Annotated in this window: 63 protein-coding genes and 1 tRNA gene (1 of these 64 running past the window's edge); 22 read left to right on the top strand and 42 right to left on the bottom strand. The window is 70.7% G+C overall.

The genetic code is table 11. The features are described 5' to 3' along the window. The 4 genes from RS82_RS02905 to RS82_RS02895 form a co-directional block, all read right to left on the bottom strand. On the bottom strand, positions 1-341 hold the 5' portion of the coding sequence (locus tag RS82_RS02905) for a hypothetical protein (RefSeq protein WP_045296782.1). The gene continues 163 nt to the left of window position 1, outside the view; 341 of the gene's 504 nt are visible here — the first part of the coding sequence; its start codon is at positions 339-341; its stop codon lies beyond the left edge, outside the window. 32 nt (positions 342-373) lie between these two features. Continuing rightward, on the bottom strand, positions 374-496 hold the full coding sequence (locus RS82_RS21925; protein WP_275426024.1) for a hypothetical protein: 123 nt from the start codon (positions 494-496) through the stop codon (positions 374-376). Between the two features lie 61 nt (positions 497-557). Beyond that, a complete protein-coding gene (locus RS82_RS02900) occupies positions 558-1,394 on the bottom strand; it encodes a DNA-formamidopyrimidine glycosylase family protein (RefSeq protein ID WP_045296781.1) in 837 nt (278 codons plus the stop codon). Positions 1,395-1,451: 57 nt separating this feature from the next. Next, positions 1,452-1,799 (bottom strand): DUF7882 family protein, encoded by a 348-nt coding sequence (locus tag RS82_RS02895; RefSeq protein WP_045296780.1) that lies wholly within the window; start codon positions 1,797-1,799, stop codon positions 1,452-1,454. Positions 1,800-1,994: 195 nt separating this feature from the next. Between RS82_RS02895 and RS82_RS02890 the strand changes: the two genes are divergently transcribed. Next, positions 1,995-2,474, top strand: a complete 480-nt coding sequence (locus RS82_RS02890) for a MarR family winged helix-turn-helix transcriptional regulator (RefSeq protein ID WP_052676669.1) — start codon at positions 1,995-1,997, stop codon at positions 2,472-2,474. A gap of 140 nt (positions 2,475-2,614) precedes the next feature. Continuing rightward, positions 2,615-3,367, top strand: a complete 753-nt coding sequence (locus tag RS82_RS02885; RefSeq protein WP_045296778.1) for an EI24 domain-containing protein — start codon at positions 2,615-2,617, stop codon at positions 3,365-3,367. A 33-nt stretch (positions 3,368-3,400) separates the two neighbouring features. On the opposite strand, the gene RS82_RS02880 is transcribed toward RS82_RS02885, so the two are convergent. Next, the gene (locus tag RS82_RS02880) at positions 3,401-4,585 is read right to left on the bottom strand and encodes an aminotransferase class I/II-fold pyridoxal phosphate-dependent enzyme (protein WP_045296776.1); all 1,185 of its coding nucleotides are present in this window, start codon (positions 4,583-4,585) and stop codon (positions 3,401-3,403) included. Between the two features lie 153 nt (positions 4,586-4,738). Between RS82_RS02880 and RS82_RS02875 the strand changes: the two genes are divergently transcribed. Continuing rightward, positions 4,739-5,515 carry a patatin-like phospholipase family protein gene (locus tag RS82_RS02875; RefSeq protein WP_052676668.1) on the top strand — a complete coding sequence of 259 codons (777 nt, stop codon included), beginning with the start codon at positions 4,739-4,741 and terminating at the stop codon, positions 5,513-5,515. A 14-nt stretch (positions 5,516-5,529) separates the two neighbouring features. Here RS82_RS02875 and RS82_RS02870 read toward each other — a convergent pair whose 3' ends face one another. Both RS82_RS02870 and RS82_RS02865 read right to left on the bottom strand, forming a co-directional pair. After that, entirely contained in the window at positions 5,530-6,330 is an 801-nt protein-coding gene (locus tag RS82_RS02870; RefSeq protein WP_045296775.1) for a DUF1206 domain-containing protein, read from the bottom strand. A 64-nt stretch (positions 6,331-6,394) separates the two neighbouring features. After that, complete coding sequence (locus RS82_RS02865) at positions 6,395-7,099, bottom strand: phosphatase PAP2 family protein (RefSeq protein WP_045296774.1); 705 nt, start codon at positions 7,097-7,099, stop codon at positions 6,395-6,397. A gap of 110 nt (positions 7,100-7,209) precedes the next feature. On the opposite strand from RS82_RS02865, the gene RS82_RS02860 reads away from it, so the two are divergent. Continuing rightward, the gene (locus RS82_RS02860; protein WP_045296772.1) at positions 7,210-8,586 is read left to right on the top strand and encodes a pyridine nucleotide-disulfide oxidoreductase; all 1,377 of its coding nucleotides are present in this window, start codon (positions 7,210-7,212) and stop codon (positions 8,584-8,586) included. A 21-nt stretch (positions 8,587-8,607) separates the two neighbouring features. Then, positions 8,608-8,997: a hypothetical protein gene (locus RS82_RS02855; RefSeq protein ID WP_045296771.1), complete on the top strand. Its 390-nt coding sequence runs from the start codon at positions 8,608-8,610 to the stop codon at positions 8,995-8,997. A gap of 12 nt (positions 8,998-9,009) precedes the next feature. Here RS82_RS02855 and RS82_RS02850 read toward each other — a convergent pair whose 3' ends face one another. The 3 genes from RS82_RS02850 to RS82_RS02840 all read right to left on the bottom strand — a co-directional run bounded on the left by RS82_RS02850 (position 9,010) and on the right by RS82_RS02840 (position 11,366). Then, positions 9,010-9,576: an alpha/beta fold hydrolase gene (locus RS82_RS02850; protein WP_045296770.1), complete on the bottom strand. Its 567-nt coding sequence runs from the start codon at positions 9,574-9,576 to the stop codon at positions 9,010-9,012. Positions 9,577-9,601: 25 nt separating this feature from the next. Then, entirely contained in the window at positions 9,602-10,675 is a 1,074-nt protein-coding gene (ychF, locus tag RS82_RS02845; protein WP_045296769.1) for a redox-regulated ATPase YchF, read from the bottom strand. Positions 10,676-10,754: 79 nt separating this feature from the next. After that, entirely contained in the window at positions 10,755-11,366 is a 612-nt protein-coding gene (locus RS82_RS02840; RefSeq protein ID WP_045296813.1) for a dihydrofolate reductase family protein, read from the bottom strand. An 88-nt stretch (positions 11,367-11,454) separates the two neighbouring features. On the opposite strand from RS82_RS02840, the gene RS82_RS02835 reads away from it, so the two are divergent. Next, the gene (locus RS82_RS02835) at positions 11,455-12,111 is read left to right on the top strand and encodes a methyltransferase domain-containing protein (protein ID WP_045296812.1); all 657 of its coding nucleotides are present in this window, start codon (positions 11,455-11,457) and stop codon (positions 12,109-12,111) included. A 12-nt stretch (positions 12,112-12,123) separates the two neighbouring features. Here RS82_RS02835 and RS82_RS02830 read toward each other — a convergent pair whose 3' ends face one another. After that, the gene (locus RS82_RS02830; RefSeq protein WP_084695428.1) at positions 12,124-12,942 is read right to left on the bottom strand and encodes a class I SAM-dependent methyltransferase; all 819 of its coding nucleotides are present in this window, start codon (positions 12,940-12,942) and stop codon (positions 12,124-12,126) included. Between the two features lie 77 nt (positions 12,943-13,019). Here RS82_RS02830 and RS82_RS02825 point away from each other — a divergent pair, with 77 nt between their 5' ends. Beyond that, positions 13,020-13,622: a 3'-5' exonuclease gene (locus tag RS82_RS02825; RefSeq protein WP_045296768.1), complete on the top strand. Its 603-nt coding sequence runs from the start codon at positions 13,020-13,022 to the stop codon at positions 13,620-13,622. Between the two features lie 64 nt (positions 13,623-13,686). Continuing rightward, complete coding sequence (locus RS82_RS02820; RefSeq protein ID WP_045296767.1) at positions 13,687-15,030, top strand: DNA recombination protein RmuC; 1,344 nt, start codon at positions 13,687-13,689, stop codon at positions 15,028-15,030. A gap of 3 nt (positions 15,031-15,033) precedes the next feature. Here the strand turns inward: RS82_RS02820 and RS82_RS02815 are convergent, their stop codons facing one another. Both RS82_RS02815 and glpX read right to left on the bottom strand, forming a co-directional pair. Further along, positions 15,034-15,246: a hypothetical protein gene (locus RS82_RS02815; protein ID WP_045296766.1), complete on the bottom strand. Its 213-nt coding sequence runs from the start codon at positions 15,244-15,246 to the stop codon at positions 15,034-15,036. 142 nt (positions 15,247-15,388) lie between these two features. Then, the gene (gene glpX / locus RS82_RS02810; RefSeq protein ID WP_045296764.1) at positions 15,389-16,378 is read right to left on the bottom strand and encodes a class II fructose-bisphosphatase; all 990 of its coding nucleotides are present in this window, start codon (positions 16,376-16,378) and stop codon (positions 15,389-15,391) included. A 190-nt stretch (positions 16,379-16,568) separates the two neighbouring features. Between glpX and fbaA the strand changes: the two genes are divergently transcribed. Next, the gene (gene fbaA, locus RS82_RS02805) at positions 16,569-17,600 is read left to right on the top strand and encodes a class II fructose-bisphosphate aldolase (protein WP_045296761.1); all 1,032 of its coding nucleotides are present in this window, start codon (positions 16,569-16,571) and stop codon (positions 17,598-17,600) included. Positions 17,601-17,741: 141 nt separating this feature from the next. Here the strand turns inward: fbaA and RS82_RS02800 are convergent, their stop codons facing one another. The 5 genes from RS82_RS02800 to RS82_RS02780 all read right to left on the bottom strand — a co-directional run bounded on the left by RS82_RS02800 (position 17,742) and on the right by RS82_RS02780 (position 21,322). Beyond that, on the bottom strand, positions 17,742-18,293 hold the full coding sequence (locus tag RS82_RS02800; RefSeq protein WP_045296760.1) for an MOSC domain-containing protein: 552 nt from the start codon (positions 18,291-18,293) through the stop codon (positions 17,742-17,744). A gap of 35 nt (positions 18,294-18,328) precedes the next feature. Continuing rightward, a complete protein-coding gene (locus tag RS82_RS02795) occupies positions 18,329-19,042 on the bottom strand; it encodes a zf-HC2 domain-containing protein (RefSeq protein WP_045296758.1) in 714 nt (237 codons plus the stop codon). After that, the gene (locus RS82_RS02790) at positions 19,039-19,578 is read right to left on the bottom strand and encodes a sigma-70 family RNA polymerase sigma factor (protein ID WP_045296756.1); all 540 of its coding nucleotides are present in this window, start codon (positions 19,576-19,578) and stop codon (positions 19,039-19,041) included. The genes RS82_RS02795 and RS82_RS02790 overlap by 4 nt, the downstream gene beginning before the upstream one ends. 137 nt (positions 19,579-19,715) lie before the next feature. Beyond that, positions 19,716-20,285 carry a DUF6264 family protein gene (locus RS82_RS02785; RefSeq protein WP_045296755.1) on the bottom strand — a complete coding sequence of 190 codons (570 nt, stop codon included), beginning with the start codon at positions 20,283-20,285 and terminating at the stop codon, positions 19,716-19,718. Beyond that, a complete protein-coding gene (locus RS82_RS02780) occupies positions 20,282-21,322 on the bottom strand; it encodes a 4-hydroxy-3-methylbut-2-enyl diphosphate reductase (RefSeq protein ID WP_045296810.1) in 1,041 nt (346 codons plus the stop codon). Before RS82_RS02780 ends, RS82_RS02785 begins: the two co-directional genes overlap by 4 nt. Positions 21,323-21,480: 158 nt before the next feature. Here RS82_RS02780 and xseA point away from each other — a divergent pair, with 158 nt between their 5' ends. From xseA to RS82_RS02745, 7 genes are all read left to right on the top strand, one after another. Beyond that, positions 21,481-22,779, top strand: a complete 1,299-nt coding sequence (gene xseA, locus RS82_RS02775; RefSeq protein ID WP_045296753.1) for an exodeoxyribonuclease VII large subunit — start codon at positions 21,481-21,483, stop codon at positions 22,777-22,779. An 83-nt stretch (positions 22,780-22,862) separates the two neighbouring features. Next, positions 22,863-23,105 carry an exodeoxyribonuclease VII small subunit gene (locus tag RS82_RS02770; RefSeq protein ID WP_045296751.1) on the top strand — a complete coding sequence of 81 codons (243 nt, stop codon included), beginning with the start codon at positions 22,863-22,865 and terminating at the stop codon, positions 23,103-23,105. Then, entirely contained in the window at positions 23,105-23,752 is a 648-nt protein-coding gene (locus RS82_RS02765) for a DUF4245 family protein (protein ID WP_045296749.1), read from the top strand. Before RS82_RS02770 ends, RS82_RS02765 begins: the two co-directional genes overlap by 1 nt. 35 nt (positions 23,753-23,787) lie before the next feature. After that, on the top strand, positions 23,788-24,399 hold the full coding sequence (locus RS82_RS02760) for a carbonic anhydrase (RefSeq protein ID WP_084695430.1): 612 nt from the start codon (positions 23,788-23,790) through the stop codon (positions 24,397-24,399). 54 nt (positions 24,400-24,453) lie between these two features. After that, positions 24,454-25,848: a class II fumarate hydratase gene (locus RS82_RS02755; RefSeq protein ID WP_045296747.1), complete on the top strand. Its 1,395-nt coding sequence runs from the start codon at positions 24,454-24,456 to the stop codon at positions 25,846-25,848. 48 nt (positions 25,849-25,896) lie between these two features. Continuing rightward, the gene (locus RS82_RS02750; RefSeq protein WP_045296745.1) at positions 25,897-27,399 is read left to right on the top strand and encodes a sensor histidine kinase; all 1,503 of its coding nucleotides are present in this window, start codon (positions 25,897-25,899) and stop codon (positions 27,397-27,399) included. Continuing rightward, on the top strand, positions 27,396-28,052 hold the full coding sequence (locus tag RS82_RS02745; RefSeq protein WP_045296744.1) for a response regulator transcription factor: 657 nt from the start codon (positions 27,396-27,398) through the stop codon (positions 28,050-28,052). Before RS82_RS02750 ends, RS82_RS02745 begins: the two co-directional genes overlap by 4 nt. Before the next feature lie 116 nt (positions 28,053-28,168). Here RS82_RS02745 and RS82_RS20580 read toward each other — a convergent pair whose 3' ends face one another. The 4 genes from RS82_RS20580 to RS82_RS02720 form a co-directional block, all read right to left on the bottom strand. Further along, entirely contained in the window at positions 28,169-28,930 is a 762-nt protein-coding gene (locus RS82_RS20580; protein WP_052676667.1) for a hypothetical protein, read from the bottom strand. A gap of 167 nt (positions 28,931-29,097) precedes the next feature. Beyond that, positions 29,098-30,453, bottom strand: coding sequence for an RNA 5'-3' helicase PhoH2 (gene phoH2 / locus RS82_RS02730; protein ID WP_045296741.1), 1,356 nt, complete (start codon positions 30,451-30,453; stop codon positions 29,098-29,100). A gap of 198 nt (positions 30,454-30,651) precedes the next feature. Further along, positions 30,652-31,782: an aminotransferase class V-fold PLP-dependent enzyme gene (locus RS82_RS02725; protein ID WP_045296740.1), complete on the bottom strand. Its 1,131-nt coding sequence runs from the start codon at positions 31,780-31,782 to the stop codon at positions 30,652-30,654. A gap of 36 nt (positions 31,783-31,818) precedes the next feature. Beyond that, complete coding sequence (locus tag RS82_RS02720; RefSeq protein WP_045296739.1) at positions 31,819-32,604, bottom strand: isoprenyl transferase; 786 nt, start codon at positions 32,602-32,604, stop codon at positions 31,819-31,821. Between the two features lie 112 nt (positions 32,605-32,716). Here RS82_RS02720 and trhA point away from each other — a divergent pair, with 112 nt between their 5' ends. Continuing rightward, complete coding sequence (gene trhA / locus RS82_RS02715) at positions 32,717-33,460, top strand: PAQR family membrane homeostasis protein TrhA (protein ID WP_211255845.1); 744 nt, start codon at positions 32,717-32,719, stop codon at positions 33,458-33,460. Positions 33,461-33,542: 82 nt separating this feature from the next. On the opposite strand, the gene RS82_RS02710 is transcribed toward trhA, so the two are convergent. Further along, a complete protein-coding gene (locus tag RS82_RS02710) occupies positions 33,543-33,863 on the bottom strand; it encodes a hypothetical protein (protein WP_045296737.1) in 321 nt (106 codons plus the stop codon). Positions 33,864-33,977: 114 nt separating this feature from the next. Between RS82_RS02710 and RS82_RS02705 the strand changes: the two genes are divergently transcribed. Both RS82_RS02705 and greA read left to right on the top strand, forming a co-directional pair. Further along, on the top strand, positions 33,978-34,376 hold the full coding sequence (locus RS82_RS02705; protein ID WP_045296736.1) for a DUF4307 domain-containing protein: 399 nt from the start codon (positions 33,978-33,980) through the stop codon (positions 34,374-34,376). A gap of 131 nt (positions 34,377-34,507) precedes the next feature. Then, positions 34,508-34,999 carry a transcription elongation factor GreA gene (gene greA, locus RS82_RS02700; protein WP_045296735.1) on the top strand — a complete coding sequence of 164 codons (492 nt, stop codon included), beginning with the start codon at positions 34,508-34,510 and terminating at the stop codon, positions 34,997-34,999. Positions 35,000-35,049: 50 nt separating this feature from the next. On the opposite strand, the gene ilvA is transcribed toward greA, so the two are convergent. Both ilvA and RS82_RS02690 read right to left on the bottom strand, forming a co-directional pair. Next, positions 35,050-36,330, bottom strand: coding sequence for a threonine ammonia-lyase (ilvA, locus tag RS82_RS02695; protein ID WP_045296809.1), 1,281 nt, complete (start codon positions 36,328-36,330; stop codon positions 35,050-35,052). A gap of 8 nt (positions 36,331-36,338) precedes the next feature. Then, positions 36,339-37,529: an AI-2E family transporter gene (locus tag RS82_RS02690; protein ID WP_045296734.1), complete on the bottom strand. Its 1,191-nt coding sequence runs from the start codon at positions 37,527-37,529 to the stop codon at positions 36,339-36,341. 85 nt (positions 37,530-37,614) lie between these two features. Here RS82_RS02690 and RS82_RS02685 point away from each other — a divergent pair, with 85 nt between their 5' ends. After that, positions 37,615-38,925: a winged helix-turn-helix domain-containing protein gene (locus tag RS82_RS02685; RefSeq protein ID WP_157005334.1), complete on the top strand. Its 1,311-nt coding sequence runs from the start codon at positions 37,615-37,617 to the stop codon at positions 38,923-38,925. Between the two features lie 18 nt (positions 38,926-38,943). Here RS82_RS02685 and RS82_RS02680 read toward each other — a convergent pair whose 3' ends face one another. The 14 genes from RS82_RS02680 to RS82_RS02620 all read right to left on the bottom strand — a co-directional run bounded on the left by RS82_RS02680 (position 38,944) and on the right by RS82_RS02620 (position 51,266). Continuing rightward, on the bottom strand, positions 38,944-40,038 hold the full coding sequence (locus RS82_RS02680; protein ID WP_045296732.1) for a DNA glycosylase AlkZ-like family protein: 1,095 nt from the start codon (positions 40,036-40,038) through the stop codon (positions 38,944-38,946). Between the two features lie 123 nt (positions 40,039-40,161). Further along, a complete protein-coding gene (locus RS82_RS02675) occupies positions 40,162-40,728 on the bottom strand; it encodes a LemA family protein (protein WP_045296731.1) in 567 nt (188 codons plus the stop codon). 82 nt (positions 40,729-40,810) lie between these two features. After that, positions 40,811-42,124, bottom strand: a complete 1,314-nt coding sequence (locus tag RS82_RS02670) for a D-arabinono-1,4-lactone oxidase (RefSeq protein ID WP_045296730.1) — start codon at positions 42,122-42,124, stop codon at positions 40,811-40,813. After that, on the bottom strand, positions 42,121-43,350 hold the full coding sequence (locus tag RS82_RS02665) for an alanine racemase (protein WP_045296729.1): 1,230 nt from the start codon (positions 43,348-43,350) through the stop codon (positions 42,121-42,123). Before RS82_RS02665 ends, RS82_RS02670 begins: the two co-directional genes overlap by 4 nt. Positions 43,351-43,461: 111 nt before the next feature. Beyond that, positions 43,462-43,626 (bottom strand): hypothetical protein, encoded by a 165-nt coding sequence (locus RS82_RS21295; RefSeq protein WP_157005331.1) that lies wholly within the window; start codon positions 43,624-43,626, stop codon positions 43,462-43,464. 70 nt (positions 43,627-43,696) lie between these two features. Continuing rightward, positions 43,697-43,769, bottom strand: a tRNA-Leu gene (locus tag RS82_RS02660). A 76-nt stretch (positions 43,770-43,845) separates the two neighbouring features. Beyond that, positions 43,846-45,288 (bottom strand): NAD(P)/FAD-dependent oxidoreductase, encoded by a 1,443-nt coding sequence (locus RS82_RS02655; RefSeq protein WP_045296808.1) that lies wholly within the window; start codon positions 45,286-45,288, stop codon positions 43,846-43,848. A 34-nt stretch (positions 45,289-45,322) separates the two neighbouring features. Further along, positions 45,323-46,597: a S8 family serine peptidase gene (locus tag RS82_RS02650; RefSeq protein ID WP_045296807.1), complete on the bottom strand. Its 1,275-nt coding sequence runs from the start codon at positions 46,595-46,597 to the stop codon at positions 45,323-45,325. Beyond that, a complete protein-coding gene (locus RS82_RS02645) occupies positions 46,594-47,112 on the bottom strand; it encodes a DUF501 domain-containing protein (protein ID WP_045296728.1) in 519 nt (172 codons plus the stop codon). Before RS82_RS02645 ends, RS82_RS02650 begins: the two co-directional genes overlap by 4 nt. Before the next feature lie 103 nt (positions 47,113-47,215). Next, positions 47,216-47,785 carry an FtsB family cell division protein gene (locus RS82_RS02640; RefSeq protein WP_245619494.1) on the bottom strand — a complete coding sequence of 190 codons (570 nt, stop codon included), beginning with the start codon at positions 47,783-47,785 and terminating at the stop codon, positions 47,216-47,218. Between the two features lie 32 nt (positions 47,786-47,817). Further along, positions 47,818-49,098, bottom strand: coding sequence for a phosphopyruvate hydratase (gene eno, locus RS82_RS02635; RefSeq protein WP_045296727.1), 1,281 nt, complete (start codon positions 49,096-49,098; stop codon positions 47,818-47,820). 96 nt (positions 49,099-49,194) lie between these two features. Then, a complete protein-coding gene (locus RS82_RS02630) occupies positions 49,195-49,863 on the bottom strand; it encodes an O-methyltransferase (RefSeq protein WP_045296725.1) in 669 nt (222 codons plus the stop codon). Between the two features lie 31 nt (positions 49,864-49,894). Beyond that, positions 49,895-50,917 carry a DUF1648 domain-containing protein gene (locus RS82_RS02625; protein WP_045296723.1) on the bottom strand — a complete coding sequence of 341 codons (1,023 nt, stop codon included), beginning with the start codon at positions 50,915-50,917 and terminating at the stop codon, positions 49,895-49,897. Further along, positions 50,895-51,266 (bottom strand): GntR family transcriptional regulator, encoded by a 372-nt coding sequence (locus tag RS82_RS02620; RefSeq protein ID WP_045296721.1) that lies wholly within the window; start codon positions 51,264-51,266, stop codon positions 50,895-50,897. The genes RS82_RS02625 and RS82_RS02620 overlap by 23 nt, the downstream gene beginning before the upstream one ends. Before the next feature lie 87 nt (positions 51,267-51,353). Here RS82_RS02620 and RS82_RS02615 point away from each other — a divergent pair, with 87 nt between their 5' ends. Continuing rightward, complete coding sequence (locus RS82_RS02615) at positions 51,354-51,845, top strand: DUF4442 domain-containing protein (protein WP_245619493.1); 492 nt, start codon at positions 51,354-51,356, stop codon at positions 51,843-51,845. 3 nt (positions 51,846-51,848) lie between these two features. On the opposite strand, the gene RS82_RS02610 is transcribed toward RS82_RS02615, so the two are convergent. Next, entirely contained in the window at positions 51,849-52,610 is a 762-nt protein-coding gene (locus tag RS82_RS02610) for a helix-turn-helix domain-containing protein (protein ID WP_045296720.1), read from the bottom strand. A gap of 93 nt (positions 52,611-52,703) precedes the next feature. Between RS82_RS02610 and RS82_RS02605 the strand changes: the two genes are divergently transcribed. Continuing rightward, a complete protein-coding gene (locus RS82_RS02605) occupies positions 52,704-53,210 on the top strand; it encodes a VOC family protein (RefSeq protein WP_045296804.1) in 507 nt (168 codons plus the stop codon). Here the strand turns inward: RS82_RS02605 and RS82_RS02600 are convergent. Further along, positions 53,197-54,024, bottom strand: coding sequence for an SGNH/GDSL hydrolase family protein (locus RS82_RS02600; protein WP_045296718.1), 828 nt, complete (start codon positions 54,022-54,024; stop codon positions 53,197-53,199). The two genes, RS82_RS02605 and RS82_RS02600, sit on opposite strands and share 14 nt — an antisense overlap. Positions 54,025-54,220: 196 nt before the next feature. Further along, positions 54,221-54,461 (bottom strand): YdeI/OmpD-associated family protein (locus RS82_RS02595; protein ID WP_045296717.1); only part of this gene is annotated, 241 nt, incomplete at its 5' end.

Genomic DNA, 54,461 nt, shown 5'->3' with positions numbered 1-54,461 from the left:
GCGGCGGTGTCTTCGATGACGCGCGTCGCACCCAGCAGCAGGATGATGAGCGGCGGCACGGACGCGATGAGCATGCCGCCGGATTGACGTGCGGACGCGCGGAGACTGGCGCGGAGCCCGGCATGACCATCGGTGGCGGCCAGGCGACCGAGAGTGCCGGCGAACACGTGAGCAGCGAAGAAGACGATCACCGTGACCGTGACGGTGACGAACGCCTCCCAGGAGGTGCCCCGCGCCGAGACGACGATCATCCCCGATACGAGGATCAGGCCGTAGATCGCCTCCTCCGACATGAGGATGCGGCCGACCCGCGGGGTGATGTGAAGCTGTTCGTCGGTCATCGCCGGCGCGTCGTGGCGTGAACGGGAGGGGGTCAGTCGATGCTGCAGCTGCCGCCGCCGCAGCACGAACCGGCGGACTCGACCACCGTCAGGAGGTTCTTCTCGTCGGGGACGGGTGCGAGGGTGATCGGGGCCGGCTGCTGCGAAGTCGTCATAGCGACCATGCTACCCACGGGAACACCGACGTCGGCCGCCCGGATCGCGGATGGCTCCCACTCAGAGCGGCACTCCCCCGTTCTGGCAGGTCGGGCAGTACTGCGCCGACGTGCCCGCGAACGTCAGATCGCGAATGATGTCGCCGCACACCGGGCAGGCCTCGCCCGTGCGACCGTGCACGCGCATCGCCGCCACCTTGTGTGCCTTGAGCTGGTCGATGGGAACGCCACGGCGGGCATCGATCGCACCGCGAACGGTCGTCAGCGTCGCGTCGAACAGCCGGTCCGCCGAGCCATCGTCTAGAGCGGCCGCGTGCGTCACCGGCGAGACCTTGGCGAGGTGCAGGATCTCGTCGGAGTAGGCGTTGCCGATGCCGGCGAGCGACTCCTGCTCCTGCAGGATTGCCTTGATCTGCTTCCGGCGGCCGCCCAGCGCGCCGTCGAACTGGTCGCGCGTGAACGCGGAGTCGGCGGGATCCGGGCCGAGCTTCGCGATCGCGGGAACTTCACCGGCGTCGCCGACCACGAACAGTCCGAGCGACACCCAGCTGCCGGCGTCCGTCACCTGCAGGCTGCGGTCGCCCGACAGCTCGAAGGACGCCAGAGCCGGCGGCGCGTCAGCCGAGAGGGAGACCGCCTCGTCGGGTGCGGCATCGAGCCACCGCATCCATCCGTGGCGCCCCAGCGAGACGACCAGGCTCGCCTCGTCGAGCACGAGCTCCACATGCTTGCCGTGGCGGCGCGCACCGGTGATCGTGCGTCCGGTGATGCTCGCCGGGGGCGCGGCGCGCGTCTTGACCGTGCGGAACTCGAGCACATCGACTCCGCGGACCTCTCGCCCGGACGCCTCTTCAGCGAGGAACCGCGCGAGAGCCTCGACCTCCGGCGACTCAGGCATGGCCCCATCCTGCCATCGAGCCCCGACACGCGCGCCGTGGCGCCCACCCATCCCCTCCTACGCCACGGACTTCTCGAGGGCGGGCGAGGCGGTCGCCGGCGGACCCAGCGGGTGGATCTCGTCGAGCTCGAGGATGAGGCCGGCGTTGGAGTTGGCCCCAGCAGCGAGGCGAGACAGCAGAGCGGGGTCGATCCGAGGCTCGTCGACGCTCTCGAAGGTGAAGCGGAGCGGGATCGACTGCTCCAGCCAGACGGACGAGCGTCCTGAGCCGTCGGTGTGACGCCACGACATCATGAAGCTCTCGTGGCGGCGCAGTTTGGTCGTGACGACCACCTTGACGTGCGCGAGGAGGTGCTCCGGGATGTAGATGGGGGTGCCTTCGGCACCGTAGGCGAGTTCAGCCATGTGGACCGCTCCTCTCGGAGACGTGCTTCCAGAATAGTTCGGTATCTGACGTGTTACTAGTGAATCATTTATCATCAGACGTTGATTGCACTTACAGTTCGCTGACAGAAGGTTTCGTATGCAAGATTTCTGTGGTCGAATGAAACGCATCCTTTCGCTCTCCCGTGAGCGGGGGACGGACGAGGGAGTGCACTCGTGACGGAGATCGCGACGCCGTCGACGGCGACCGCCGATGGGCGCGGACCCGATGTGGCCGGTTTGCTCGAGCGCCTTCGGCTCGCTGAAGCGAAGCTCGCGCGTCGACGCGAGCAGCAGACCGGCATGAATGAGACGGACCGGGCAGCGATGCGCTACCTGCTCGAGCAGGTGGAAACGGCGGAGATCACGCCCTCCATGATCGTGAGGGCGCTTCACCTCTCCCCCGCTTCCGGCACCGCACTCATCGACCGTCTGGTCGGACGCGGACTCGTCGTCGTGGAAGCGCACCCGCACGACCGACGCAAGAAGATCGTCCGGCCCTTCGATCGGAACATCGACCCGGATCGCCTCGACCCGCTCACGATGCAGCTGCGCAGCCTCGCATCTGGACTGCCGGCGAGCGACGCCCGCATCGTCGCCGGCTTCCTCGAGGACGTTCTCGCGATGGTCTCGGAGACCGCCCTCCCCGCGAGCTGACGACGCGGGTCAGAACGCCACGGGGCGCGAGATCTGCTCGAGTGCGTGGTGGATCGATCCGGACTCGCACCGCCGGGGAATCCGCGACCCACACCACCTGGACACGGACGAGCCGAGGAGGGCGTCTTAGGCTGATCCAGATGCGCGAGTTCATCAGAGGGGTCGGCCTGCTGGGTCATGGCTTCGCGCAATGGCGGCGCAGGCCGGGCCTCATGGCGCTCGGTCTCGTCCCCGCCGCGATCGTCGGGGTGCTGTTCCTCGGCGGGCTCATCGCACTCAGCGCCTCGTTGCCGGCGCTGACCGAGGCGATGACGCCGTTCGCCGACGGCTGGCCGGGCGTGTGGGCAGCGGTCTTCCGCGTCGCGGTGGGCACCGCGCTGCTCGGGGCCGCGCTCGTGCTGGTGGCCGTCACGTTCACGGCGCTCACGCTGCTGGTGGGAGAGCCGTTCTACGAACGGATCTGGAGAGCGGTCGAGGAGGATGCCGGTTCCCCGCAGCTCGACGGCGACTATGGGTTCTGGCGCTCGGTCGCGGACGGGCTCTCGCTCGTCGCACGCGGCGTCGGCACGGCGCTGGTCGCCGCGCTGATCGGCCTCGTCCCCGTGGTCGGAGCGGTGGCGAGCACCCTCTTCGCGGTGCTCTTCACCGGATGGCTGATCGCCGATGAGCTGAGCTCGCGCGCGCTGACCGCCCGCGGGCTGACGAGGCGCGCCCGTAGAGAACTGCTGCACCGCAGACGCTTGCGCGTGCTGGGGTTCGGCGTCGCGACGCAGCTGTGCTTCCTGGTCCCGCTCGGCGCCGTGGCGACGATGCCGGCAGCCGTGGCGGGAGCGACGCTGCTCGCGAGGTCGCTGCAGGATCCCGTCCCTCCGCCCAGGCAGGCTCAGGCGTGACCTGAAGGCAGGCGACGCGACATCCCCTCCGCCTCATTCGGTCCGGTCGTGGTCCGCGGCCACCTCCAGGAGGTGCGGGATCGCACGGTCGATCATCGTCATGGTCGCCGTCAACGAGATCCGGAAATGATGCGGCTGCTCGAACAGGGAGCCGGGCATGACGTACACGCCCCGCTCCTCGAGGGCGTCGCAGAACGCCTGGGCGTCGCCGCCCGGCGCGCGGCCCCACAGATAGAAAGTTCCCTCCGGCCGCGTGACCTCGTAGCCGGCGCCCGCGAGTGCGCCGTACATCCGGTCGCGCTTGCGCGTCAGTTCGGCCATATCGAGCGAGAGGGTCTCCAACTCCGGTACCGAGTACTGCATGACCGCGTCGGGGAACCCCCAGCCGATGGCGAGCCCGAGGGGGAAGAGCGCGTCGCGCAGCTCCTCCCGCTCGACCGCGGGGATCAGGGGGGACAGCGCGAGGTAGCCGAGCCGCGCGCCGGGGGCGAGCAGGACCTTGCCGTAGCTGTAGTCGATCACCGTCCACGGGTAGTGCGCGGCGGGGCTCGTGAACTCGATGCCGTCGAAGCGGATGCGACGGTACGGCTCGTCCGACAGCAGCCAGATGCGGCGTCCCTGGGCATGCGACGCCTCCTCGAGGACTGCGCTGAGCGCCTCCCAGGTCGACCGCGGATAGACGCGACCGGTCGGGTTCGCCGGCGAGTTCACGACCACGATCCTCGTGCGAGCGGTGATCGCGCGCGCGATGGCATCGACGTCGAGGTCGAACGTCACGGGGGCGAGGTCCACGCCGACCGGGACGAGGTCCGCGGCGTGCAGCATCGGCGCGTAGCAGAACCAGCCGGGCACCGGGATCACGACCTCGTCTCCCGCGTCGGCCAGCAGCGCGAACGCGAGCGAGATGGCACCGAAGGCACCCTGCGTCATGGCGATGTCCTGGGGATCGAACTCCAGCCCCAGCTCTCCTGACAGCGCGGAAGCCACGACCTCCTGCGCAGACCGCTCGCTGCTCTTGTACGCGAACCAGTCGACGGTCAGCGGCTCGGCGTGCCTCTGGATCGCCGCCGGCAGACCGGGCAGAGCCATCTCATGCGGATTGCCGAACGCGAAGACCAGCGCCTCCGGGTCGGACGCGACGACCTGCATGCGGGAGAAGTAGGAGCCGACGACATCCACTGCCGCCTTCGCCGCCGTCGCCCGTGTCGACATCGCCATGGCAGTCACCTCTCGCCCCAGTGCCGATCCGTGATCCCGCCCAGGATCCCAACTGACGCGTGACGCGTCAATCTCCTCGGCGATCGGCACACGTCTCAGGCGTTCCCCAACGCGCAGTGCTACCTTCGCCCCGTCGCGACGAGTGGAGGACGGATGATCGACGACCCTGAGCTGGGGCTCGTACTCGGTGGCGGTGGCGCATTCGGCGCCGCTCACGTCGGCGTGCTGCAGGTGCTGGCCGAGCGTGGCATCCGTCCCGGCATCGCGACCGGAACGAGCTCGGGAGCCCTCGTCGCGGCCGCCTATGCCGCAGGGCTGGAACCGCATGTCATCGAGCGCGCCGCGCGCGCGTTCCGCTGGAGCACGATCGCGCGTTGGTCGATGACGCCGCGCTGGGGTCTGCTCGACACCACCGCGATCGTCGATGCCGTCCCGCGTGCCCTCGGCGAGGACCCGCACATCGAGCACCTGCCCCGCCGGTTCGCCGCGTACGCCACCGACCTGCGCACGCGCCGCGGGATCATCCTCGATGAGGGACCGCTGAGCGCCGCCCTCCGTGCGACGGTCGCCGTGCCGGGTCTGCTCCCCCCGATCCGCCGCGGCGATGCGCTGCTCGCGGACGGCGGCATGATCGACAACGTCCCTGTCGCCGCGGCGCGGGCCCTCGGCGCCACCCGTGTGATCGTGGTGCGGCTGCACGCGAGGTGGGAGAACGTGCGAATGATGCGCACCGTCACCCGCACTGCGGATCTCGTCGCCGATCCGTCGGTCGTGCTGGTCCAGCCCGAGATGGAGGGCATGGCGCAATGGCGGATGACCGACGTGCCGCGCCTGATCGCAGAAGGGCGCCGCGCGGCGGCGGCGGCGTTGGATGCTGCGGCCCTGCGCGAGACCGCCCTCCGGTCGGGTGCGGGGCTGGTGGCCGAGTAGTCGCCCCGCGGTGCTCACATCCGTGCGTAGCGTGCGCGGGCGAAGCAGAAGACGCCGTAGATGATCAGTCCCGCCGCGACCACCCACAGGATGACCGATCCGAGCGGCAGGCCCGCCAAGGTGTGCAAGGCGCCGTCCAGTCCACCCGCCGCCTCGGGATCGTGCGTGAAGGCGGCGACCACGAACAGCGCTCCCGTCACCGCCACGGCGACGCCCTTCGCGACATAGCCGACGACGCCGAACGTCACGATTCCCTTTCGCGCAGCCCCGGCGGGGAGGTCGAGGCGCTTCTCGAAGGCGCGGGTGAATCCGCGCACGATGAACGCGATGCCGATGGCGAGCACGATGAGCCCGATCAGGATGAGCACGAACAGGCCGCCCGGGCTGTCCATCAGCTGCGCGCTCAGAGACTGCGAGGACTGCGAGGAGTCCGAGCTGCCCCCGAGCGCGTACACGAGCGCGGTGAACGCGATGGCGAGATAGGCGACCGCGGTGCCGATGTACTTGACGCGGTAGCCCCACTTCTTCTTGGCGTCGGAGTTCCGCTCGAGAAACGCCTCGGCGACCTGCCAGACGGCGAGCGCCGTGAGCCCCAGCACGATCGCCCACAGCAGGAGCACTCCGGCGGGGGTGTCGCGGATCTTCTCCATGGCACCGCCCTGGTCCGCTTCACCCGCACCGCCGGTGGCGACGGATACGGCGATGGCGCCGATCACGATGTGCACGATGCCGAGCACGACGTAGCCGATGCGGGCGATCGTCCGGAAGACGGGTGAGTCGGTCGCGGCCCGCGCCGCACCTTTCGCAGTGGTCATTCGCGAAGCGTATCTCCGGCGCAGCTGCGCGGGATGGGGCTTGCACTCGGGCGGGGAACCGTGCTCACGCAGCGGGCGGCGCGGACCGCCTGGCGCGCCGGATCCGATAGGCCTGGGCTGCGCTCCACACGAGGCAGGCCACGGCGATGCCCTCCAGCAGCCCCGCAAGCACGTCGCTCGCCCAGTGGGCGTGCAGGTAGGTGCGGCTCCACATCATCCAGGCGACCCAGAGCGCTCCGAGCGTCCAGACGTACCAGCGGCGCAGCAGCAGCCCGAGCGTCACGGCGATGGTCGTCGCCACGGCGGTGTGACCGGACGGGAACGAGGTGGCCACGCTCTCGGCGAGCGAATCAGCCGGCCGCACCCGCGCGATGATCGCGGCCATCGGTGCACCGATCGCCGTCACGGTCACGATGGCCACCGCGAGGGTCGCAGCTTCCCATCGCCGCCGCCGCCAGAGGAAGATCGCGATGATCAGGATCCCGACCACAGGCGCACCCACCACGCCGCCGATGACGGAGGGCACCCAGGCGATCACCAGCCCCACGTCGGTCAAGCCCGCGAGCATGACATCGTCCCACCAGAGGTCGACAGCGAGCGGATCGTGCCCGCCCAGCGCCACCGCGAAGCGCAGCATCACGAAGAGCACCGTGGCCACCACGCCGACCACCAGGACGGTCGCGCGGTGGGGGTCGGGATGCGCAAGCGGCTCATCGGACGGCGCCGCGAGCGGCGCGGGACCGACCTGGGGTTCCTCGTTCTCGCCCACGCGACCATTGTGCGTGCGGAGCAGTCTTCGCCGCGCCCTCTTGCCGTGTACGGTCTCGGTATCGTATGGGGGCCATTGACGGGCCGCACGCGCACTGCTCTGATGAGCGCATGGAGGCGATCGTCGACGTCGACTACGTGGTCGTCGGGGCGGGGGCGATGGGGATGGCGTTCGTGGACGCCCTCACCACGGCCGCCGATGACGTGTCGGTCGCGATCGTCGACCGCCGACACGGGGCGGGCGGTCATTGGCTCGATGCGTACGGATTCGTGCGGCTGCATCAGGCGTCGGCCTTCTACGGCGTCGCCTCGACTCTGCTCGGCGGCGGGCGGCTGCAGGACGACGGTCCGGAGCGGGGACTTCACGAGCGCGCGAGCGCCGCGGAGGTGTCGGAGTACTACGCCCGCGTGCTCGCACGACTCGTCCGGTCGGGCAGGGTCGCCTTCCACGGTCGCAGCGAGTATCTGGGTGATCGCCGGTTCGTGTCGCTGCTCAGCGGCGCGCGCTTCCATGCGCCCCGAGCCCGGGTGGTGGACGCACGGTACCTGTCCCCCGACATCCCGCTGCTCACTCCCCCGCCCTTCGCGGTCGAGGACGGCGCCGACGTCGTGGCCGTCAACGACCTCGTCCGCCTCGCGGAGGCTCCCGGCCACTACGTCATCGTCGGTGCCGGCAAGACCGCGACCGACACGTGCGTGTGGCTGCTGCAGAACGGCGTCGGCGCGAACGCGATCACCTGGGTCCGTCCGCGTGACCCGTGGCTGCTCAACCGTGCCGTCGTGCAGCCCGATCCGGCGATCTTCCTCGGCATGGCGGCCGACACGATGGCCGCCGCGGCGGCGGCTTCGGATCCCGATGACGTGTTCTTGCGGATGGAGGATGCCGGGATCATGCTGCGCTTCGATCCCGCTGTGACGCCGACGATGGCGAAGACGCCGACGCTCGCCACGTGGGAGCTCGACCTCGTCCGCACGATCGACGACGTCGTCCGCCGCGGGCACGTGCAGTCGGTCGGCCGTGGACGCCTGACGTTCGCAGACGGCGACGTGCACGTGCCCGCCGATTCTCTCGTCGTGCACTGCGCAGCCGAAGGGCTGAAGTACCCGGGCCTGCGGCCCATCTGGACCCCGGAGGCCATCACCCCGCAGCCGGTGCGCGTCGGCTTCCCCTGCTACGGCGCCGCGCTCTCCGGCTACGTCGAGGCGACCCGCGGCGACGACGCCGAGAAGAACCGTGTGTGCCGCCCCTCGCCGTACTCCGACACCCCCGCCGACTGGGCCACGATGCAGACGATCGGCGGCGACGCGTCGCTCGCGATGTCGAAGGAGACGGACCTGCGCGCGTGGTCGAACACCACGTCGCTGAACCCCGCGCGGGTTGCTCCGGAGCGGGCGGATGACCCGGCCGTGCTCGCCGCCGCGGCGAGGTTCAAGGAGAACATCGGCGCGGGGCGGGCGCGTCTCGCGCGATTCGCGGGGATCGCGTAGGCGGTGCGCCAGAATGTCGCCATGAACCAGACGACCGTCTACCAGCCCGGCGTGTGCAACATCGGTCCCGCCGAGATCCGCAGGCGCCGGGCGTCGGGGTGGTGGGGGCTCGCGATCGCCGTCGTCTTCCTGGGCGTCGCGTTCGCCCTCGGGTGGGCGGCTCCGTGGCGTCTGCTGGTCGCGCTGCCGGTGTTCCTGTCGGCCCAGGGGTTCCTGCAGGCCGCGTTCCACTTCTGCGTCGGGTTCGCCAGCCGGGGTCTCTACAACTTCGGCGACCTCGGCGGAGAGGAGAGCATCCAGGATGCCGAGTTCCGGCGGAAGGATCAGCGCAAGGCGCTGTTCATCAGCCTGCTGGCGTTCGCCATCGCGGCCGTCGTGGGCGTGGTCGCGTACCTGATCCCGATCGGCTGACGCGTCCGGACCTCAGTCCCAGTCGAGGTACTCCTCGACGATGACCGCCGTTTCGACGGGGTGAGTGAGCGGGAAGAGGTGACCGGCACCGTCGAGGTTCTTGACGCTCGCGCGCTCGGGCGCCGTCGCCTGCAGGCTCTCGCCGTTCGCGCGCGGGGTCACCTCGTCGTCCGCACCCTGCACGATGAGCACGGGGATCACCGGGGCGAGCGCGATGTCTTCGTCCTCGACGCCCAGCAGCAGCAGCCCGTTGACGCGATCGGGGTGCGCAGCGACCAGCGCGCGCGCGACGGTGCCGCCGCGGCCGTGGCCGCCGACCCAGGTGCGCTCGAGTCCCAGCTCATCGATGACCGCCACGACGTCGTCGGCCTGATCGCCTGTCGACGCCGCATCGACGTTCGCGCGGTAGCCGACGCGGATGATGTGGAACCCCGCCTCTTCGGCGAGGTAGTGCCCCACCACACCCAGAGCGTCCTGCCCGGGTTCGGCGATCAGCACCAGGCCAATGGGCCCGTCGCCCTCGACGATGTACGGGATCGCGCGTCCGTCGGGCTCGAAGATCTGCGTGGTGTCGGTCATGGGAAGCCTTTCCGAGGAGCGTTCGTCAGACGTTGAAGCGGAACTCGACGACATCGCCGTCCTGCATGACGTAGTCCTTGCCCTCGAGCCGGGCCTTGCCCTTCGATCGGGCCTCGACGACCGAGCCGGTCTCGACGAGGTCGTGGAACGAGATGACCTCGGCCTTGATGAAGCCCTTCTCGAAGTCGGTGTGGATCACGCCGGCCGCCTGCGGGGCCTTCCAGCCCTTGCCGATGGTCCAGGCGCGGGCCTCCTTCGGGCCGGCTGTCAGGTAGGTCTGCAGCCCGAGCGTGTCGAAGCCGATGCGCGCCAGCTGGTCGAGACCGGACTCGTCCTGCCCGGTCGAGGCGAGCAGCTCCGCCGCGTCCTCCGGGTCGAGGTCGATGAGCTCCGACTCGATCTTCGCGTCGAGGAAGACGGCCTTGGCCGGCGCGACCAGAGCCTCGAGCGAGGCCTTCTTCGCAGTATCCGTCAGCACAGCCTCATCCACGTTGAAGACGAAGATGAACGGCTTCGCGGTCAGCAGGCCCAGCTCCTTGATCGGCGAGAGGTCGATGCCCGAGGCCGACAGCAGCACCCCGCGCTCGAGGGCGTCCTTCGCCTCGATCGCCGCGGCGAGCACCGAGGGGTCGAGCTTCCTGCCCTTGACCTCCTTCTCGTACCGTGTGATCGCCTTCTCGAGCGTCTCGAGGTCGGCGAGCTGCAGCTCGGCGTTGATGGTCTCCATGTCGCTCTGCGGGTTGACCGCGCCGTCGACGTGCACCACGTCGTCGTCGTCGAAGCCGCGCACGACCTGGGCGATGGCGTCGGCCTCGCGGATGTTCGCGAGGAACTTGTTGCCGAGGCCCTCGCCCTCGCTCGCGCCGCGGACGATGCCGGCGATGTCGACGAACGACACGGCGGCGGGCAGGATCCGCTCGGAGTGGAAGATCTCGGCCAGCTTGTCGAGCCGCGGGTCGGGCAGGTTGACCACGCCGATGTTGGGCTCGATCGTCGCGAACGGGTAGTTCGCCGCGAGCACCTGGTTCTTGGTCAGGGCGTTGAAGAGGGTCGACTTGCCGACGTTCGGGAGACCGACGATTCCGATGGTGAGAGCCACGGGCATCCAGTCTAGGCGAGGTGGCCCCGCGCCTTGGCGGGACGGATGCCGCACCCCGCGGCATCCGTCCCTCCCAGGATCAGTCCGGATCGACGCGCCATCGCATCAGCACGTTGCCCGATTCCTCCCACGACCGGGTCTCGAGCAGCTTCAGGGCCACCGCCGGCCGTTCGTCGAACAGCGGCACGCCGGACCCGGCGATCAGCGGGAACGTGACGAGGTGCAGCTCGTCCACGAGCCCGGCGCGCATGAGGTCGTTCCACAGCACCCGGCCGAGGAGCACGAGGATGCCGCGCCCCTCGCGCTGCTTGAGGGCCGCGACCTCTTCCCGTGCGTCGGCGACCCGCACGATGCGGATGTTCTCGTACGACGCGATGTCGTCCGCGGTGATCGTGTCGGACACGACGACCTTCTCGACCCCGAGGATCAGCTCGGCGAACTGGTGACGGATGTCGGTCGCATCGGGGTCCGACCGGACGCCCGTCCAGTAGCCGAGGTTGCCGAGCGTCGATCGGCGGCCCGCGAGCAGCAGGGTGTCTGACGCGCGCAGGAGCGCCGTCGTGTAGTGGTCGAAGGTGTCGGCGCCCTGGTAGTCGGGATGCCAGTGCTCGAAGAACGAGCCGATGTCGTGATCGTCGTCCTCGTAGCGGCCGTCGACGGTGACGAAGTTGCAGACGGTGAGAGTGCGCACCCGCGCCACGGTACGCCGCCCCGTCGACACCGCGGCGCCGCGACGCTCGCCCGTTGCCGGGCGTGTCGTGCGACGCGATACTGAGCGCGTGGACGAGTGCTGCGCGCCGAGAGTGCCGGAGGGCTACGACCGGGAGTTCAACGCCCGGTTCGCCCGTCGGCTCGCGCGCCAGTACCGGAACGGCGGTCTCACGCCGAGCGCGGCGCTGGTGCTCGACTTCGCGGGCTCGGTCGGGCTCGAGGGGGCGTCTCTGCTCGAGATCGGCGGGGGGATCGGCGACATCCAGCTGGAAGCGCTCAAGCGGGGCGCGTCCCACACGACCAACGTCGAGCTGTCCGCGGCCTACGAGTCCGAGGCTGCGAGGCTGCTCGACGAGGCCGGCCTGCGCGATCGCGTGACACGGATGCTGGGGGTCGATCTCGCGAGCACGCCCGAGGCGGTGGAGCGGGCCGACATCGTCGTGCTGCATCGCGTCGTCTGCTGCTACCCGGACTACGAGCGTCTGCTCGGTGCGGCCGCCGGACGGGCCGACCGCGCCGTCGTGTTCAGTCACCCGCCGCGCACAGTGCTCGCCCGGTTCTCAGCGCGCGCGATCAACACCCTCTACGCCCTGACGGGCAATCCCTACCGGGCGTACGCGCACATGCCGGACGCCATGATCGCGGTGCTGAGCGGGCGCGGGCTCGAACCGCGCTACCGCGAGGCCAGCGGGCCATGGCACGTCGTGGGCACCGTCCGCGCGTGACCCGCCGAGATCTCAGGAACGATCCTCACGCCCCCTCGACGCAGCGCTGGCGCGCTGCGCAGGCCCTCGGGGCGCGTGGGCCCGGCCCCGGAACGCGTGCGTCACGTACGGCAGGTCCACGACCTCGGCGCCGGTCGCCTCGGTGACCCGGCGTTCGTCGAACAGGTCGCTCACCGCTGCCAGGATCTCCGTCCGGTCGGCGTCCGACGCGGTGATGACGTAGCTGCGCGAGGCGACCATGTCGATGAGTGCTGCACGCGTGATGGAGCGCGTCCATCTCCACGAGCGGGGCTCGAGTCCGTCGAAGGGCTCGGCGACCCGGGGGCCGTCGCCCGCGAGCATCTCCTCTGCGTGGCTGCCGTGCATCGCGGCCGTGAGACGAGCGACCCACGGATCCGTCTCGTCGCGGATGTTCCAGACGAGCCCGAGCACACCTCCCTCGCGAAGCGCCCGCCCGACCTCGGCCGAAGCAGCGACGGGGTCGACCCAGTGCCACGCCTGGCCGAGCAGCACGGCATCGACGGAAGCGTCGGGAAGCGGCATCCGTTCCGCCGTCCCCACGAAGGTCGGCACGCCGTGGACGTGCTCGCGGAGGCTCGAGAGCATGTCGGCGTCGGGGTCGATCGCCACGACCTCGGCCCCGGCTTCGACGATCGTGCGGGTGAGCTTGCCGGTGCCCGCCCCGACGTCGGCGACGCGCACAGCGCGGCCCGGCTCGCGGACCGGAGCGAGCATCCAGTCCACGGCTTCGCGCGGATAGTCGGGCCGGCCCGACTCGTACGCGCCGGCGGCGGCCCCGAACGAGCGCGACATCTCTTCGCGACTGGCCATGTCTCCGACCCTATGACGAGAGCGCGCGCTCGGCGCGCCTTCCGTCCGCGCAGCCGGGCCGGGGTGAGTCTGGGGATGTGCCTCTGGACTTCACCGCGATCGACTTCGAGACGGCGAACTCCAGCAACGCCTCGGCCTGTGCGGTCGGACTCGTGCGGGTACGCGATGGCGAGATCGTCGACCGGACAGGCTGGCTGATCCGCCCACCGGCGGGGCACGACGTGTTCTTCGAGCTGAACGTCCGCATCCACGGCATCCGGCCGGAGGACGTCGTCGACGCGGCGCCGTGGAGCAGCCAGCTCGCCGACATCGTCGCCTTCGCCGCAGACGACATCCTCGTCGCCCACAACGCCGGCTTCGACATGGCGGTGCTCAAGCGGGCGTGCGACGCGACCGGGGACGAATGCCCGCCGTACCGTTACGCGTGCAGTCTCCAGGTGGCCCGCAGGGTCTACCGTCTCGAGTCCTACCGGCTGCCGTTCGTCGCCGCGGAGGCCGGATTCGCCGACTTCCCGCACCACAACGCCACCGCCGACGCCATGGCCTGCGCGCACGTCATGATCGACGCGGCGCGGCGCGTGGGCGCCGGCGACATCGACGCCCTCGCCGAGGCGGTCGGCGTCCGGGTGTCGCAGATCGCGGCCGCCGAGGCTCCCGCGGTCTCGTTCGCCGTCGCATGACGCGGAACCGGATGCTGCGGCCCGCCGCACGGGCGATGTCCGAGGCATCCGGCACCCTGGAGCCATGGACGCAGTCGTGATCAGTGTGGTGGCAATCGCCTGCCTCCTCGTCGGCGTGATGGCCGGCTGGGCGGCGGGTCTCGCCCGCGGCGCGGCACGGGCCGCACGCGAACAGGCCGACCTCACCGCGCGGCTCGCCGGCTCGGAGGCCGCGCGGCAGGGCGTGCAGGCCCAGCTGGAGCACCAGCAGGTGCTCTACCGCGAGCTCGCGAGCCAGGCGCGCCACGACCAGGCGGCCCGCGAGGAACGCGAGCGTCGCGAGCAGTCGGTGCTGCGGGCGCTCGCGCCCGTGCAGGAGACGCTGGCGGCCATGCACACGAAGGTCGACGATCTCGAGCGGGACCGGCACCTGCAGTTCGGCACGCTCGCCGAACAGCTGCGACGCGCACACGAGTCCGACGAGGCGCTGCGGGCGACAACCGAGTCGCTGGCCGGCGCCCTGCGTTCGGGGAGCACCCGCGGCGTATGGGGCGAGACGCAGCTGCGGCGCGTCGTCGAAGCCGCCGGGCTCACGCGCCACGTCGACTTCGACCTGCAGGCATCGATCACGTCGGATGCCGGCGCCGGCCGCCCCGACATGGTCATCCGCCTCCCCGGCGACAAGGCGATCGCCGTCGACGCCAAGGTCCCGCTCGACGCCTTCCTGGAGGCGAGCGCCATCCCGCTGACGGCGCAGGGAGCGGAGGCCGCCCGTCGGCGCAGCCTGCTCGACAAGCACGTCAAGGCGGTGCGGGCGCACGTCGACGCCCTCGCCCGCAAGACCTACTGGGCGGGGCTCTCGTCGAGCCCAGAGTTCGTCGTCTGCTTCGTGCCGAGCGAGTCGCTGCTCGCAGCCGCCCTGGAAGAAGACCCGTCGCTGCTCGACTACGCCTTCGGCAAGCGCGTCGCACTGGCATCGCCCGTCAACCTCTGGGCGGTGCTCAAGACGGTCGCGTACACCTGGACCCAGCAGGACGTCTCGCAAGAGGCCCGTGCGCTCTTCGATCTCGGCAACCAGCTCTACGAGCGGCTCGGCTCTCTCGCGTCGCACGCCGACGACCTGCGCCGAGCGATCGAGCGCACCGTCGACAGCTACAACCGGTTCGCCGGATCGCTCGAGACGCGTGTGCTGGTGAGCGCGCGCAAGTTCCCCGGCATCGACGCGACCAAGCTCGACGCCGTCAACGAGCCCGCCGCCATCGAGAAGAGCCCGCGCCGCCTCACGGCGCCGGAGATGCTCGACGAGACGCTCCCCGGGCTCGAAGAGCGGCGTGGGTCGGGCGCAGGCGACGACGTCGACCCGCCGCGTCGCTCCGCGACCGCGGAGCTCGGCGAGGTGCGCGCACGCATCGCCTCTCCGAACGAGTGAGGCTCAGGCGCCGCCGGGAACGAAGCTCAGGAGCACGATGACCGCGGCGGAGACGCCGACGAACGCGCCGATCATCCACCAGGCGCTGATCTCGTGACCCTCGTCACGACGGACCCGCAGGAGCACGTCCGGCCGGCGGGCGGGATCGATGGCGTTCGCCACCACCGCCTGCGCGCCCGTCTGGGGCGACGACGGATCGGCTGAGTACGCAGACATCGTCAACTCCTCGAGTAGGGAACACAGTCGTGTCTCCATCGACACCACTGAAGATTCTGCCAGAGTTCCCTCGGAGGCCGGTCACGAAACGGTCACGGCGGCATCACGTGTCGCACCACCGCGGCCGTTCAGCGTCAGACGGTCAGAGCCACTTCGAGACGAGGTGCTCCGACGAGATCCGGCGCAGCGTGCCCGACGCGCCGCGCAGCACGACGCTCTCGGTGTAGACGTACCCGCCCTCGCGTCGGACGCCGGCGACGAGCGCGCCGTCGGTGACGCCGGTCGCGACGAAGATCGTGTTGTTGCCCTTCACGAGGTCATCGGCCTCGTAGACGTAGCCGTCGAGTTTCAGGCCTGCGTCGATGCCGCGCTGCTTCTCGTCGTCGTCGCGGGGCCAGAGGCGGCCCTGGATGTGACCCCCGAGCGCCTTGATCGCGCACGCGGTGACGATGCCTTCGGGGCTGCCGCCCACGCCGACGCACATGTCGGTGCGGGCGTTGTGGCGCGCGGCGTTGATGCCGCCTGCGACGTCGCCGTCGCTCATCAGTCGCGTGCCCGCGCCGGCCTCGCGGATCTCTTCGATGAGGCGCTCGTGGCGGGGGCGGTGCAGCACGGAGACCACCAGCTCGTCGACGGGCTTGTCGAGGGCCTTCGCGAGCCGGCGGATGTTCTCGCCGATGGGCAGGCGGATGTCGACGACGCCCACGCCCGCGGGGCCGGTGACGAGCTTGTCCATGTAGAAGACGCTCGACGCGTCGAGCATCGTGCCGTGGTCGGAGACGGCGATCACGGAGAGAGCGTTGTTGCGCCCGGCCGCCGTGAGAGAGGTCCCGTCGATCGGATCGACCGCGACGTCGGCCTGCGGTCCACGGCCATTGCCGACACGCTCGCCGTTGTAGAGCATCGGCGCTTCGTCCTTCTCGCCCTCGCCGATGACGATCGTGCCGTCGAAGTTCACGGTGGTGAAGAAGGCGCGCATCGCGTCGACGGCCGCCCCGTCGGCCGCCTCCTTGGCGCCGCGGCCGATGAACGGCACCGCGCGGATCGCCGCCGCTTCGGTCGCTCGCACGAGCTCGAGTGCGAGGTTGCGGTCGGGGTGGAGGGGACTCATGTCCGCGGTCAGGCTCACCATGCGGTCAGCCTATGCCAGCATCCCGCCCGATTCACGGGAATTTCACGCGACGGAAAGCGAAGGAATCGCCTTTCTTTCCGCTAGTGCAGGGACGTGGTTTTCCCGCGATCGGCCGGGGGGGCGGCATCCGTTCCGACTTCCGGCCCTTGGGTAGAGTTTCCGTGAACCCCACTCGATCAAGGGAGCACTCATGCCCGTCGCCACCCCGGAGCAGTACGCCGACATGCTGGACCGCGCGAAGGCCGGTGGCTTCGCGTATCCCGCCATCAACGTCGCCAGTTCGCAGTCGATCAACGCGGTCCTCCAGGGACTGACCGAGGCCGGCTCGGACGGCATCATCCAGGTCACGACGGGCGGCGCGGACTACTTCGCCGGCCACACCGTGAAGAACCGCGCCGCCGGTGCGCTCGCGTTCGCGAAGTTCGCCACCGAGGTCGCCAAGAGCTACCCCATCACGGTCGCCCTCCACACCGACCACTGCCCGAAGCCGGCGCTCGCGGACTTCGTGCTCCCCCTCATCGAGGCGTCGGAGGAAGAGGTGAAGGCCGGCCGCAACCCGATCTTCCAGTCGCACATGTGGGACGGCTCAGCGGTCCCGCTCGACGAGAACATCGAGATCGCGAAGGACCTGCTCCCCCGCCTCAAGAACATCAACGCCATCCTCGAGGTCGAGATCGGCGTCGTGGGCGGCGAAGAGGACGGTGTCCAGCACGAGGGCTCCAACGAGGCGCTCTACACGACGGTCGCCGACGTGACGAAGGCCGTCGAGGCACTCGGCCTCGGCGAGAACGGCCGCTACATCTCAGCCCTCACCTTCGGCAACGTGCACGGCGTGTACAAGCCGGGCAACGTCAAGCTCCGTCCCGAGCTCCTCGGTGAGATCCAGGAGGGCATCGCGGCGAAGTTCGGCACCGGCCCGAAGCCCCTCGATCTCGTCTTCCACGGCGGCAGCGGCTCGACGGACGAGGAGATCGCGCTCGCGGTCGCCAACGGCGTGGTGAAGATGAACGTCGACACCGACACGCAGTACGCGTTCACGCGCTCGGTCGCCGGCTTCATGTTCTCGAACTACGACGGCGTCCTGAAGGTCGATGGCGAGGTGGGCAACAAGAAGGCCTACGACCCGCGCGCCTGGGGCAAGATCGCCGAGTCGGCGATGGCCGCCCGCGTGGTCGAGGCCACGAAGCAGCTCGGCTCGGCCGGCAAGAGCCTCGGCGCGTAGACAGCAGATTCGACGGATGCCTCGGCAGCGGCCTCGCGGGGCAGGTGCCGGGGCATTCGCGCATTCCCGGACCCCGAGGGTGGGCTCCCGCGCCCGAGGCTCCGTACGCGGCGCGAAGCGACGCGCACGGAGGCGTGAGGATTATTCGGGGTCGGCGTAGCGGTCGAGCAGCCCGGGAGCACCGTCGGGCCGGTGGACCACCACGATCTCGTCGCCCGCCTGCACGCGCCCGCCCCGGACGACGCGCAGATAGGGTCCGAGGCGGCGTTCGTTCGAGAAGCGCTTGACCCACCCGCGCGCGTCGTCGCCGCCGACCCAGCGCGCGAACGTCTGGCACGGAGTGCGGGGCATCGTGACCTCGACCTCCACGCGGTCGCCGATGCGCCACCGCTCGCCGATGAGCGCCGCGTTGACGTCGATTCCCTCGACCCGCAGGTTCTCGCCGAACCAGCCGGGCGGAAGCTCCCGGCCGAGCTCCGACTCCCAGAACGCGGCATCCTCGTCGGCGTACGCGTAGAGGGCCTTGTCGAAGCCCCCGTGGTGCTTGCGGTCGGCCTGCACGTCGGCGTACACACCGTACGGCCCGACGCGCACGGGTCCGTCCACAGGGCCTTTGTCGATCGCGGTGACGCCGACCGAGCCGGCATCGGGACGCAATCGTCGGACGGCGCAGACGGCGACCAGGCGAGGCATCCGCTCATCCTAGCGAGCGTCCATGCCCGCCACGCTCACTCCCCCGGCGGCGCGGGTTCGCCTCGCAGCAGCACACGGCCGTCCGAGACGGCCCGCACCTCGATCGACGCGATGTCGGCGCGGTCCAGCGCCGTGCCGGCGTCGAGGTGGGCCGTCGTCCCCGGCCCGGCTCGCCAGGAAGACAGCTCGCTCGTGGTGCCGTCGGTCGAGGTGACGACGAGCACGTACGGCCACTCCTGATCGGCCGTGTAGGGATCGCGACTGGGAGGGTAGTGGCACGTCATCGCGATGCGGGTACCCCATGCCACGTCGGTCAGTTCCACTTTCGCGGTCAGCGGCACGTCCGTCACGGCCTGGAGCGCGACGACCTCTTCGGGCACGCTCGCCGGAGCGACCGCCGTCGTCACCGCGAAGGCGATCACCACGGCGACGGCGGCCGCTGCCGCGAGGCCGCTGCCCCAGGCGATCATGCGGCGCCGACGGCCGTCGCGCGTGCCGCGGACGACCATGCGCTCGCGTGCAGCGGGATCAGGGCCGTCATGGTCCGACGGCTCGAGCAGCGTCTCGGCGCGTTCGGGTGCGACCCTCGCCAAGAGCCCCATCGTCGGCGCCAGGTCCGCGATCGCCTCGCGGCAGACGGGACAGCTGTCGAGGTGGGCCTCGAATCGACGGCGGTCGTCGAGGCTGAGAGCGCGCACGACGTATGCGGCGTCCCAATCGGCGAAGCGGCCGTGATCCGTGGTGGTCATCGCGTCACCCCCTTCTCCTGCAGGGTGAGCCGGAGGGCGCGCAGCCCGTAGTGGAGACGCGACTTGACGGTGCCCTCCGGGATGTCGAGTTCGTCGGCCATCTCGGCCACGGAGAGGCCGCGGTAGTAGGCGCGCACGACGACGGCGCGGTGGTCCGTCGTGAGCGTGGCCAGCGCCTCCTCCACGAGGATCGCCTCGAACAGCGCGTCGGTGGCGTCCGGCGCGGTGCGCTCGGGGACTTCGGCGACGTCGATCTCCCGCCGACGCCGCGCGCTGCGCGCCTCGTCGATCACGAGGTGGCGCGCGACGGTGAACATCCACGAGCGCGTGGTCGAAGGATCCTGCTCGAGGATCTTGGGCGTTCGCCACGCCCGCAGCAGCGTTTCCTGCACGATATCGTCGGCACCGGCGCGATCGCCGGTGAGATGCACGACATAGCGCCAGACCGGCGCCGCGTGTGCGTCGTACAGAGCGGCCAGGCGCGCGGCATCGCGTCCGGCGGCACTGTCTCGACGCTCCACGTCGTCGTGCGGCATCCATCACCTCCCGCAGGAGACACGAGACACACCACCTGCGGGTTCACGTGAATCCGCAGCACGCCCGTGTCGTCACCTGTGAGTATGGACCCGCCGTTGCGGGACATCGCGGCGCGCGATCCGCGCGCCGCGGAAGGTCAGAGCCGCGCGCTGTCGAGGAGCGCCTGCCAGACCGCGGGGTCGTTCGTCAGCGGCGCGACCATGAGCGCGCCCGCGATCAGCGAGAAGACGATGCCGCCCACCAGCGGGATCCACCATGTCAGGCGGGCGCGGCGGATGTTCCAGACCGAGAGGGCCGCCGTGACGCACCAGCCGGCCACGAGGACGAGCACTGCGGCGATCGCCCAGGGTTCTCCGGCGGCGGGATCCGAGAGCTGCACGTCGGCGCCCATCAGCCCGAGCATCGTCTCGGCGTACGAGCCGTAGTCGAGGAACGCCGGCACCGAGGTGATCACGTTGACGAGGCCGTAGGCGAGCAGCGCGAACGTCACGATGCGGTCGACGGGGTGCGGACGCTTCTCGGCGACGGCAGGAGCGGGTGGGATGCCGTCTGCCGGGGCATCCGTCATGATCGGCGCGATCGGCTCCAGCTGCCACGGAGCCGGCTCCTGGATGCGTGCCCGCTGCTCCTCCGGCGTCGCGTACTCGCCGAACTGGGGACGGGGACGCGAGCGCGGATCGGGCTGGGCGTCGACGGCGTCGCTCACGAGCGGGTCCGTCCACCCAGGGCGCGGTCGTCGCGCTTGCCGGCGGCATCCGTTCGCAGCTCCTTCGGAAGGGAGAACTGCAGATCCTCCTCGGCGGTGCGCACCTCTTCGACGTCGCGGTAGCCGGCCGCAGCGAGGTCGTCGAGCACCTGCTGCACGAGCACTTCGGGCACCGACGCGCCGCTGGTGACGCCGACGGTCTCGACCCCCTCGAGCCACGCCTGCTCGACCTCGTCGGCGTAGTCGACGCGGTAGGCGGCCTTCGCGCCGTGCTCCAGCGCGACCTCGACGAGTCGGACACTGTTCGACGAGTTGGCCGACCCGACGACGATCACGAGATCGGCATCCTTCGCGACCTTCTTAATCGCGACCTGGCGGTTCTGGGTGGCGTAGCAGATGTCGTCCGACGGCGGATCCTGCAGCTCAGGGAAGCGCACCCGCAGACGGCGCACGGTCTCCATCGTCTCGTCGACCGAGAGCGTCGTCTGCGACAGCCACACGACCTTCGAGGGATCGCGAACCTCGATGGTGTCGGCCTCCTCGGGCGAGTTCACGATGGTCACATGGTCGGGAGCCTCACCCGCGGTGCCTTCGACCTCCTCGTGGCCGACGTGGCCGATCAGGAGGATCTCGAAGTCGTCCCGCGCGAAGCGCACGGCCTCGCGATGCACCTTCGTGACGAGCGGGCACGTGGCGTCGATGGCGCGGAGACCGCGATCGGATGCCGCGTTCACGACCGCGGGCGACACCCCGTGCGCGCTGAACACGACGTGGGCGCCCGAGGGGACCTCATCCACCTCTTCGACGAAGATGGCGCCCTGTTTCTCGAGCTCGGTGACGACGTGGATGTTGTGCACGATCTGCTTGCGCACGTACACCGGTGCGCCGTAGCGCTCGAGCGCCTTCTCGACGGCGATGACGGCGCGGTCCACCCCCGCGCAGTAGCCGCGCGGGGATGCCAGGAGCACCCGCTTGTGTCCGGCCCCGGCGATATCCTTGAGCGGTTCGCGCCGCCGCGGGATCCGCGGGACGGGCATGCTCACAGGGGCCTGACTCGCTCGGGTCTGTCCCGCGGTGCTGATGCTCACCCCTCGATTCTACGGGCGGGCTCCTGAGCGCGGCCTCCGACCGGGAGCCCGCGGCGCCCGCCGGCCGACCGGCGAGAGCAAGCCCTTCCCGGGCACGAAAGGACCGCATGACGAGTTTCCAGCCCGCCACCGTCCCCGGCGAGCCGCCGCCCCCGGACTCGGTCGCGCCGCGTGACTCCACGGCGCAGGCGCCGACCTCCGTCGCCCGGCTCAACGACACGATCCGCGGTTTCGTCCAGACATGGGGCTCGGTCTGGGTCGAGGGCGAGATCACGGGGTGGAACCAGCGCGGCGGCAACGTCTTCGGCCGCCTGAAGGATCTGGTGACCGACGCCACCGTCTCGTTCCGCATCTGGTCGTCCACGCGAGACCGGCTGCCCGGAGACCTGAAGGTCGGCGACCACGTGATCGCGTGCGTAAAAGCCGACTACTTCGTGAAGAACGGCGACTTCAGCTTCGGCGTCTCGGCGATGCGTCACGTGGGACTCGGCGACCAGCTGGAGAAGCTGGAGCGCCTGCGCGTGCAGCTGCGGTCCGAAGGTCTCTTCGACCCGTCCCGCAAGAAGCCTCTCCCCTTCCTGCCGCACCTCATCGGCCTCATCACCGGCGAGAACTCGGATGCCGAGAAGGACGTCCATCGCAACGCCGAGCTGCGCTGGCCGCAGGTGAGGTTCCAGACGAAATACGCCGCCGTGCAGGGCGACCGGTGCGTTCCCGAGACGATCGCGGCTCTGAAGGCGCTGGATGCCGCACCCGACGTCGACGTCATCATCATCGCCCGCGGCGGCGGCGACCCGCAGACCCTGCTCGGCTTCAGCGACGAACGCCTGATCCGGGCGGTGGCGGCGGCATCCACTCCCGTCGTCAGCGCCATCGGCCACGAGAACGACCATCCGCTCCTCGACGACGTCGCCGACCTGCGCGCGTCGACCCCGACCGACGCCGCCAAACGCGTCGTGCCGGATGTCGCTGAGCAGCGCGCGCTCGTCGGGCAGCTGCGCGCCCGTATGAACACACGGCTCACGCAGCGCATCTCGCACGACATCGCCCAGCTCGAGCAGCTGCGTTCCCGCCCGGTGCTGCGCGACCCCGAGACACTGCTGACCACCCGCTCGCACGAGGTCGAGCTCCTCGCCGCGCGCGGGCGCGATCGCATCGACCGGTCGCTGCGCATCCAGGAGCAGCGCACGGCCGAGCTCCGCGCGACGCTGCGCGCCCTCTCCCCCGCATCGACCCTGGCCCGCGGCTACGCGATCGCGCACCTCGCCGACGGTGTCATCGTGCGCGACGCGACGCAGGCTCCGCCCTCCACCCCCATCGTCGTCACCGTCGGACGCGGCTCGTTCGCGGCACGCTCCGAGGGCGAGATCGCGGAGGACGAGGGCCGGGCGGGCGACGTCGTCTAGCCGAATCGGGCGGGGCGCGGGCCGGTCCTGCGTCCGAACGAGCGGCGCGCGGGGCGGACCCCGCAGCCGAATAGACTGTGACTATGACTGAGACGAGCGGCGCCCTCACGGACGTCGCGACCCTCTCGTTCGAGCAGGCGCGCGATGAACTCGTCCGCGTCGTCGCCGAACTCGAGCAGGGCGCCCCGACCCTCGAGCACTCCCTCGCTCTCTGGGAGCGCGGCGAGGCGCTCGCCGCTCGTTGCGAGGAATGGCTGCTGGGGGCCAAGCGCCGGCTCGAGGCCGCACGCGCCTCCGCCGATCGCGCGCAGGGCGAGGTGCACTGATGGCACGCGGACCACGGATCGTCGCCGAACTCGGTCGCCCCGAGACGCCCGAGGAGACCGCCGACCGCAAGGCCGAGTCGTCGCGGATCTACCGCTCGAGCCAGAACGTGCGCAATCTCATCGCGGCGCTGCTCGCGACGCTGGCGGTCGTGATCGTGATCATCGCCGCCGTGCCCCGCGGCACCCCGCCGCCGCGCGAAGCGATCGACGTCGCCTCGGTCGCAGCGGGCGTCGCCGCCTCCGAGGGGCGCACGGTCATCACTGCGGAGATGTCCGATGCGTGGATCGTGAACCGCGCCGGCATCGAGGGCAACGGCGGGGTCCGCGCGTTCACCGTCGTCTACGCCCCCGCCGAGGAGGACGAGCGCGGCTTCCTGCGCGTCGCGCAGGGATTCGATGCCGACGAGGCGTGGCCGGCCCGCGTGCTCTCGGGCTCCGCCCCGCAGGACACCGTCACGATCGACGGCATCACCTGGGAGCGCTACGAACTCGACCCCGACCGCACCGGGAACATCTCGGTCGCGCTCGCCACCGACGCCGGCACCGACACGGTGCTCATCTACGGCGCCGCCGGCGAGACCGCCCTCGAAGAGACGGCACGCTCCGTCACAGACCAGATCACCGCACTGCGCCAGGAGGCCGAGTGACCGATCAGCCCACCCCCGCGAAGGCCTGGCGGGAGATGCAGCGCGGCAACGCGCGCTTCGTCGCCGGCGAACCCCGCCACCCTCGGCAGGACGCCGACACCCGGCATGAACTCGCGGGAGGGCAGCGACCCCGCGCCGCCCTCTTCGGCTGCGCGGACTCGCGTCTGGCGGCGGAGATCATCTTCGACAAGGGCCTCGGCGACCTCTTCGTCGTCCGCAACGCGGGCCAGGTCGTCTCCGAATCCGTCGTGGGCAGCCTCGAGTACGCCGTCGCGGTGCTCGAAGTGCCCCTCATCGTGGTGCTGGGCCACGACGCCTGCGGCGCAGTCCGCGCGGCGATCGACAGCACCAGCCCCGACGCCGATCCGCTGCCCCCGCACATCTGGCGGCTGATCTCGCCGATCGTGCCCGCGGTGCGCCGCGTCCAGCGGGCGTCCGCCGTGGACGGCGAGTACCCCGACGTGATCGACGCCGAAGAGGTGGGTCGCGAGCATCTCCGCGACACCGTCGGCGAGCTGCTGCACTCCTCCGAGCTGATCAGCTCCGCCGTCGCCGAAGGGCGCCTCGCGATCGTCGGCGCCAACTACCGCCTCGGCGAAGGCACCGCGGTGCCCGACGTCATCGTCGGGATCACCGACACCGCCTGAACACAAAAAAGCTCTGCCAAGACACCCCTGTACCGACACGTGAGGAACAACGACGTGACCGACATCGAGTACCGCATCGAGCACGACACCATGGGCGAGGTGCGCGTTCCCAAGAACGCGCTCTACGCTGCGCAGACGCAGCGCGCCGTCGAGAACTTCCCGATCTCCGGCGACCGGCTCGAGCCCGCCCAGATCGTCGCGCTCGCGCGCATCAAGAAGGCCGCGGCGCTCGCGAACAAGGAGCTCGGCACGCTCGACGGCGTCATCGCCGACGCCATCGCCGGCGCCGCCGACCGCATCATCGCCGGCGAGTTCGCCGACCAGTTCCCGATCGACGTCTACCAGACCGGCAGCGGCACGTCGTCGAACATGAACATGAACGAGGTGCTCGCGACCCTCGCCACCCAGGCGCTCGGCGCGACCGTGCACCCGAACGACCATGTCAACGCCTCGCAGTCGTCCAACGACGTGTTCCCGACCTCGGTGCACATCGCCGTGACGCAGGAGCTCATCGACGACCTGATCCCCGCGCTCGACCACCTGGCCGTCGCCCTCGAGGCGAAGGCCGACCTCTGGAAGACCGTCGTCAAGTCCGGCCGCACCCACCTCATGGACGCGACTCCCGTGACCCTCGGGCAGGAGTTCGGCGGCTACGCCCGCCAGATCCGCCTCGGCATCGAGCGCGTGCAGGCCGTACTCCCGCGCGTCGCCGAGGTCCCCCTCGGCGGGACCGCGGTCGGCACCGGCATCAACACTCCGCTCGGCTTCCCGCAGCGCGTGATCGAGCTCATCGTCGCCGACACCGAGCTGCCGATCACCGAGGCCAAGGACCACTTCGAGGCCCAGGCCAACCGCGACGGCCTGGTCGAGGCATCCGGCGCCCTTCGCACCATCGCGGTGTCGCTGACCAAGATCAACAACGACCTCCGCTGGATGGGCTCCGGCCCGAACACGGGCCTCGGCGAGCTGCACATCCCCGACCTGCAGCCCGGATCGTCGATCATGCCCGGCAAGGTCAACCCAGTGATCCCCGAGGCCACGCTCATGGTGTGCGCCCGCGTCATCGGCAACGATGCGACCGTCGCATGGGCGGGCGCCTCCGGTGCCTTCGAGCTCAACGTCGCCATCCCGATCATGGGCAGCGCGGTGCTCGAGTCGATCGAGCTGCTCGCGAACACCTCACGGGTGCTCGCCGACAAGACCATCGACGGTCTGGAGGCGAACATCGAGCGCGCCGCGGCGTACGCCGGCATGTCGCCGTCGATCGTCACGCCGCTCAACAAGCTCATCGGCTACGAGGCCGCCGCCAAGATCGCCAAGCACTCCGTCGCGAAGGGCATCACGGTGCGCGAGGCCGTGATCGACCTCGGCTACGTCGAGCGCGGCGAGCTCACGCTCGAGCAGCTCGACGAGAAGCTCGACCTTCTCTCGATGACGCACCCGGGCTGATCCGCCCACCCCATGCCGCCAGCCGTGCGTCGGCGGGATAATCAGGTCATGGCCCGAACGCCCCGCCCGGTTCCCGCGCGCGTCAGGATCCTCGCCGCGATCCTGGCGGTCGCGTGCGTGGGTCTGGCGATCGTGGGCAGCGTCACGTTCCTGGTGCAGCGCGAACAGGCGCTCGGCGACGTGAACGAACGTCTCAAGGACCAGGTGAAGGTCCTCGAGGACGTCGCGACCGGTGAAGCGGTCGACCCGACCGACGGTACCTCCGCGGCGGTGGAGGATCTCGACAAGAACGACTTCCAGAACGTCGACGATTACCTGAACGCGGTGGTGGCACGCTTGGTCCCTGCTCGCAACGAGGCGTCGCTCGCTCTGATCGACGGAGTTCCGCGATGGGCGCCGCAGACGTTGTCGGGCTTCAGCATCGCTGAGAACAAGCAGCTCATCGATCGGGTCGTCCGGGAGACTGCGAAAGGCGACACGAAGCGGGGCACCGCCGTCACCGACCAGGGTTCGCTCCGCTACATCGCGATCCCGGTGAGCATGGCCGGCGATCCGCGACAGGGCCTGTACGTCCGCGCGGTCGATCTGAGCGCGGAGCTGCAGCCGGTGACCTTCGCCATGACGACGTACGTCATCGCAGCGGTCGCCGTGCTGTTCGCGATCGGGATCGTGGGGTGGTTCGTCACCGGCCGGCTGCTGTCGCCGATCCGCCGCCTCCGCGAGACGGCCGACGCCATCTCGATCACCGACCTTTCGCATCGACTCGAGCCCCAGGGCAATGACGACATCGCCGACCTGTCGCGCACGGTCAACTCGATGCTCGATCGCCTGGAGGATTCCGTCGATGTGCAGCGACAGCTTCTCGACGACGTGCGCCACGAGCTGAAGACGCCGATCACGATCGTGCGGGGGCACCTCGAGCTCATGAATCCGCAGGATGCGGCGGACGTGGCGTCCGCCCGGGACATCGGCATCGCGGAGCTCGACCGGCTCACGCGGCTCGTCGAGGACATCGACCTGCTGGCCACCGCCGAGGCCGACTCCTACAGCCTCGGAACGGTCGACCTCGCCTCGCTCACCGAGCGGGTGGGCGAGCTCGTCGCCGTCATCCCCGGGCACCACTGGACGATCGAGGCCCGTGCCGAGGGCGTCACGGTCGGCGACCAGGACCGCCTGCTGCAGGCATGGCTGCAGCTCGCCGACAACGCCGCCAAATACACGCCCGAAGGCAGCCCCATCGAGATCGGCAGTGCCCACTCCGATGACGGCTCACGGCTCTGGGTGCGCGACCACGGGCCCGGCATCCCACCAGGAGCGCGGGCCAGGATCTTCCGCCGCTTCGACCGCGCGCACGTGAAGCGCTCGGTGGGCGGGTCCGGTCTCGGCCTCGCCATCGTCGATGCGATCGCGAAGGGCCACGGCGGGCACTGCGTCGTCACCGATACGCCGGGCGGCGGCGCGACATTCACGATCCACCTGCCTCCCACAGAGGCCGAACTGCCGGCACCGGTTCGTGCCGGAGACGTGCTGCAACGGGAGGCCGCCGGATGACCAGGATCCTCATCGTCGAGGACGAACCTCGGATCGCCGCGTTCGTGAGTCGCGGCCTCGAGGCCGCCGGCTACGAGACGCTCGTCTTCGAGGACGGCCCGGAAGGGCTCGAATCGGCGCTGCGCGGGGATGCCGATCTCGTGCTCCTCGATGTCGGCCTGCCCACGATGGACGGCTTCGAGGTGCTGCGCGAGCTGCGGGCCCGAGGTTCCGCGGTGCCGGTGATCATGCTCACCGCGCGTTCCAGTACGCGGGACACGGTCACCGGGCTGGACGCGGGCGCCAACGACTACGTACCGAAGCCGTTCACGTTCGAGGAGCTGCTGGCACGCGTGCGCTCGCGCCTGCGCGAGAGCGTGCCGCAGCCCGGCGTCGCGATCTCGCACGGCGACGTGGTGCTCGACATCCTCGCCCGCCGCGCGACCGTCGACGGCCGCGAAGTCGATCTGTCGGCGCGCGAGTTCTCCCTCGCGGAACAGTTCCTGCGCAACCCCGGCCGCGTGCTCAGCCGGGAGCAGCTGCTGAGCCGGGTGTGGGGTCTCGACTTCGACCCCGGTTCGAACGTGGTCGATGTGTACGTGCGGTACTTGCGCGGCAAGCTCGGCGCCGACCACATCGTCACGGTCCGCGGCGCGGGCTACCGCTGGGAGTGAGCCGCCACCGGGTCAGCCATGATCCGGGGTGCACACGCGCCGCAGGCAGGAAGAAGCCCCCGGCGCTGGGGGACGCCGGGGGCTGTGAAAGGCCGGACTGGGGGATCCGGCCGTTGTCAGTCGCGCCTGTCTGGGGAATTGCGCGACTGGTCCTTCTTCCCGTCGTTGCCGGCGCCGTTGCCGTTTCCGACGTTCGATCCCGCGTGCGCGGGAGGCTTCTGACCGGTCCACTGCTGACCGGACTCCTTCTGCTGCTTCTGGGGCCGCTGCTGTGCGGGGACCTTATGCTCCGGTGCGGGAGCCTGGACGACGCCCTGCCGCTGAGCGGTGGAGTCGTTCGATTCACTCGAACTGTTCGCGCCGCCCGACTTGTTCCCCTCGTCCAGCGGGTTCTGGTCGGTGATCTCGCGCTCCAGCCGTGCGATCAGCGCATCGAGCCGGCCGCTGGGCCAGCCGTGCGAGTCCGCCCAGGTGCGCAGCGCGTCCCAGGTGCCTGCGGCCTTCGCCGCGGCGATGGCCGAGTCGATGTCGCCGGTCGCTGCGGGAGGTGCCGGAGCGGCGGGCGCATTCTCGGGCGCTGCGGTCGCCGGTGTGCGCGGGCTGATCGACGGGGGCGGCACGACCTCGACGGGTTCGGGCGCCTGGACCACTTCCGGCTCGGCCGAGGGGGTCAGGGCGTCGGGTGTCGTGGCCTGCGCGGGCTGGGGCGCCGCCGACGGGGCTCCCGCCGCGGGGACGACGACGCGCTTGGACGCGATGCTCGTGCCCGGCGAGTCGGCCAGGGCCGCGGTGTTCGCGAGGGCGACGGCGGTCACGACCGCGACGCTCGCCGCGACAGCGGTCATGCCGCCGATCACGAGCCCCGTGCGTACGTGCAATTCTCGCCTGCCCTCCCTGTGCGCGGAATCGTTTCCCCTCATCCATGGTGACAGACCGATCGCGCGGTATGCGCCGCCGGCGATGAGACTTTCCTCATGCGCGCACGACGCAGCGGGCCGGGATCCGGCACCCGACCCGCTGCATCGTCAGCTGATGGCAGTGGCGCTCAGGCGAGTTCTCCCGCCTCCAGGAGGTCGGTGACGAGCGCGGCGATGGCCGACCGCTCCGACCGCACCAGCGTCACGTGGCCGAACAGCGCATGGCCCTTGAGCGTCTCGATGACCGAGGCGACACCGTCGTGGCGCCCGACCCGCAGGTTGTCGCGCTGGCCCACGTCGTGGGTGAGGACGACGCGCGAGTTCTGCCCGATGCGGCTCAGCACCGTCAGCAGCACGTTGCGCTCGAGCGACTGCGCCTCATCGACGATCACGAACGCGTCATGCAGCGAACGACCGCGGATGTGCGTCAGCGGCAGCACCTCGAGGAGGCCTCTTTCGACCACCTCGTCGAGCACGTTGGTCGACACGACGGAGCCGAGCGTGTCGAAGACCGCCTGGCCCCACGGGTTCATCTTCTCCTGCTGGTCCCCCGGCAGGTAGCCGAGCTCCTGCCCGCCGACGGCGAACAGGGGCCGGAACACGATGATCTTGCGCTGCTGCTGCCGTTCGAGCACCGCCTCCAGCGCCGCGCACAGGGCGAGCGCCGACTTGCCGGTGCCGGCGCGGCCACCGAGCGACACGATGCCGACCTCGGGGTCGAGAAGCAGGTCGATGGCGATCCGCTGCTCGGCAGACCGCCCGTGCAGGCCGAACACCTCGCGGTCGCCGCGCACCAGACGGTACTCGCCGTCACCGACCACGCGACCCAGCGCCGAGCCTCGCTCGGAGTGGATGATCAGGCCCGTGTTCACCGGGAGTCCCTGCACGTCCTCACTGGAGGCGACTTCGCTCTCGTAGAGGTCGCTGATGTCGTCGCCCGACACATCGAGCTCGGAGATGCCGGTCCAGCCGGAATCGACCGCCTGCTCGGCGAGGTACTCCTCCGCGGTGATGCCGAGCGACGCCGCCTTGACCCGCATCGGCAGGTCCTTCGAGACGACGGTGACCTCCTGCCCGTCCTGGGCGAGGTTCATCGCGATGGCGAGGATCCGGCTGTCGTTGTCACCGAGCCGCATCCCCGAGGGGAGGACCGTCGCATCGGTGTTGTTCAGCTCGACGCGGAGCGTGCCGCCCTGACCGACCGGAACGGGGAAATCGAGGCGTCCATGCTCGACGCGGAGTTCGTCGAGATGGCGCAGCGCCTGCCGGGCGAAGTAGCCGATCTCGGGATCATGCCGCTTGCCCTCCAGCTCCGTGATCACCACGACGGGGATCACGACGCTGTGCTCGGCGAAGCGGAAGAACGCCCGCGGATCGCTCAGCAGCACCGAGGTGTCGAGAACATAGGTCCGCAGATCCTGATCGGAATCGGCGACCCGCTCGAGGTCCTGACTGCGCTGCTCGTGTGGTGCTCGTGTGGTCACAACCCACTCCCGCCCCGGGTGCTTCACCCGGCAGTCACGAGTCGACCATGGGTCACGAGTCGCGATCCGGAAGGCCGACTCGACCGGGCTCCTTGCCCGATGCGCTCACGCTAAGGCCGCCCTGCGACAACGGACGCGCCCGACACGCAAGATCGCGTGACATGTTGGTTAACGGATGCTGCACACGCCGCATCCACGTCACCAGACGCGTGAGGACGAAAAGGCCGCGAGCGCGTCGCCGAACAGCCGCAGCGTGTCGGCACCGGTGCCGACGTGCGGGGCGACCCGGATGCGACCGCTGCGCGTGGTGACGGTCAGGCCGTGGTTCGCGAGCGAGGCGGCGAGCGGGGCCGCATCCTGCGCGGCGGGCTCCAGGGTCACGATGCCCGCGTGCCGCCCGGGTTCGCGGGGAGTGACCACCGGCACCTCGTAACGGTCGGCGAAGAACATGACGTCCGCAGCGCGCGCCGCCAGGAGCGCCTCGATCTCGGCGACGCCCACGTCGACCACCTCGCGAAGCGCCGTGGCCAGGCGTGCGGCAGCCAGCGTGTCGAGGCCTGCCACCGAGAACGCCTGGGCGGAGGCCGACGGAGCCGGCACTGCGTCGACGGGCAGTTCGCCGTCGACGCCCTGGAAACCCGACAGCACGGGCGCGATGCGCTCGAGCGCGCGGTCGCCGAACCAGGCGAACCCGGTGCCGCGGCCGGCGCGCAGCCATTTGTAGCCGTTCGCGCAGACCACGTCGGCAGCGAGGTAGTCGGCCTCGACCATGCCGAAGCCCTGGACGGCGTCGACGATGAGAAGGCGATCGCCGATCACCCCGCGGATCGCCGACAGGTCGGTGCGGTACCCGGTGCGGAAGTCGACGAGGCTGACCGCGACGGCGCGGGTGTCGTCGGAGAGTGCCGAGCGGATCGCATCGGGTGTCATGAAGCCGTCAGGCGGCTCGACCCACTGCAGCTGCACCGATCCGAACGCCTCCGAGGCGCGTGTGGCCGCGACCGTGAGACTCGGGAACTCGCCGCGACCGAGCATGAGCCCGCCGGCGAGCCCGTAGATCGCGTGCATGAGCCCGTACGTGGTGGATGGCTGCAGCACCACGTGCGAGGCATCCGTCCCGATCAGCTCCGCGACCAGCTCGCGGGCCTCACGCACGTGCTCGGCGACGAGCTCGATGCTCGTGCGGCGGCCAGAGCCGAGCAGCTCGGTGTCCCCCTGCGCCTCGCTGCGGACCGCAGGAGAGAGCGGCCCGAACGCCGCCCAGTCCAGATACCCCGGTTCCCCATCGAACGACGCCAGATATGAATCCAGATCCGTCACGCGGATCATTCTGGCAGAGGTGCGAACCCCGGTGTGACAGGCCGATCAGCCGCCGTATCGGCGGTCCCGCGAGGCGAAGTCGCGGATGGCGCGCAGGAAGTCCACCTCGCGCAGATCCGGTCCGAGCGCCTCGACGAAGTAGAACTCCGAGTGCGCCGACTGCCACAGGAGGAAATCGCTCAGCCGCTGCTCTCCCGAAGTGCGGATGACGAGGTCCGGATCGGGCTGGCCGCCGGTATAGAGGTGCTCGCCGATCTGCTCGGGCGTGAGACTCGCCGCCAGCTCCTCGAGCGACCCGCCACGCTCGTCATGCTGGGCGATGATGCTGCGCACGGCGTCGACGATCTCACCCCGGCCGCCGTAGCCGACCGCGAGGTTGACATGCATCCCTGCGTTGTCCTTCGTGCGGGTCTCGACGTCCGCGAGCACGCGCCTGAGGTCCTCCGGCAGTGCGTCGGCCCGCCCCACGTGCTTCACGCGCCAGTCGCGCTCGTGCGAGAGCTCATCGGCGAGCTCGGCGATGATCTCGATGAGGTCGGACAGCTCCCGCGAATCGCGTTTGCGCAGGTTGTCGTTCGACAGGAGGTACAGCGACACGACACGGATGCCCACGTCGTCGCACCAGCGGAGGAACTCCTTCATCTTGGCCGCGCCCGCGCGATGGCCGTGCGCGGCGGAGTCGTAGCCGAGCTGTTTGGCCCACCGGCGGTTGCCGTCGATCATCATCGCGAGGTGGCGGGGAACGGATGCCGGGTCCAGACGTCGACGGAGGCGGTTGATGTAGAGCCGATACAGGGGCCCCCTGCCCTCGTTCGTCTCGCCGCGCGCCACACGCCTACGCTACCCCGGTCGCGACGTCGACCCTAGCGTGCGACCCAGTACCGCTTCCCCCGCGACCGGGCATGTTCCCCTCGCGGCATGCACCCCCCTCTACGCTGGGCACATGAGCCGTCGTCGCAGTCTTCCCCGGGCCCCTGAGGTCCCCGTGCTGCCGCTGATGGATGCCGCGGCCGTCGACGCCTCGACGCCCGATCTCAAGCCGACGTGGCGCGGCTGGATCCACGCGGCGACCTTCCCCATCGCGATCGCGGCCGGCATCGTGCTCATCGTCCTCGCGCAGGGCGCGCCGGCGAAGTGGGCGTCGGCGGTGTTCATGGCCACCTCGCTGCTGCTCTTCGGCAACTCCGCGCTGTACCACCGGTTCGACTGGAAGCCGAAGACCAAGGCGATCCTCAAGCGCATCGACCACGCCAACATCCTGCTGCTGATCGCGGGCACCTACACTCCGATCGCGGTGCTCGCACTGCCACCCCAGCAGGGAGCGCTTCTGCTGGTCCTCGTCTGGAGCGGCGCGCTGCTCGGCATCCTCTTCCGCGTCTTCTGGATCCACGCCCCGCGCTGGCTCTATGTCGCCCTGTATCTCCTCCTGGGATGGGCGGCCGTCATGTACATCGTGCCGCTGTTCCGGGCCAGCGCGGCCATGATGGTCCTCGTCGCCATCGGCGGCCTGCTCTACACCGGCGGCGCCGTCGTCTACGCGCTCAAGCGCCCCAACCCGTGGCCCGGCCACTTCGGGTTCCACGAGATCTTCCACGTCTGCACGGTGCTGGCATTCCTCTGCCACTGGACGGCGTGCCTCATCATCGCGCTGCACCCGTACTCTCCGTCACTGGGGCTTGCGAACTGAGGACGAGACGGTCCCCGCGCCCCTCGGGCGCGCGGGTCCGGCTGCGGGCCGCAGCATCCGTCGCCGCCACCGCTCGGGCGGCTCAGCCCTTGGGCGGCGCCGCGGCGTCCCCGCGCCCCTCGTCGGCCGCCGGGTCGATGCTCTGGTCGTCGACCTCGGTGGCCTCCGTGGCGCGCGCCGCCTGCTCCTCGGCGTCCAGCTGCTCCTGGATGTCGGCGCGCACGCGGCCCCGGCGGATGCGACGCATCATGTCCCAGATCAGGAAGATCACGGCGATCGCGATGAGCGCGGTGAACAGGAATCCCACGACTCCCGGGCTCACGAGGTTCGGATCGACCGCGGGAGTGGGAGTCGGCGTCGGAGTCGTCGCGGCGGAAAGGAGTGCGACGATCGCGTGCTGCATGGGGTCCTCGCTCTGCCCGCGGGGCGGGCTGTGTCATCGGGGGTGCGCGCGAGCGCATAGCCTGGAGTTCCAGCCTAATCTTCCGATCCGACCCGACGAGCCCGAAGGAGCGGCGTGACCACGCAGGACATGCTCGACGAGCGGTACGGCCGCCGCCGCTCCCCCGCACGGGCGTGGCTCATCGGCGCCGGCATCGTCGTCGCGGTCGGCGTCGTCGGCCTCTTCGGCTGGTTCACGGTGCGGGGGTCGCTCAACTCCGTCGACTCGGACACGACATCGTTCGAGGTCGTCGACGAGCACTCCGTGATGCTCGGATTCCAGATCAGCAATCCCCCCGGCGCCGCGGTCGCATGCGCGATCGAGGCGCAGGACGAGGAGCACGGAGTGGTGGGCTGGCGGATCGTCGAGCTGCCGGCATCCGACCTCCACGCGCGCGCTTTCCGCGAGGCGATCCCGACGACCGCGCTCGCCACCACCGGCTTCGTGAATTCGTGCTGGGTGCTGCCCGGATGAGTTTGTCCGAACAGGCGCCGTGACGTAGTCTGGCGGGACATCAGCAGAATCGCGCCCTGGCCGTGAGCCGGGGCGTTCGGTTTATGCCCGCACCGCTCCGGTCGGCAGCGGGCCCAACGAAGGAGTCAGCCGTGTCCACCGACGCCCCCGTGACCTTCCTCACCCAGGACGCCTACGATCGCCTGGCCGCCGAGCTCGAGCACCTCTCCACCACCGGCCGCGAGGAGATCGCCAAGCGCATCGAGGCCGCGCGCGAAGAAGGCGACCTCAAGGAGAACGGCGGCTACCACGCCGCCAAGGACGAGCAGGGCAAGCAGGAGGCGCGCATCCGCACGCTGCAGCACCTGCTCAAGACCGCGACGGTCAGCGAGGCGCCCGAGAGCAACGGAGTCGTCGAGCCCGGCACCGTCATCACCGCGATCGTGGCGGGCGGCGAAGAGGTCTTCCTGCTCGGCAACCGCGAGATCGCCGTCGGCTCGGAGCTCGACGTCTACAGCGAGGCTTCGCCTCTGGGCGTCGCCATCCTTGGCCGCAAGGAGGGCGAGAAGACGTCGTACACCGCCCCCAACGGCCGTGAGATCGCCGTCGAGATCGTCAAGGTCGAGACCTACAACGGGCAGTGACCCGACTGCGGCCCCAGCGGGTCCTCTGAGGCCGCCGGACGCGGCTTCGCCTAGTCCGGAACGACCGTGGGCGCGTAGCCCGCATCCTCGAGCACCGAGATGACATGCGCGCGGTGCTCCTCGCCGCGCGTCTCGACGCTCAGCTGCAGGATCACCTCGCTGATCTGGATGCCCTGCCCGTGGCGGGTGTGCAGCACCTCGATGACGTTCGCCCCGGCGATCGCCAGCAGCTCCGACACGCGCGCGAGCTGACCGGGGCGGTCCGGCAGCGGGATGCGCAGCGTCATGTACCGACCGGATGCCGCGAGCCCATGCGCGACGACGCGCTGCAGCAGCAGCGGATCGATGTTGCCGCCCGAGAGCACCGTGACGGTCGGACCGGTGGCGACGACCTTGCCGGCCAGGATCGCCGCGACACCCACCGCGCCCGCGGGTTCGACGACCTGCTTGGCGCGTTCGAGCAGCACCAGCAGGGCGCGGGCGATGTCGTCCTCGGTCACCGTCACGACCTCGTCGACGAGATCGCGGATGATCTGGAAGGGCAGGTCCCCCGGCCGGGCGACCGCGATCCCGTCGGCGATCGTCGGCGATGTCGGGACCTCGAGCGGATGCCCCGCCTCGAGCGACGCCGGATACGCGGCGGAGTTCTCGGCCTGCACGCCGATCACCCGAACCGTACGGCCCTCCGCCGCGGCGCGCGCCTTGACCGCGGCGGCGACGCCGGCGACGAGTCCTCCCCCGCCGATGCCGAGGACGACGGTGTCGAGGTCGGGCAGCTCGTCCATGAGCTCGAGGCCCAGGGTCCCCTGACCGGCGATGACGTCGTGGTGGTCGAACGGGTGGATGAAGACGGCGCCCGTGCGCTCGGCGAACTCCGCTGCAAGGCGCAGCGGCGTCTCGACGGTGGCGCCCTCCAGCACCACGTCGGCGCCGTACCCGCGCGTGGCGAGGAGCTTCGGCACCGGCACGCCGAGGGGCATGAAGATGGTCGCATGGATCCCGAGCGCCTTCGCCGCGAGCGCCACGCCCTGCGCGTGGTTGCCTGCCGAGGCGGCCACGACGCCGCGGGCGCGCTCCTCGGCGGTGAGCCGCGACAGGCGGTAGGTCGCCCCGCGGATCTTGAACGACCCGGTGCGCTGCAGGTTCTCGAGCTTGAGGTGCACCGGCACGCCCAGGACGTCCGACAGGTGCAGCGAGGCGTCGAGCGGGGTGTGCGCGATGACACCCTCGAGGGTGGCGGCAGCATCCTCGAAGTCCGCGAGCGTCGGAACGGCCGAGGCGAGCGCCGCCGGGGCGGGCGCGGTCTGGGCGGCCTGATCGGCGGATGACATGGCGGTGGTCACGAACGGACTCTCCTCTGCCGGGGGACGGTACTCCAGATGAGATCCCCGGTGGGTCTGGCGCCGGTCTCCCACGCGCGTTCGGCCAGGTAGACCGCCACGACGTTCACGAACGCGGCGAGCGGCACGGCGAAGAGGGCTCCCGGGATCCCTGCGATCATGGCACCGCCCGCGACCACGAGCACCACCGCGAGCGGGTGGACCTTGACGGCGGAGCCCATCAGGAGCGGCTGGAGCACATGACCTTCGAGCTGCTGCACGCCCAGGACGACCACGAGCATCCACAGCGCGATCCACGGACCGTTGTAGACGAGCGCGAGGAAGACGGCGACCGTTCCGGTGACCACGGCACCGACGATCGGCACGAACGCGCCGAGGAACACGAGCACGGCGACGGGGATCGCCAGGGGCACCCCGAGGAGCGCGGCGCCCAGACCGATGCCGACGGCGTCGATCGTCGCGACGAGAAGCTGCGTGCGCGCGTAGTTGACGACGGTGATCCATCCGGCGCGGCCGGCGCCGTCGGCGGCGGGTCGCGCCTTCTTGGGGAACAGCCGCAGGGTCCAGCGCCAGATGCCTGCGCCGTCGGCGAGCAGGCACAGCAGGATGAAGAACGCGAGCACGGCGCCGGTGACGACGTGGCCGATCGTGGAGCCGATGGCGAGTGCGCCCGACCACAGCAGCTCGGCCTGCTGCTGCAGGAAGGTCCAGCCCTGTGCGAGGAGGTCGTCGATCTGGTCCTCGCTCAGGTGGAGGGGGCCGTCGATGAGGTACTGCCGGAACTGCTCGATCGCCGCGACGGTGCTCGCCTGCACCGAGCCCCACTGCTGCATGATCTGCCAGACCACGAGCCAGAGCAGCCCTGACACGATCGCGATGGTGCCCACCACTGCGATGACGATCGCCAGCCAGCGCGGCACGCGGCGCCGCAGCATCCAGGTGAAGGCGGGCCACAGCAGTGCGGTGATGAGGATGGCGATGAGGAGCGGGATCACCAGCAGCTTCAGCTGTATGACGAGCCACACGCCGACCCCGATCGCGGCGGCGACGACGATGAGCCGCCACGAGTAGGCGGTCGCGACGCGGAGGCCGTGCGGGACCGCCGCGGACGTCTCGGTCGACACGACTCTGCTGCGGTCGCGGACGGCGTCGAAGAGGGAGCCGCGGGGCTTTTCGTCGGGGCCGCTCATTGACCCAGTCTAGGCGCGTCGCATTCCGCGCCGGTCATGAACGGCGGTCGGCGCGATGTCCGCGCCCCGGGCTACGCTGGCGCGCGTGAAGTCCTCACTCAGCGCCGCGGAGGCGCGCCGCGTGGCTCTCGCCGCCCAGGGGTTCGGGCGACCCCGACCCACCGCCGCCGGCACCCGGCAGCTGAACGGCGCACTGGCACGCATGGCGACGCTTCAGATCGACTCGGTCAACGTCTTCGCCCGTTCCCACTACATGCCGTTGTTCTCGCGCGTCGGCGCCTATGACACCGCCGCGCTCGACCGCCTGCTGTTCGCGCGGCGCTCACCCTACGTCGAGTATTGGGCTCACGTCGCCGCCTTCATCCCGGCCGAAGACTGGGGACTGTTCGATTTCCGCATGCAGGCCTTGCGTGCGAAGTACGGCAAGCCCGGTGGCTGGTTCGACGCGAACCGCGACATCGTCGACTGGGTGCGCGCCGAGCTCGCCGATCGCGGTCCGCTTCGCCCGGCGCAGATCGAGCACGACGCCAAGGAGAGCGCGCGCGGCCCCTGGTGGGACTGGGACGTCGTCAAGCAGGCCCTCGAATATCTCTGGATGTTCGGCGAGGTGGCGATCGCCGGCCGTCGCGGCTTCGAGCGACGGTACGGCCTCGCCGAACAGGTGATCCCACGCCACGTGCTGGAGGCGCCGGTCCCCCGTGATGACGCGGTGCACGAGCTCACCCGTCGCGCGGCGCGCGCGTACGGGGTCGCGACCGCCGCCGACATCGCCGACTACTGGCGTATCGCCGACCGCAAGGCCGTGACGACCGCCCTGGGCGACCTGGTCGACGCCGGCGAACTGCACCCGATCACCGTCGAAGGGTGGACGACCGCCGGTCGCCCGGCCAAGGCGTGGCTGCACGCCGACGCCGTCGTGCCCCGCAAAGTCGACGCCGCCGCGATCCTGACGCCCTTCGACCCGGTCGTGTGGTTCCGCGATCGTGCCGAGCGGCTCTTCGACTTCGAGTACCGCATCGAGATCTACACACCGGCATCGCGTCGCCGGTTCGGGTACTACTCGCTGCCCGTGCTCATCGGCGACGACATCGTCGGCCGCGTCGATCTGAAAGCCGACCGCGCCGCCTCGAGACTGCTCGTGCAGTCCGCGTGGTGGGAGCACGGCGGGCCTCCCGATGCTGCGCCTCGCCTCGCCGACGAACTCCGGCTCGCCGCAGCCTGGCAGGGCCTCGAGTCCCTCTCCGTCTCACGCTGGGGCGATGCCACCGACGACCTCGCCCGGGTCCTGCCCGAGGCGACGCGTCACGAGGCGCGTCCAGCGGAGCCGGTGCCGCTCGCCCCGGACGAGCCCGTCGCAGGCGCACGAGACCTCGACGTCGAGGCGCTCGCGGGCTGATCCGGCGATCGACCGGACTCAGGCGCCCGGACCGACCACCTCGAGCCCGAGCCAGCGGGCGAGGTCCTGGATCTCGGCGTCCACGGACTCTCTGACCTCGTCGGTGAACGGCTCGTCTTCGTGCACGGCATGCACGCGGAGCAGGCCCGCCCGGCGGTCGGCTTTGGCGTCGAGCTTTCCGACGAAGCGGTCGCCGTGAAGGATCGGCAGCGCGAAATAGCCCCACCGCCGCTTCGCAGCCGGCTTGTACATCTCCAGCAGGTACTCGTAGCCGAAGAGCTCTTCGAGCCGCCGCCGATCGAACACGAGACGGTCGAACGGCGACAGCAGTGCGGTGCGCCCCACGAAGACGTCGGCCGCGGCCAGGGCGTCCGCGTCGACGCGCCAGACGCCGTCGACCCCGTCGACGACGGCTTGTTCGCCGATCTCACCGACGTCGATCGGTTCGAACGGCTGGGCGATGCCCTTCACCCTCGCGATCCCGAGCGACGCGAGCCGACGCTCTGCGCGCTCGCGCCCGGCGTCCTCGTCGGTCAGATGCGGCACTTCCCTCGGGTACACGCGATCGGCCACGTCGAACAAGCGGCCCCGGGCATCTCGCGACGACACGGCCACATCGCCGCACAGCACCAGCATCTCGAGGAGCTGCATCGAGTTGCGGTTGTTCGTCCAGCCTGACGAACGCCACGACACCTGCGCGGCGTCGGGGATGTCGGACGCCCGCAGCGGCCCCTCGGCACGAAGTCGCGCGAGGACCTCGCGCCGGAAGGCCTCGTTCGCCGCGAGCCACTCGCGCGCCTGCGCGGATTCGGGTCGGCGCCGCATCTCGGGGATGAGCAGGGCGAGGTCGGTCATGGCGCGGTAGAAGCCGCCCCATTCGAACACCGCCCGGTCCTCTTCGCACAGACGCACCAGGTCGGCAGGCTGATAGGGCCACCCGAGCCGGCTCCACAGGATGAGGTCGGCACTGGGCGCGATCGCGGCGGTCGGCTCGATGTTCACCACGGTGAGCGCGTCGATCGTCTCGACGATCCCCGCCGGCCTCTCAGCCGTCAGAAGCTGCCCGCGCAGCGCGACGCGGCGCGCCTGCTCGCGGCTCAGCCGATGGACCATGTCCCGACGCTATCGCCGACGTCCGACGTCCGACGTGCGTCACGCGGTTTCGACCCGCTCCGCTCGCTCAACCTTGAATCGAACCGCATCAACGCTGCCTCGTCGCATTGACCCGGCCCCGACTCAGAACTGAACGCGCGGGGGCTCCGAGATCGCGGCGCCGTCGATCACCTCGAAGAACTCGCGCTCATGGAATCCCAGGTTGCGCGCGAACAGGTTGTTCGGGAAGACCTTGATCTTCGTGTTGAGCTCGCGGACGCCGCCGTTGTAGAACCGGCGCGAGGCCTGGATCTTGTCTTCCGTGTCGACGATCGACTGCTGCAGCTGCAAGAAGTTCTGGCTCGCCTGCAGCTGCGGATAGGCCTCGGCCACCGCGAACAGCGACTTCAGCGCCTGCTGCAGATGTCCCTCGGCGACGCCCGCCTCAGCGGGGCCCGACGCCGACAGCGTCTCTGCGCGGGCCCTGGTCACGTTCTCGAACACCGCCTTCTCATGAGCCGCGTAGCCCTTGACGGCCTCGATGAGGTTCGGCAGCAGATCCGCGCGTCGCTTGAGCTGCACCGTGATGTCGCTCCACGCCTCGTCCACCCGCACATTCAGCTGGACGAGCGAGTTGTACGTCGCCCAGAGATAGATGCCGACGATGACGACGAGCGCCAACACGATGAGGACTGGGATCAGCCATTCCATTGCCGAGGCTCCGTTCGATAGTGCCCTCATCCTACCGACGAGAAACCCCCTCGCACGTGGGGTATTCCCCGACTCTCAGCCGTTACCCACCGAGCACGCGATCGAGGTACGCGTTGCGGAACAGCCGCTCCGGGTCGAGGCGGTCGCGCAGAGCCACGAAGTCGTCGAACCGGGGGTAGCGCGACCGCAGGGCGTCGGCGCCGAGGGTGTGCATCTTGCCCCAGTGCGGCCGGCCGTCGAAGCCGAGCATGATCTCTTCGACCGCCTCGAAGTACTCGGTCGGGTCCTCGCGCCAGTACCGGTGCACCGCGATGTAGCCCGAGTCGCGGCCGTGAGCCGTCGAGAGCCAGCGGTCGTCGGCCGCCGCGACCCGCACCTCGATGGGGAACCCGATCCGCCAGCCGCGCTCGTCGACGAGTGCGCGCATCGCCTCGAACGCCGGCTTCAGGTTCTCGACGGGTACCGCGTACTCCATCTCGCGGAATCGCACGGACCGGTTCGTCGCGAAGACGCGGGCCGAGGCATCCGTGAATTCCCGATTCCCCCAGATCTTCGCCGAGAGCCGATTGATCGGCGGCACGAGCGCCGGGATCGCCGCGCCGGCCGCGCACGCGACCTGGTGGACGCCCGTGCCGACGAGGGTGTCGTCGATCCACTTGCCCACGGCGGGCAGCGGATGCCGTGGCGCGCTCTCGGGGAGCCGTGTATTGGTCTTGGTCATCGCGCGGTCGGTGTGCGGGAACCAGTAGAACTCGAAGTGATCGGCGGCCGCCGCGCGCTCGTCGAAGCCGCCGAGGACCTCTTCGAGGTCTTCGGACTGCTCGACCGCGTGCAGCACGAAGGCGGGCACGCACTGGATCGTCACCTCGACGAGGATGCCGAGTGCGCCGAGCCCGAGCGCCACTGCCGGCACGAGTTCCGGATTCTCGTCCTCGCTCACGGTGAAGAGGTCGCCCGAGGCCGTCACCAGCTTTGCGCCGACCACCTGGCCCGCGATGCCGGTGAAGCGCTCCCCCGTGCCGTGCGTGCCCGTCGAGATCGCGCCTGCGATGGACTGGCGGTCGATGTCGCCGAGGTTCTCCATGGCGAGGCCGAACGGCGCGAGGAGCGATGGGACCTCGTGCAGGCGCGTGCCCGCGAGGAGCGTCACCTGGGCGCGGTCGACGTCGACCGATACGAGCCCGCTGAGGTCACGGAGCTCGAGGAGTGCGCCGGGCGCCACCGCGATGCCGGTGAAGCTGTGGCCGGCGCCGACCGCCTTGATCGGCATCCGCTGCGCCGCCGCCGCGACGACGGCGCGCTGCACCGCATCGACCGTACGGGGGAACTCCGTGCGCTGGGGCCGCACCGACTCCGTGCGGCCCCAGTTGCGCCACACTGCTCCCGGGCGGGTCACAGGAACGCCTTACCCTCGCCGCGGTAGGTCGCCACCTCCCCCGCCCTGGCGTCGCCGTCGACGAGGTGGTAGCGGTCCACGCGCTCCGCGAGCTCGCCGCTCTTGGAATGCCGGAACCAGACCCGGTCGCCCACTCGGAGACCGCGCGCGGCGTCGCCGCGAAGCGGCGTCTGCACTTCGCCGGCGCCCTCGCGGGGCGCCATGCGCAGGCCGGTGGGCCATACGGCGCGGGGCTGACGCGATTCGAGTGCCGGGCCGGAGGCGATCCATCCGCCCCCGAGCACGGTCGCGACATCGGGGGCCGGCTTGCGCACGACCTCCAGCGCGAAGGCCGCTGCCGGCGCGGGATGGAATGCGCGGTAGCCGTCGAACAGGTGGCCGGCGAGCAGGCCGCTGCCGGCGGTGACCTCGGTGACCGCCTGATCGGATGCCGTGAGCTCGAGGGATCCGGTCCCGCCGCCGTTGACGAACTCGAGCGGGGCGATGTCGCGCAACGACGCGACGATGGCGCCGCGCCGATCGAGGAGTTCGGCGGCCGACCGGCGCTGCATCCACCGGATCACGGCATCGCCGGATCCGGTGGCATCGCCTTGGCCGGCGATCTGGGCTTCGTACATCATGAGGCCCACGAGGCGGAATCCGGGGCGGGCGGCGATCGAGCGCGCGAGCGCGGCCACCTCAGCCGCCTCGTGCACGGGCGAGCGGAGCACGCCGATGTGCCCGAGGGCGGGCGCGCGCCACGAGGCGTCGGCGTCGATCGCCACGCGGATCTCGGGCCGCGCGCCGGGTGCGGCGACAGCGTCGACCAGGTCGAGCTGCGCCAGGTCGTCGACCATGAGTGTGATGCGCGTCGCCGCGGCCTCGTCGGCGGCCAGCGCGGCGATCGCGGCGCGGTCGGCCGTCGGGTAGCCCAGCACGATGTCGTCCATCGTCTCGGCGAGCCACAGCGCCTCCGGAAGGGTGAACGCGAGGATGCCCCGGTAGCCGGGCAGAGCCAGGACGGCGTCCAGCACCTCGCGCACGCGGACCGACTTGCTGGCGACGCGGATCGGCACGCCGCCGGCGCGCACCACGAGATCGAGGGCGTTGTAACGCAGCGCCTCGGCGCTGATGGCGGCGACCGGGCCACTCACGTCCGCCAGGGCATGGCTCATGGCGTCCCAGTAGGACGCGGGGTGGTCCCACGGCTTCGTCGCCGTGGGCGTGGACAGAAGATCGAGACTCATACGGCTCGCTTCGGGTGCGTGCACATCGCCCCAGCCTAGAGCGCTGGGAGCGGTTCCGATGACCGCATGTGGAAGGCCGTTCGCAGGCGATCGGGCCACGTTGTCCTGGGGTCAGTCCTTCGCCCTCGCGGCGCGCTCCTGCTCGACGTCGGATTCAGCGCCGTAGACCGCGATCGGCGGGGCGCCCATGAACAGCGCCGTGAACTTCCACCCCCAGGTGTTCTTCGGTGCGCTCGTGGCGGCCTCGCCCTGCCTGTCCGCGCTGTGCCCGCTCATGCCGGAATCCCCTTGCCGGTTTTGCCCAGGCTAGCGGGCCTTCTCGGGGAACGCGAGGGTCTGGCGGGAGTACCCCCGGTGGGATTCGAACCCACACTTGAGCGAGTTTAAGTCGCCTGCCTCTGCCGTTGGGCTACGGGGGCGGGTCGCGTGCCGCCGGGAACGCGGATGCCGCAGGCTCATCTTCTCAGACGAGCCTGCGGCATCCGGCGTTCGACGTCAGTTCGCGGCGACCTTCTCGGCGTCGGCCGCGACCTTCGCCGGAGCCTTGCGCGCGGGCGCCTTCTTGGCCGGCGCGGCCGCGGGAGCAGCCGTGTCGGCGGGCGCCTCGACCGGCTGCGGCGGTCGCGGGCGCGCGGCGAACTCTTCGAAGACGTAGCGCGGGTTCTGGACGGTCGACAGGTTCACCATGTCGCGGCCGAGCCAGAAGTTGTTCCACCAGCCCCACAGCACGCGCCACTTGCGCTCCCACGATGGCATGGCCAGGCCGTGGTAACCGCGGTGGGCGAGCCACGCGATCCAGCCCTTGAGGGCGATGTTGCCGGACTGGAACACGCCGACCCAGAGGCCGAGGCCCGCGACAGCGCCGAGGTTCTTGTGGATGTACTCGCGGGGCAGCTCGCCGCGCAGGACCGCGACGAGGTTCTTCGCGAGGAGCTTCGCCTGACGCACCGCGTGCTGGGCGTTGGGCACGCAGTAGCCGCCCACACCGCCGCCTGTGAGGTCGGGCACGGCCGAGACGTCGCCGGCGGCCCAGGCGCCCTCGACGACCTCGTCCTCGGTGCCGACACGGAGGTCCGCGCGGGTGCGGATGCGACCGCGCTCCTCGACGGGCAGGTCGCCGCCACGCACCACGGTGGGGTTCGCCATGACGCCGGCCGTCCAGATGATGAGGTCGCTCGGGATGGTCTCGCCGGTCGACAGCTCGATGTTGCCGCCGACGGCACCGGTCACCTGCGTGTCGAGGTGCACCGAGGCGCCGCGCTTCGCGAGGTTCTTGAGCACCCACTCGCTCGTCTTCAGCGACACCTCGGGCATGATGCGCCCCATCGCCTCGATGAGGTGGAAGTGCGTGTCGTCGAAGGTCAGCTGCGGGTAGCTCTTGACCAGCGAGGAGGCGAGCGAGCGCAGCTCGGCGAACACCTCGATGCCCGCGAAGCCGCCGCCGACGACGACGACGGTCAGCAGACGGTCGCGTTCGGGACCGGCGGGCAGGGTCGACGCCTTGTCGAAGTTCGACATCAGCTTGTCGCGGATCGCGACAGCCTCTTCGATCGTCTTCAGGCCGATCGCGTTGTCCGCGATCCCGGGGATCGGGAAGGTGCGCGAGACGGCACCCGCGGTGACGACGATCTGGTCGTACTCGAACTCGTACGGCTCGCCGGCGATCGGCGTGATCGTCGCGACCTTGTTCGCGTGGTTGATGCCGGTCACCTTGGCGGCCACGACGTTGGTCTTCTTGAGGTGACGACGCAGTGCGACCACCGAGTGGCGGGCTTCGATCGAGCCGGCGGCGACCTCGGGGAGGAACGGCTGGTACGTCATGTAGGGCAGCGGGTCGACGATCGTCACGTCCGCTTCACCCTTGCGCAGATGCTTCTCGAGCTTCCAGGCCGTGTAGAAGCCTGCGTATCCGCCACCGACGATGAGGATCTTGGGCACGGTGTTGGTCACGGTTTGGAGTACTCCTCCTGTGTCAGCGGCTCGGCGCGCGGGACGCCAATCGGATGCGTCGGACAGCAGCGGTGACGCCGAGCGCCACCAGTATAGCCGTCGCAGTGACCAGCAGGAGCGGGAGAGTGCCGTAGATGACGGTGTCGCGATCGGGAAGAAGGGGGGATGCGGCGCGCGTCGCCGGATCGGCGTCCGGCAGCGGCGGAACCTCCACGGGTACGGCCGGCTCCTCCGGCAGAGGCGCGACCGGCGCCCGCCGGTACAGGCGCACCCAGTCCTCGAGACTGCCCATGGGGTTCGCGGTGACGCTCGGGATGCTCGCGGTGACGGCGGCCGCGGCATCCACCAGTCCATAGCCGTAGAGGACGTCCGGCACGTCCTTCGCACCCGCTGCGGGGTGAGCGGTCTTGATGATGCGGTTGATCACGTTGTTCGCGTCGAGCTCGGGGTGCGCCGCACGCACGAGCGCCGCGATGCCGGCGACGATCGGTGCTGCGCCGCTGGTGCCGTCCCACGAGACCAGCGTCGAGTCGGCGGACACCCCGATGAGCTCCTCACTCGGCGCGGTGACCCCGATCGTGATGCCCTGCGTCGACGCCTCGACGCTGGCCTTGCCCGATCGGTCGACGCCGCCCACGGTCAGCACGCCGGGGATGGTCGCGGGCGCGCCGACGCGGGTGGTGCCGCTTCCCCGGTTGCCCGCGGCGACGACGATCACGACGTCGTGCTCGAAGGCGTAGAGGAAGGCGTCGTCCCAGCTCTCAGGCCAGTCCGGCACGTTCGTCGTCAGCGACATGTTGATGACGTCGGCGCCGTTGTCCACCGACCAGCGGATCGCGTCGGCGATCTGGTCGGAGAACGGCCGCGGCGCCGAGGACCCGAACGCGACCGACACCGACAGCAGCTGCGCCTCGGGCGCGACGCCGATCACGCCGGTCTCCGGGCCGGTGCCCCTGCCCGCGGCGAGGGAGGCGACCCAGCTGCCGTGGTCCTTGTCGACGGCGCCGACGGGCGTGCGCCCATCGGACGAGCCGGCGCCCGAGACATCCGTCCCCCCGGCGACCGCACCGTCGAAGGCGACGGGTCCGCGGCCGATCCCCGTGTCGATGACCGCGATCTTCACACCGGCGCCGCGCGTGGTCTCCCACGCCTTCTCGATGCCGTAGTCGGTCAGCCAGTACTCGGCGCTGCGCACCGGGTCGTCGGCGGGGGCCGCCTGCGCGGCCGCAGGCCCGGCCACGACGAGGGTCGTCGCGACGGCGGCCGCGGCGACAGCCGCGAGCAGGCGCCGGATCATCCGCCCGATCCCGGCTGCGCGCAGACGCAGCGCTCGGGCGACCACGACGACATCGCCAGCGCGCGATCGCCGATCGGGTTGACGCCTGGGCCGGCCGCGAGCGCGTGGCCGGCGAGCGCGTGCAGGCACTTCACGCGCGTCGGCATGCCGCCGGCGGAGATGCCGGCGATCTCGTCGACCTCGCCGAACTCGGCGCGGTCCCGCAGGTAGGCCTCGTGCGCGCGCCGGTAGGCGGCGGCGACGTCCTCGTCGACTGCCAGCTCGTCCGAGAGCTCGCGCATCACATGCTCGGCCTCGAGCACCGACATCGCGGCGGTCGCAGCGGGGTGGGTCAGGTAGTAGAACGTCGGGAACGGCGTGCCGTCGGGAAGGCGCGGCGACGTCGCCACCACCGTGGGGTTGCCGCACACGCAGCGCGCGGCGATCCCGACGACACCGCGCGCGGGACGACCGAGCTGTTCCCGGAGCACGGCGAGGTCGGCGTCGCTGACAGGGGGGTACGGCGGGGTCGTCACAGAGGTGCTCCTTGGTCGGGCCCAGGCTACCGGCGCCACCTGGGACGGTCCTGGGCCGCGCCGCGGGCGAACGCGCCGCCGTCATCCCGGCGGCCGGCGACGCTCACGGCGTCGGGGTGGTCGAGGGTTCGGGATCGGGCACGCCCACGGTCACAGGCGCCACGGTCTGCGCGAGCCCCGCCTCGGTGACCGAACGCACCAGCTTCGCCATCCAGTCCGCATCGGCGGCCCGGAGCTCGTCGCTCACCGGGGCCTGCTCCTGCGGCGCGAGCTCGGGCGGCAGGTCGTCGTCGACGAGGTACACCACCTCGCCGGGCTTCACGTAGTACAGCCGCTCGCGCGCCTGCGTGGTGATGTACGCGGGGTCCTGCCAGCGGTCGCGCTGCGATTCGAGTTCGGCGACGTCGTCGCGGCTGACCTGCACCGCCGCCTCGAGGGCGGCGACCTGCTGGCGCTGGTCGACGTAGGTGCCGATCGTGGGCACGAGCACGAAGGCCGCGAGCACGACCAGGCCCATCATGATGACCATGAAGCCGGAGAGACGGATGCCTCCGAGCCACGCGCGCACATCGACCGGGCGTCGTGCGCTCACGGGGCGGCGACGGGGCGCACCGGCACCGGCACCGGCGCCCGCCGCCGGGGTACGAGAAAGGGGAGCCGTCGTCTTGGCCACGGCTCCCCCTCTCTTACAGCGTCTTCAGTGCATCAGCCCTTGAAACGGGGGAAGGCTCCGCGGCCCGCGAACACCGCGGCCTCGCCGAGCTCCTCTTCGATGCGCAGAAGCTGATTGTATTTCGCGACGCGCTCGCTGCGGGCGGGCGCGCCGGTCTTGATCTGACCCGCGTTGACGGCGACCGCGAGGTCGGCGATGGTGGTGTCCTCGGTCTCACCGGAACGGTGCGACAGCATCGAGCGATAGCCGTTCTGGGTGGCGAGGGCGATCGCGTCGAGCGTCTCGGACAGCGTGCCGATCTGGTTCACCTTCACCAGCAGCGCGTTGCCGACGCCGAGGTCGATGCCGCGCTGCAGGCGCTCCGGGTTCGTGACGAACAGGTCGTCGCCCACCAGCTGCACCTTCTTGCCGATCTTGTCGGTGAGGTCCTTCCACGCGTCCCAGTCGTCCTCGGCGAGGGCGTCCTCGATCGTGACGACAGGGTAGTTCGCCACCAGGTCGGCGTAGTAGTCGGTCAGCTGCTCAGCCGACCAGGCCTTGCCCTCGACGGTGTAGACCCCGTCCTTGAAGAACTCGGTCGCCGCGACGTCGAGGCCGACGCCGATGTCCGTTCCGGGGGTGAAACCGGCCTTCTCGATGGCCTTGATGAGGAAGTCCAGGCCCTCGCGGTTGCTGGGAAGGTCCGGCGCGAAGCCGCCCTCGTCGCCCAGGCCGGTCGAGAAGCCGGCGGCCTTCAGCTCGCCCTTGAGGACGTGGTAGACCTCGGTGCCCCACCGCAGCGACTCGGCGTAGGTCTCCGCGCCGATCGGCGCGAGGAAGTACTCCTGGAAGTCGATGCCGTTGTCGGCGTGCTCGCCGCCGTTGATGACGTTGAACAGCGGCACGGGCAGAACATGCGCGTTCGGGCCGCCCAGGTAGCGGAACAGCGGCAGGTCGGCCGAGTCGGCGGCAGCCTTGGCCACCGCGAGCGACACGCCGAGGATGGCGTTTGCTCCCGTGCGCGACTTGTTCTCGGTGCCGTCGGTGGCGATGAGGATCTCGTCGACGAGACGCTGCTCGCTCGCCTCGACGCCCTCGATCGCGGGGCCGAGCTCGTCGATGACGGCCGCGACCGCCTTCAGCACGCCCTTGCCGCCGTAGCGGCTCTTGTCGCCGTCGCGCAGCTCGTACGCCTCGAAAGCGCCGGTCGACGCGCCCGAGGGGACGGCCGCGCGCTGGACGATCCCGTCGTCGAGCAGCACCTCCACCTCGACGGTCGGGTTTCCGCGCGAGTCGAGGATCTCGCGGGCGCCTACAGCCTCGATCTGTGCCACAGGGGGTCTCCTTGCTTGGTGGAGGGTGGTTCGTCGGAGCGTCGTCGGTCCGCCCACGAGTCTAGTGATGACGGATGCCGAGACCACAGGCGTCCGTCATACGACGAGCGCGATCGCGATCCCGTCGTAGCCCTTGGCGTCGAGCGTCTGGATGGCGGTCGCGTCGAACCGCGGGTCGCGTCCGAGCATCTCGAGTCCGCGCTGCACCCCGATGATCTGGGGATTCTCGGTCGCGGGGTTCGCCACCTCGCCGCCGCGGACGGTGTTGTCGACCATGACGACGGTGCCTGGCCGTCCGAGTCGGGCCGCCCAATCGAGGTAGATCGTGTTCGACTCCTTGTCGGCGTCGATGAAGACGAGGTCGAAAGGCTCGCCGCCCTCCAGTGTGGGCAGCACGTCGGCGCCGCGGCCGAGCCGGATCTCGACCTTGTCGCCGACGCCGGCGCGGTCGACGTTCGCGCGGGCGAGCTCCGCGTTGAGAGGCTCGGCCTCGATGGTGACGACCTGGCCGCCGGCGGGGATGCCGCGCGCCAGCCAGATCGTCGAGTACGCGCCGAGCGTGCCGATCTCGAGCACCCGTCTCGCGCCCGACATGCGGGCGATCAGGTGCAGCAGCTTGCCGTTGACCGGCGCGACCTCGATCGCCGGGAGGCCCGCATGGTTCTGGTCGGCGACCGCCCGCTCAAGACCGGGGTCGTGCCCGATCAGCAGCTCGGTGAGGTAAGCGTCGACGCGGCGCCAGGTATCGGGGGTTGGATCGGCCATGCCCTCAGCCAATCCGGCCGCCCACCGGGCGTCAAGACCTGGCGGCCACCCGCGCGACGAGCGCCTCGAGGAGCGCCGCCCCGGTGCCGGCGTCGTCGACGGTCACGACGAACCGCTTGCCGCTGCGGCGGAGCACCTCGATCGCCTCCCCTGTGCGCAGCACGACGCCGAACCGGCGCCCGGTGCTGAGGCGAAGCCCCCAGCCGCCGAACTCCCCCATCGGGTTCACCTCCACGCGCGCCGCCGAGACGACGTCGGCGAGCGGCACGTGGAACCGCGGGATGCCGAGCACCGAGTCGACGTGCAGGCCGGTGTCGTCCACGCGGACGTGGAAGGCGAGCGTCGTCGCCGCCAACACCAGGAGCAGGAGCGCGATGCCGGTGACCAGCCACGCCACGAGCGGCTCGGCGCCGGTGAGCCAGGCGACGGCGGCCGCGACGGCGACGGCGAGCACGGCGGTGACGATGGCGATCGCTCCGCCCGTGTTCATCGCGGTCGCCCGCACCCACACCGCGTGCTCGTTCGCGGCGAGCGCGAGCGGAGCGCCGGGCACCGGCGCGGCATGAGCGGTCTGCTGCTGAGGCTGGACGAGCCAGGCGGCCACGCCGATCAGTGCTGCCGCTGCGAGCGCCGCGGCGAGCGCGGCCCACACGGCGGGCGCGTCGTCGGCGCTGTCCAGGCCCGCCTGCATCGCGAACGTGACGGTGAATGCCACCGTCGTCAGGGCGCAGGTCGCCGCCGCCGTCGCACCCATGAGCCGGTACGTCGCCCCGCGCTCACCGCGACGCAGTCCCGGCATCGTCGTCGCCGCGATCAGGAACGGGACGCCGAGCCCGAACCCCACGGTCATCAGCGGCTGCGTCCACGCGGGCGCGAAGCCGTCGGCCTCCCCCGCCGCGTTCCAGTGCACCGCGACCGTCGACGGCACCTGCGGGAGAAGCAAGAGCTGCACGCCGACCGCGAGGGCGACGAGTGCGACGGGCAGCCACACCGCGACGAGCACGAAGCGGCGGACGACCAGGTCGGAGCGGTCAGCGGGGGTGGCGTTCGTCATCGGCGGCGATCTCCTTCACGAGGGCGGCGAGTGCGTCGGACGGGAGCCCTGCCGCGCGCGCCCGCGCGACCAGGTCGTGGATGTCGTGGTGGAGGGACGCCAGGGTCGCGGCCTGTGCAGTGACCACCGCACCCCGTCCTCGCCGGAGCTCGAGGAGCCCTTCGTCGCGGAGGTCCTGATAGGCGTGCAGCACCGTGTGGACGTTGACGCTGAGCGCGGCCGCGATCTCACGGGCCGCGGGAAGGCGGTCACCCGTCTGCACGCGGCCGGCCGCGGCATCCGCTCGCACGGATGCGGCGATCTGCGCGAACAGCGGTGTATCGCTCTCTGGATCGATCCTCACCAACACACGTTAATTCTATGACAACTAGAACAAGTTCACGACCCGATTGTGGAGATCGACCAATCGAATACGACCCACCGGGAGAGGGCAGCGATGCTGATGCCCATGCGCGTGACCCCTCGACGCCTCGCCGTCGGCATGAGCCTGTGGATCCCCAACCTCTTCAGCGGCATCCGCGTGCGGAGGTTCGCCGAGGACTGGACGAGCGCCACGGTCGAGCTGCACGTCAACGTCTTCACTCGCAACTACGTCAGGACGGCGTTCGGCGGCTCGATGTCGGCGATGACGGACCCGTACTACTTCATGCTGGTGATGCATCAGCTCGGCCGCGACTACGTGGTGTGGGACACCCGCGGCGAGATCGAGTTCCTGAAGCCGGGTCGCGGAGTGCTCACGGCACACTTCGCGGTGCCGCGCGAGAAGGCCGAGGAGCTCCGCGTGCGGGCACGCGGCGGCGCGAAGGTGCTGGAGTGGTTCGAGACCGACATCACCGATGCCGCGGGAGACGTCGTCGCGCGCGTGCGCCGCGAGGTGTACGTGCGCGAGAAGAAGCGGGTGACCACGGCGTCGGCGAGCGGCGCCTAGCGCTCAGAGGTCGGCGCGGTAGTCCGTCGCCGTGAACCCCAGCACTGCGCGGAAGTCGTTCGCGAGGTGCGCCTGATCGGCGTAGCCGAGCTCGGCGGCGATGTCGGACAGCGGCGCGTCGGGGTCCTCGCGCACGCGCTGCGCCGCCTCCTGCAAGCGCCGGCGCCGGATCATCGCGGCCGGCGACAGACCGACCGTGCGGTGCGCGAGCCGCTGCAGGGTGCGCACCGACACGCGCAGGCGCTCGGCCGCGTTGTCGAGCCGGACAATCGTCGGGTCGCTCATCAGCAGGTCCGCCATCGCGTTCGCGAGGCGCGCGTCGGACGTGGGCGGCCCGACGCGTTCCCGGAGCCATCCCGAGACCGCGGCCACCGCCGCACCGAGGTCGGGCATGGCCGCCGACACCGCGACTTGCAGCTCCGGCTCGTCGAGGACGATGTGCGCATCGACCAGCTCGCTCGGCGCGCCGTGCAGACGGGCGAAGGCCGCGGGCTTCAGCAGAGCGCCCACCGCCCAGCCGCTTCTGCGCAGCTCGCGCTCCGAAGCCCGCGTCGTGGCGCCCCACAACGTGACGACATCCGGCTCGACGACGAGGTTCGCGGCCGGATAGCCCAGGACGGGCTGGTGCGACACGACGCCCTCGGGAAGTTCCCACTGCGGGATCCAGAACCACTCGGCGAGAGCGGATGCCTCGCCCTCGGGTCTGAGCCGCGTGAAGCTCGGCAGGCGCTGCGGGTAGAGCACCCCCCGCGTCGGATCGGTCACTCCGTCAAGGTAGTGCGCGGCTGGGACACCCGGGAACCGAGGGTGTCGCGTATCTCCAAGACCGCAGCATCCGTCCACCGCGAGCATGGGCTCATGAGCACTCAGAACACGACAGGCGCCACAGGCGCGCACACGACCGACGGCCGTCCGAACGGCGCGACCAGCCTCACCCCCTTCCTCGCGATCCGCGGGGCGAAGGAGGCGCTCGACTTCTACCGCGACGTATTCGGCGCGCGCGTGACCGACGTCACCGAGTTCGATGGGCTCGTCGTGCACGCCGGGCTGGACTTCGGCCTCGGCATCCTCCAGATCGGCGAACCGTCCCCCGCGTACGGGCTCGTCCCGGCGCCGCAGGGCGACGACGACTGCTACTCGATCGGCATCTACGTGCACGACGCCGACGCGGTGACCGCTCGCGCCGTCGCCGCCGGTGCGACCGTGCGCGAAGAGCCGTCCACCTTCGTGTCGGGCGACCGCTACGCGAGCGTGCGCGACCCGTTCGGCGTGCGGTGGTCGATCATGACGCGCGTCGAGGATCTGTCGGAGCAGGAGAGCGCCGCGCGCGTCTCGGAGTGGGCCGCCTCGGTCAGCGGGGGCTGACCGCATCCTCCTGCGCGGCGGCGAGCTCGGTGAGGAGCGCGGGCAGCAGCGCCTCGGCGGTGCGTCGGTAGCCCAGGGCGCTCGGGTGGAACCGGTCGAGGCTGAACATCTCGTCGGGCTGGGTCACGAAGAACGGCCCGACGGTCCGGCCGAGCGACACGGCACGCGCACCGGTTCGGGCGGCGGCGACGGCCTGAGCGTCGGCGAGCTGGCGGGACAGGCGCGAGCCCAGCGCCCGCAGCGGCTGCGGCACCGGGCGCAGCGCACCGAGGTCGGGGCAGGTGCCGACGACGACCACGGCGCCGCGTGCGCGGAGGCGCACGATCGCCTCCTCGAGGTGGGCGACAGACGTCGACACGGACACGCGGTGCGTGATGTCGTTGCCTCCCACGACGATGACGGCCGCGTCGGGGCGATAGCCGGCCGGAAGGGCGTCCACCTGAGCGGCCAGCACGGACGACTCCGAGCCCACGATCGCCGCGGTGCGCAGCCGCACCGGCCGTCGCTCGGCGCGCGCGAGGCCCTTCGCCAGGCGGGCGCCGAGCGTGTCCTTGCGCCGCTCCGCGCCGAGCCCGGCCGCGATCGAGTCGCCGAGCACGACGAACTCGATCGGCGGCCCGTCGAAGCGTCGGGCCCACACACGGTCGGCGTCGAGCGCCTCCTCACCGAGCGGCTTGCCGATGCGGCGCCTCGCGACCGCCGCCTGTCGCTTCAGCACCGCACGTCCGGCGAGCAGGACGAGCCCCGCGCCCAGCGCGATCGCTGCCGTGCCGACGACAGCGGACCGTGGCACCACGTCAAGCGAACGACCCATGCCCCCCATGCGACAACAGCAGGGTGAACGGACTCTGACGCCCGACGGGCGCGCCGGTGCGGCGCGCCGTGCCCGATCCGACGCGATCGTTCACCGGGCCGGCCCGCCTCCGCGCACAAGCACAGCGCGAAGTCCGGACTTCGCAGCGAGACCCGCAGGCGGGCTGCGTAACCCGGACCGCAGCCGGGCGACCCTCTTACGAAGCGGAGACCTCGTCCACGGCGGCGGCGACGCGCCGCTCGCGGGTCTCGGGACGCTTCGCCTCGGTCACGCCGCGGGCGAGCTCCTTACGGCGGGTGAACGTCAGGGCGTCGAACGCGGCCCTCACCCCCGCAGCCTCGAGCGCGGCGGCCAGGTCAGCGGGAACCTCGACCTCGCGCTCGGCGGTGTCGAGATCGATGGTGGCGTCGACCTCGTCGCCGATCTCGACACCGAGC

Origin of the sequence: Microbacterium trichothecenolyticum, assembly GCF_000956465.1 — a bacterium.
Lineage (GTDB): Bacteria > Actinomycetota > Actinomycetes > Actinomycetales > Microbacteriaceae > Microbacterium > Microbacterium trichothecenolyticum.
This window is presented reverse-complemented; position numbering and strand designations above follow the sequence as displayed.

What these genes read in the sequence shown, in the direction of transcription:
- xseA (WP_045296753.1), top strand. Translation starts at nt 21,481, where the DNA reads ATGACGAGTTTCCAGCCCGCCACCGTCCCCGGCGAGCCGCCGCCCCCG.
- RS82_RS02605 (WP_045296804.1), top strand. Translation starts at nt 52,704, where the DNA reads ATGAGCACTCAGAACACGACAGGCGCCACAGGCGCGCACACGACCGAC.
- RS82_RS02900 (WP_045296781.1), bottom strand. Translation starts at nt 1,394, where the DNA reads ATGCCTGAGTCGCCGGAGGTCGAGGCTCTCGCGCGGTTCCTCGCTGAA.
- RS82_RS02850 (WP_045296770.1), bottom strand. Translation starts at nt 9,576, where the DNA reads ATGACCGACACCACGCAGATCTTCGAGCCCGACGGACGCGCGATCCCG.
- RS82_RS21925 (WP_275426024.1), bottom strand. Translation starts at nt 496, where the DNA reads ATGACGACTTCGCAGCAGCCGGCCCCGATCACCCTCGCACCCGTCCCC.
- RS82_RS02870 (WP_045296775.1), bottom strand. Translation starts at nt 6,330, where the DNA reads ATGACCACTGCGAAAGGTGCGGCGCGGGCCGCGACCGACTCACCCGTC.
- RS82_RS02860 (WP_045296772.1), top strand. Translation starts at nt 7,210, where the DNA reads ATGGAGGCGATCGTCGACGTCGACTACGTGGTCGTCGGGGCGGGGGCG.
- RS82_RS02790 (WP_045296756.1), bottom strand. Translation starts at nt 19,578, where the DNA reads ATGCCGCACGACGACGTGGAGCGTCGAGACAGTGCCGCCGGACGCGAT.
- RS82_RS02665 (WP_045296729.1), bottom strand. Translation starts at nt 43,350, where the DNA reads ATGAGTCTCGATCTTCTGTCCACGCCCACGGCGACGAAGCCGTGGGAC.
- RS82_RS02630 (WP_045296725.1), bottom strand. Translation starts at nt 49,863, where the DNA reads ATGGCCGATCCAACCCCCGATACCTGGCGCCGCGTCGACGCTTACCTC.
- RS82_RS02625 (WP_045296723.1), bottom strand. Translation starts at nt 50,917, where the DNA reads ATGACGAACGCCACCCCCGCTGACCGCTCCGACCTGGTCGTCCGCCGC.
- RS82_RS02750 (WP_045296745.1), top strand. Translation starts at nt 25,897, where the DNA reads ATGGCCCGAACGCCCCGCCCGGTTCCCGCGCGCGTCAGGATCCTCGCC.
- RS82_RS02745 (WP_045296744.1), top strand. Translation starts at nt 27,396, where the DNA reads ATGACCAGGATCCTCATCGTCGAGGACGAACCTCGGATCGCCGCGTTC.
- RS82_RS02895 (WP_045296780.1), bottom strand. Translation starts at nt 1,799, where the DNA reads ATGGCTGAACTCGCCTACGGTGCCGAAGGCACCCCCATCTACATCCCG.
- RS82_RS02615 (WP_245619493.1), top strand. Translation starts at nt 51,354, where the DNA reads ATGCTGATGCCCATGCGCGTGACCCCTCGACGCCTCGCCGTCGGCATG.
- RS82_RS02855 (WP_045296771.1), top strand. Translation starts at nt 8,608, where the DNA reads ATGAACCAGACGACCGTCTACCAGCCCGGCGTGTGCAACATCGGTCCC.
- RS82_RS02710 (WP_045296737.1), bottom strand. Translation starts at nt 33,863, where the DNA reads ATGCAGCACGCGATCGTCGCACTCCTTTCCGCCGCGACGACTCCGACG.
- RS82_RS02600 (WP_045296718.1), bottom strand. Translation starts at nt 54,024, where the DNA reads ATGGGTCGTTCGCTTGACGTGGTGCCACGGTCCGCTGTCGTCGGCACG.
- glpX (WP_045296764.1), bottom strand. Translation starts at nt 16,378, where the DNA reads ATGGTGAGCCTGACCGCGGACATGAGTCCCCTCCACCCCGACCGCAAC.
- RS82_RS02780 (WP_045296810.1), bottom strand. Translation starts at nt 21,322, where the DNA reads ATGCCCGTCCCGCGGATCCCGCGGCGGCGCGAACCGCTCAAGGATATC.
- RS82_RS02770 (WP_045296751.1), top strand. Translation starts at nt 22,863, where the DNA reads ATGACTGAGACGAGCGGCGCCCTCACGGACGTCGCGACCCTCTCGTTC.
- RS82_RS02795 (WP_045296758.1), bottom strand. Translation starts at nt 19,042, where the DNA reads ATGACCACCACGGATCACGGCCGCTTCGCCGATTGGGACGCCGCATAC.
- RS82_RS02815 (WP_045296766.1), bottom strand. Translation starts at nt 15,246, where the DNA reads ATGTCTGCGTACTCAGCCGATCCGTCGTCGCCCCAGACGGGCGCGCAG.
- RS82_RS02675 (WP_045296731.1), bottom strand. Translation starts at nt 40,728, where the DNA reads ATGGAATGGCTGATCCCAGTCCTCATCGTGTTGGCGCTCGTCGTCATC.
- ilvA (WP_045296809.1), bottom strand. Translation starts at nt 36,330, where the DNA reads ATGTCATCCGCCGATCAGGCCGCCCAGACCGCGCCCGCCCCGGCGGCG.
- RS82_RS02650 (WP_045296807.1), bottom strand. Translation starts at nt 46,597, where the DNA reads ATGATCCGGCGCCTGCTCGCGGCTGTCGCCGCGGCCGCCGTCGCGACG.
- RS82_RS02830 (WP_084695428.1), bottom strand. Translation starts at nt 12,942, where the DNA reads ATGGCCAGTCGCGAAGAGATGTCGCGCTCGTTCGGGGCCGCCGCCGGC.
- RS82_RS02800 (WP_045296760.1), bottom strand. Translation starts at nt 18,293, where the DNA reads ATGCCTCGCCTGGTCGCCGTCTGCGCCGTCCGACGATTGCGTCCCGAT.
- RS82_RS02765 (WP_045296749.1), top strand. Translation starts at nt 23,105, where the DNA reads ATGGCACGCGGACCACGGATCGTCGCCGAACTCGGTCGCCCCGAGACG.
- RS82_RS02690 (WP_045296734.1), bottom strand. Translation starts at nt 37,529, where the DNA reads ATGAGCGGCCCCGACGAAAAGCCCCGCGGCTCCCTCTTCGACGCCGTC.
- trhA (WP_211255845.1), top strand. Translation starts at nt 32,717, where the DNA reads ATGAGCCGTCGTCGCAGTCTTCCCCGGGCCCCTGAGGTCCCCGTGCTG.
- RS82_RS02880 (WP_045296776.1), bottom strand. Translation starts at nt 4,585, where the DNA reads ATGGCGATGTCGACACGGGCGACGGCGGCGAAGGCGGCAGTGGATGTC.
- RS82_RS02820 (WP_045296767.1), top strand. Translation starts at nt 13,687, where the DNA reads ATGGACGCAGTCGTGATCAGTGTGGTGGCAATCGCCTGCCTCCTCGTC.
- RS82_RS02680 (WP_045296732.1), bottom strand. Translation starts at nt 40,038, where the DNA reads ATGGTCCATCGGCTGAGCCGCGAGCAGGCGCGCCGCGTCGCGCTGCGC.
- RS82_RS02760 (WP_084695430.1), top strand. Translation starts at nt 23,788, where the DNA reads ATGCAGCGCGGCAACGCGCGCTTCGTCGCCGGCGAACCCCGCCACCCT.
- RS82_RS02885 (WP_045296778.1), top strand. Translation starts at nt 2,615, where the DNA reads ATGCGCGAGTTCATCAGAGGGGTCGGCCTGCTGGGTCATGGCTTCGCG.
- fbaA (WP_045296761.1), top strand. Translation starts at nt 16,569, where the DNA reads ATGCCCGTCGCCACCCCGGAGCAGTACGCCGACATGCTGGACCGCGCG.
- RS82_RS02875 (WP_052676668.1), top strand. Translation starts at nt 4,739, where the DNA reads ATGATCGACGACCCTGAGCTGGGGCTCGTACTCGGTGGCGGTGGCGCA.
- RS82_RS21295 (WP_157005331.1), bottom strand. Translation starts at nt 43,626, where the DNA reads ATGAGCGGGCACAGCGCGGACAGGCAGGGCGAGGCCGCCACGAGCGCA.
- RS82_RS02725 (WP_045296740.1), bottom strand. Translation starts at nt 31,782, where the DNA reads ATGATCCGCGTGACGGATCTGGATTCATATCTGGCGTCGTTCGATGGG.